The organism is Clostridium sp. D5 (assembly GCF_000190355.1).
Taxonomy (GTDB): Bacteria; Bacillota; Clostridia; order Lachnospirales; family Lachnospiraceae; genus Faecalicatena; species Faecalicatena fissicatena_A.
The window spans coordinates 96,386-154,056 of the sequence record NZ_GL870816.1 but is presented as its reverse complement, the minus strand read 5'-3'; the positions used below and the strand labels follow the sequence as shown (position 1 = coordinate 154,056).

Sequence of the window (57,671 nt, the reverse complement as noted above, 5' to 3'; positions counted from 1 at the left end):
CCTGTTATTGAAATACCACAGAATCAATATTCTGTGGTGGCAGGATGATCTAAACCTCGCAAATTTTTCTTGTTTTACAACAGAATCAATATTCCGTGGTAGGAAGCTCCGCGGAATTGGAATATTTTTACCATCGTTTATATTTATATAATCTATTTTTCTTTGCTCAGCTCATTTAGGGCGCAATAAAGCAGACCTGTTTAAAAGCTAAATATGCAGGTCTCATTGTGGTACATATGGTTTTTATTATTGGCGGTTAACATTAGAAAAGGTTAAAATATTTCGTACTTATAGAATTATAGATTGAATAATCAACGATTTTCATATATAATAAAATCAAACAAATTTATGTAGGAACTACTTCCGTTTACCACAGAATATTGATTCTGTGGTTTTTTATATTATCAGCTGCATTCTGTCCAGTATCCTGTCAAAGTTTCTGTAGCTGGATGCAACATAAATTCTAGTCGTCTCAATGGATGAATGTCCCAGAATATCCGCAAGATGGGAGAGATTTTTTTCCACCGCATAAAAGCTTCTTGCAAACAAATGCCTGAGGTTGTGCGGATATACCTTCTGCTGCTCAACCCCTGCTGCAGAGGACAGTTTTTTCATCTCATGAAAGATATTAGATCGGTCAACAGGATTGCCGTTTTTAGTAATAAACACACAGCCTTCCTCGATATTTTTAAGGCCCATATACTTCTTCAGCCTGCTTTTCAATTCTTTAGGAAGAAGCACCACCCTGTGCTTACCCTTCATATTAATTTCTGCGCGGCCCTGCCTTACTGCATTTGCTGTAATATATTTCAGCTCACTTATCCGGATTCCGGTGCCGCATAATGTCAGCAGGATATAATACAGCCGGATCTTACCCATCTGTCTGGCGGTTGCCAGCAATGTCTTATACTCATCCTCTTTTAGTTCCCTTTCTTCTTCAATAAAAGACTTTTTTTGAACTTTCATAAATTTTATCCGGTATTCAGACATTCCAGTAAATTCAAGGAAAGCATTTACAGCTGAAAGCTTTACATTAATGGTCTGTGCCTTATAATTCAGCTGTAATGCATTCCTGTATTCCATAAGCCTGCTTTTATTGATTTTCCGGCCGTCCAGAAATTCGATCAAATTCTGTAGTTCCCTCATATACTTTTCAACCGTGGCTGAAGATTTTTCACTCATGATTAATTCTTTTTCGAATTCTTTTGCTTTTTTAATAGTTATTTTTTCTGTCATATGTTTCTCCTTCCTTTTATATTATTAATATACAACCCTGACAGAAAAACATACGTTTTGAAAGTCGTTTTTTCTTTTTTATTTTAAAACGAATAAGAGAGAAAAGCTCCACGGTACCACCGCCTTTCGGCAATCGTACAGTGAAGCTTTCATTTTAACAATTCTTTATTCTCTGGTGTATATTCTTACGATATTCTGCCTATATACAGCCAGACCTTCCCCTTAATCTGTTTTCGTATGACAGCACCAAAATCCCTCGAGTCCATAGACTCTTCCCGGTTGTCCCCCATGACGAAAACTTTTCCCTCCTCAACGGTATAAGGAAACTCTACACCGCCGACCTTCTTCTCTGTCTCTCCGTTGACGTAATGCTCATCCATCTTTTCACCGTTTACGTAAAGTTTTCCCTGTTTGATATCCACAGTATCTCCGCCTACTGCAACAACACGCTTCACATAATACTCTCCGGAAGGCATCCGCACAGACAGCACGTCCCCCTGCTCAAATCGTGGAATAATCCGGGTATAAAACGCGATCTCATTATTATGAAGCGTTGGATACATGGATTTTCCCTTCACAAATGATACCCCTATAATAAAATGAAACAGAATAAATACCACAAGAAAAATTATAATAATCTCAATAATATCGTGCAGCCACTTCTGCTTTTTCCCATCATATTTGCCTAATAATCTCTTTGACATCGAATTCACTGCTTTCTATTAATTATTTACACCTATTATACCCCGGATTTGGAATAAGTCAAAGGGGTCTGACCCCTTTGCGGTCCATTTTCAGAATATTCTTAAAAAAGCCCCGGAAGTCTCCTCCAGGGGCTTTATTGCTTTTTTAATTGTTATGCTTTGCCGTCAATCTCTACAGTGTCATTTGTGTACAGCTCGGATAACTGGTCTTCCAGATCATTTTCCTCTTTTTTCATGTTGTGGTGCTTTACCGCAAATCCCACGATAACAACAATCAAAACGATGAGTGCAGGAATATCCCACCAGCAAAAGCCAAGCACTGTGTGTGAAAATATATATGACATATTGATTCCTCCTTTTCATTTTGTGCTGTCCGCCGTCGGAGCGATCCGGCGGCGTCAGCCATTGTTGTTATGCTTTCACAGGTTCCTCACCTGCTGTTCCTTCTTTGATTGCTTTGATCTTTTCTTCCAGCTCATCTTCGAAATTGTTCTGACGCTTCTTCTGATTATGCTTATGCACTGCGAATACGACTATCATGATGATTCCCACCAGCAGCGCCGGTAAATCCCAGAAGCATAACCCTAAGCTGTTGTGTATAAACTGATATAAATTATACAACATATGGTTCCCTCCTTTTACTTCTTGCGCTGCTTTGATTATTCAGCGTCATCGTCCTTTTCCTCTTCGTCCAAGCCTCTTCTGGTCTTTTCAAGCTCCAGCTCTTCTCTCAGTTCGAAGATTCTTGCCTGCCGTTTCTTCATGCTCCTTGTGTAGAATGCCAGCACAATCAGTGCGAGCAGCATCAGTAAGAAGTGAAGGATGCAGCAAACGTGGTCATCGAGGTTCTGCTTTGCTAATGGTGTTTTCTCGTCCTGGATTGGCGTTAAATCATAGTCGCCCTCGTCGTTCTCAGTTAATTCAGCGTCAATCGCCGCTGCTGGTGTCTGTGCCGGCGGAATGATTGCTGTTGGTGTTGTCGGCGTTACTGCTGCCGGTGTTACCGGAGTAACTGGCGTCGCCGGGTTCGTCGGAGTAACTGGCGGTATAATTGGTGTTATAACCGGATTCGCTGTGTAGGTTACTGTTACTTCTACATCTGCTGCCGGCATTCCGTCCGCACTGCTGTTAACAGTTCTATAATCTGGTGTGTAACCTGTGACTGTCGGTGATGTGATGGAGAATGCTGCTCCCACCTCATATTCACCGGTGTAATCCGGTGCTACCGTCTGGCCGGCTGCATCTACATAATGAACTGTCAGTCTGTAGATATTTACAACCGGTGTCTCCTCCGTCTCGTCTTCACGCGGTGTTTCACCTGTTTCATCAGTTGTTACACTTGCGATGTTGCTGATGGAAGCCCCTGCGTCTTCTCTGACGATCTGGTATTCACAGTTCAGTACGACTGTCTCACCAACTTTAATTTCTTTGATGACTACTTTGTTTCCTTCAACGGTGTTGTCTCCGACTTCTGTAAATACTGCCTCGCCGGCTGCTCCCTGAAGGTTATCACTTACGACTACATTGTGCAGTGTTACATTTCCTGTGTTGCTTACCCCGATCTGATACTGGATTGTATCTCCAACTCTGTATTCATCCTGCGGGTTCACTACGGTCTTGTTCACTGTATAATCTGCATCTTCCGGTTCTGTAGGTGTTACGACTTCGTCGCTTCCCTTAGGTCCTTCCGGATCATCGGTGGATGCCGCTGCCGTATTGACTACCTGCCCGTTTCTGATATCAGCCTCTGTTACGGTATATTCGTATGTGAATTCCCGGCTCTCTCCCGGTGCAAGGCTTGCGATAACGTTGTCTGTAATACTTACCAGGCTGTCGTCTACCTTGATATTCTCAACCGGTACATTGCCGTTGTTTGTTACAGTTACTTTGTAACCGATCGTCTCGCCAAGGGCGTAGGCTTCACCATTTGCAGGTGTGCTTGTAACTTCCTTAACAACAGCTACGCTTGGGTTCGGATCATCTGTCGGGTCTTCCTTCTCTCCCGGGTCTACTCCTGGGTCCGGTTTATCCGGATCCGGTGTCTCTCCGCCGGCTGTTGCCACGTTGAGAACAGAACCTTTCTGGATATCCGCTGATGTGACTGTGTATTCTGCTGTAAATGCTTCGCTGCTTGCTCCAGGTGCAAGTGATTCAATAGTCCACTCATCTCCGGTCAGCTCATCTTTTACAACTACATTGGTCAGTGTCAGGTTTCCATCATTGGTTGCCACGATCTGATAGGTGATGGTCTCACCAAGAGCGTAAGTTTCGCCGTTAGCCGGTGTACTTGTAGTCTCTTTGGAAATGCTCAGATGCGGGTTGGAGATCTCTGTCCCGATTGTCTCCGTATCTTCTTTTGTTACTTCACTTCCGTCAGGAGCTGTACCGCCTGCCGTTGCTACATTGACTACCTGGCCTGCCAGGATGTCAGCTTCTGTTACAACATAATCTGTTGTAAATTCTTCCACACCGTTTGGCTCAAGACTGTCAATTGTCCACTGTCCGCCTGTCAGATCATCGTTTACTGTAATACCGCTGATTGTTACGTTACCGTTATTCACTACTTTGATTGTGTAAGGTACTGTATCGCCAAGGCCGTATCCGCTGTCCTGGCTTGGAGCCGCCGTCTTCTCAACAAACAGACTTGGCTGCTGTGTTACTGTCGGATCTTCTGTTTCGCCTGGTTCTACTCCCGGATCCGGTTTTTCAGGATCTGGACTTTCACCCTTCGCTGTCGCTACGTTGAGTACTGTTCCGTTCAGGATATCCTGCTCTGTTACTTTGTATTCTGCGGTAAATGCTTCGCTGCTTTCTCCCGGTTTCAGTGACTCAATGGTCCACTCGTCTCCGGTCAGCGCATCTGTTACCACGACATTTTTCAGTGTCAGGTTTCCGTCATTTGCTGCCACAATCTTGTAAGTAATTGTTTCTCCAAGAGCATATGCTGCTCCGTTTTCTGGTGTACTTGTTGTTTCTTTTGTTACAGTCAGATGTCCGTTCGGATTGTCTGTCGGATCCTCTGTCTCACCAGGATCTACTCCCGGGTCCGGTTTTTCAGGATCAGGGCTTTCGCCTGCTGCAGTTGCTTCATTTAGTACGGAGCCTTTCAGAATATCTTTCTGTGTTACCTTATGGCTTGCTGTAAATACATCGCTGCTCTCTCCCGGTTTCAGTGTATCAATCTTCCAGCTGTCTCCGGTCAGTTCATCTATTACCACTACATTCTTCAGCGTCAGGTTTCCATCATTGGTCGCTACGATCTGATAAGAGATGGTCTCTCCAAGAGCGTAAGCTTTTCCGTTTGCCGGTGAACTTGTTGTTTCTTTCGCTACGGTCAGATGTCCGTTCGGATCCACTGTCGGATCTTCCGTATTTCCAGGTACGATTTCCGGATCCGGATTCTCAGGATCTGTGCTCTTACCCGTTGCTGTTGCTTCATTTAATACGGTGCCCTTCAGGATATCTTCCTCTGTTACTGTGTGTTCAGCTTTGAATGCTTCACTGCTCTGTCCTGGCTTCAGTGTTCCCACTGTCCATTCATCACCTGTCAGCTCATCTGTTACTACTACATTGTTCAGTGTCAGATTTCCGTCATTGACTGCCACAACCTTGTAAATGATTGTTTCGCCAAGAGCATATGTCTCGCCGTTTACCGGTCTGCTTGTTGTTTCTTTGGTTACTGTCAGATGTCCGGTTGGATCTTCAAATTTGTCAACCGTGTCGTCCTTCTCATATTCTTTCTTTTCATCTGAGAACTTCGCTGTAACGGTGTTCGTGAAGCTTCCCTTCAGGATATCTTCTTCTGTTACTGTGTAAGCCGCTGTAGTTGTCACTACCTCACCAGGTGCTACATTTTCAAATACATCGCTGCCGGTGATGGTGACGCCTTCCTGTTCCGTGATGGTAATTGTCTTATACTCATCGTAAATGTTCTTCACTGAGATATCGAATGTTATAGTATCGCCATACTTGTAAGTCTTGTCATTATCATGTGTCTTGGTTACCACATCATCAACATCGACATCCTTATCAGTAACGGTTAAAGTACCATCTACATAGGCAATCTTATAATTTCCTGTTACATCATCGCCGCCAAGCAGTGTCGTAATCTTTGCATCCGTAACCACATTCCTGCTTGATCCGACAAATGTCTGGCTTCCTTCTACTGTTGCTGTAACGCTGTGTAATGGTAATAATTCACCCAGTCCCACTGTGCTTACCGCTCTCACTAATGCGGTTCCATCATAGGTTTTTTCAGCGCTCGCTGCTGTAATAGTAATTGGCCTCTGTGTTACCTGGATCGTAACATCTTCTGCGGTCAGATCTGCATATCCTTCTCTTACAGCCATAACACTTACAGTTACGGTTCCCTCGGATACGTTTGTTACACTTGGGGCCTCTGTTGTCCAGTCATCCCCTGCAGTCTTGTAGTATATTGTGTAACCTTCAGCTCCTGATACTTCTGCTCTTGCTGCATGAGACTTTCCATCGTATACCCAGCTGCCGCCGGCTGCTTCCAATTTTGCATTCTCAATGCTTGCTGTTTTAATCTCAAAACTTCCTGGAACAACTGTTACTGTGTAGTTTTCATTTTCCGCATAACCTGCTGTTAATACGCCTGGATATACGCCTACAGCTTCTTCAGTATTTGTTCTGCTGTAAACTACTTCGCCAAGATCCTCTTCTGCTATCAGTCCATCTACAGTTCCGTCAAATACAGGGTCTGCTGCATCAAAGTATTTCCAGCTGTTATCTACAGTAATAGTGACCGGTTTTGCTGTAATCTGAATTGTTACATCTTCTGCCGTCAGGTCTTTGTAACCCGTCTTAACTGCCTTTACACTAACTGTCTTCTTGCCTTCTGCAACATCTTTTACACTTGGTGCTGTTGTGGTCCAGTCTCCATCGCCTGTCTTGTAGTATACTGTATATCCTTGTGCACCTTGAACTTCAGCATTTGCATAATGAGCATCCCCATTGTAAGTCCAGCTTCCGCCCTGCGCATCCAGATAAGCTCCTTCAACGCTGGCAGTCTTAATTTCAAAATCGCCCGGCTCAACTGTTACCTGATAGTTACTGTTCTCTGTAAAGTCTGCTGTCAGTACATCCTGATATGTTCCTACAGACTCATCCGTATTTGTTCTCCTGTAACTTACAGTCCCAAGATCCTCCTGAGCTACCAGTTCCCCTACAGTCCCTGTAAATTCAGGATCTGCTGCATCAAAATATTTCCAATTGTTATCAACTATAATGCTGACTGGTTTTGCTGTAATCTGAATGGTAACATCCTTAGCTGTCAGGTCTTCATAACCGGTTCTGACCGCCTTGACACTGACCGTCTTCACCCCGTCTGCTACGTTTGTTACACTCGGAGCTTTGGTGGTCCAGTCTGCATCGCCTGTTTTGTAATATACGGTGTAGCCTTCCGCTCCCTGAACCAGAGTCTCAACAGCGTGTGCTGCACCATCATATACCCAGCTTCCACCTTTTGCCGTGAGGACTGCCCCGGAAATGCTGGCTGTCTTAATCTCAAAGTCTCCAGTCTCTACTGTTACCTGATAGTTGCTGTTTTCTTGATAATCCGCCGTTAATACATCTGCATAAACGCCTACAGCTTCTTCCGTATTCGTTCTTCTGTAGCTTACTTCTCCAAGATCTTCTGCTGATACCAGCTCTCCTACAGTTCCTGTAAATGCAGGATCTGCTGCATCAAAATATTTCCACTTGTTATCTACCGTAATAGTGACTGGTTTTGCAGTAATCTCAATTGTCACAGCTTTAGCCGTTAAGTCTTCATATCCGGTTCTGGTCGCTTTCACTTCAACTGTCTTCACGCCATCTGATACATCTGTTACGCTCGGCGCTTCTGTTGTCCAGTCTCCATCACCCAGCTTATAATATACTGTATAGCCTTCTGCTCCTGCAATCTCTGCTTTTACTGCATGCGCCTTGCCATCATATTCCCAGCTTCCGCCTTCTGCACTCAGATTTGCACTCGGTATGCTGGCCGTCTTAATCTCAAAGTCTCCGGTTACCACTGTTACCTGATAATTGCTGTTGTCATCATATACGGCTGTCAGTACATCCTCATAAGTTCCTACAGCTTCATCGGTATTGTTCCTTCTGTAACTTACATCTCCAAGATCGCCTGCCGTTACCAGCTCTCCTACAGTTCCGGTAAATACCGGATCAGCTGCGTCAAAATACTTCCAGCTGTTATCTACCGTAATCTCTACCGGCTTTGCCGTAATCTCAATCGTGACATCTCTTGCAGTTAGATCTTCATATCCTGTCTTTACTGCTTTTACACTGACTGACTTTCTGCCTTCCGCCACATCTGTTACGCTTGGTGCTTCTGTCGTCCAGTCTGAATCACCGGTTTTGTAGTATACTGTATAGCCTTCTGCTCCTGTTACTTCTGTTTTTACTGCATGAGCCTTGCCGTCGTATACCCAGCTTCCGCCGGCTGCTTCCAGGTAAGCGCCTTCAATACTTGCTGTCTTGATTTCAAAATCGCCTGGTTTAATTGTTACATTATAGTTACTGTTCTCTTCATAATCCGCTGTCAGCACATCTTCATATGTTCCTACAGCTTCTTCTGTGTTAGTTCTTCTGTAGCTTACTTCTCCGAGATCTCCCTCTGCGGCCAGTTTCCCGATTGTTCCGGTAAATGCCGGGTCAGCCTCATCAAAATATTTCCAGCTGCTATCTACTGTAATAGTTACAGGTTTTGCTGTAATTTCAAGGGTAACATCGGCCGCTGTCAGATCCGCATATCCGGTTCTGGTCGCTTTTACGCTGACTGTCTTCACGCCCTCTGCTACATTTGTTACGCCTGGAGCTTCTGTAGTCCAGTCTCCGTCACCAGTCTTATAGTATATGGTATAGCCTTCCGCGCCGCTGACTACTGCATCTGCCTCATGAGCTTTGCCGTCATATACCCAGCTTCCGCCTTGTGCTGTAAGACTTGCCTCTGCAATAGATGCAGTTTTGATCTCGAAGTCTCCCTTTTCCACCGTTACAGCATAATTACTGTTTTCTTTGTACTGGGCTGTCAGGACATCTGTATAGGTTCCTACTGCTTCGTCCGTATTTGTTCTTACGTAGCTTACCTGACCAAGGTCTCCCGCTGCTGCCAGCTCACCTACAGTTCCGGTAAATGCCGGATCTGCCGCATCAAAATATTTCCAGCTGTTATCAACAGTAATCTTAACCGGCTTTGCAGTAATCTGTATAGTTACATCCTCTGCAATCAGATCTTCATATCCGGTTCTGGTCGCTTTCACACTGACTGTCTTAACACCTTCCGCCACATCTGTAACGCTCGGCGCTGCTGTCGTCCACTCTCCGTCGCCTACTTTGTAATATACTGTGTAGTCTTCTGCTCCCTGGACTGTCGCTTCTGCCGCATGAGCCTTTCCATCGTATTCCCAGCTTCCGCCGGCTGCCGTCAGGCCTGCTCCAGGAATTGCAGCCGTCTTAATCTCAAAATCGCCCGGGATTACACTTACCTGGTAATTGCTGTTTGCTTTATAAGCGGCTGTTATTACTCCATTATAAAGTCCCACTGCTTCATCAGCATTCGTCCTCTGGTAGGTCACGGTACCCAGATCATCCGCTTTTACAAGATCATTCACAGTTCCGTTAAATACCGGATCATTGGCATCGAAGTATTTCCATGCATCATCTACAATAATGCTTGCTGCCTTTGGTGTTATTTGAATGTTCACCTTCTCTGCAGTCAGATCTTCATATCCGGTTCTGGTCGCTTTTACACTGACCGTCCTGATCCCCTCTGCTACGTCTGTCACGCTCGGTGCTTCTGTGGTCCATTCTCCACCATCTGCCTTATAGTACACAGTATAGCCTTCTGCCCCTGCTACTTCTGCCTTCGCTGCATGAGCCTTGCCGTCGTATACCCAGCTTCCGCCTTCTGCGCTCAGACTTGCGTCTGCAATAGATGCTGTCTTGATCTCAAAGTCTCCAGTTACCACTGTTACCTGATAATTACTGTTCTCTTCATAATCTGCTGTCAGTACATCCTCATACACGCCTACGGCTTCTTCTGTATTCGTTCTTCTGTAGCTGACATCTCCGAGATCGCCTTCCGTCACCAGTTCTCCTACAGTTCCGCTAAATGCCGGATCAGCTGCGTCAAAATATTTCCAGCTGCTGTCCACTGTAATCTCCACTGGCTTAGCCTTAATCTCAATCGTAACATCGCCGGCTGTCAGATCCTCGTATCCAGTCTTAACCGCTTTCACGCTTACTGTCTTTCTGCCTTCTGCCACATTTGTTACGTACGGTGCTTCTGTGGTCCAGTCTGAATCTCCTGTTTTGTAGTAAACAGTGTAGCCTTCAGCTCCTGATACTTCTGCTTTTACTTCATGAGCTTCGCCGTCATATACCCAGCTTCCGCCGGCCGCCTCCAGATGAGCGCCCTCAATGCTTGCTGTTTTAATCTCAAAGTCTCCGGTTTCAATGGTTACTTTGTAATTGCTGTTCTCTTTGTAATCTGCTGTCAGTACATCCTGATATGTTCCTACAGCTTCTTCGGCGTTCGTCCTCTTGTAACTTACTTCTCCAAGATCGCCTTCTGCCGCCAGTTCACCGATCGTTCCTGTAAATGCCGGATCAGCTGCGTCAAAGTATTTCCAGCTGTTATCCACCGTGATGGTCACCGGTTTCTCTGTGATTTGAAGAGTAATATCACTTACCGTCAGATCTTCATATCCGGTTCTGGTCGCTTTTACGCTTACAGTCTTCACACCCTCTGCCACATTCGTTACACTTGGTGCTTCTGTCGTCCACTCTCCGTCTCCGATCTTATAGTATATGGTATATCCCTCTGCACCGCTGACTTCCGCTTTCGCTTCATGAGCTTTGCCATCATACACCCAGCTTCCGCCTTCAGCGGTCAGGCTTGCTTCTGCGACAGATGCTGTTTTGATCTCAAAGTCTCCCTTTTCGACTGTTACAGCATAATTACTGTTTTCCTCATACTCAGCTGTCAGAACATCTGTATAAATTCCTACTGCTTCATCAGCATTCGTTCTTACATATTTTACATCGCCGAGATCTTCTGCTGCAGCCAGCTCACCAACGGTTCCGGTAAACTTCGGATCAGCTGCGTCAAAATATTTCCAACTGCTATCTACAGTAATGATAACCGGTTTTGCTGTAATCTGAATCGTTACATTCTCCGCTGTCAGATCTTCATATCCGGTTCTGGTCGCTTTTACGCTTACGGTTTTCACACCTTCTGCTACATCAGTTACGCTCGGAATCTTATCGGTCCATTCTCCGTCGCCAACCTTATAGTAAATTGTATAGCCGTCTGCCCCAAGCACTTCCGCCCCGGCAGAATGAGACTTGCCGTCGTATACCCAGCTTCCGCCTTTTGCTTCCAGTTTGGCATTTTCAATGCTTGCCGTCTTAATTTCGAAATTTCCTGCAATGACTGTAACTTTATAATTACTGTTCGGCATATAGCCGGCTGTCAATACTCCCGGATACTTTCCTACCGCCTCATCTGCATTTGTTCTGCGATATGAAACTGTACCCAGATCGTTCTCTGCAATCAGTCCGGTTACTTTTCCGTCAAACTCAGGATCACTTTCATCAAAGTATTTCCAACTGCTGTCTACTTTGATCTGTACATCTTTTGCAGTAATCTGAATCGTAACATCGGCTGCTGTCAAATCGGTGTATCCAGGTCTGGTAGCTTTCACACTTACCGTCACTGTACCATCTGCCACATCAGTCACGCTCGGTGCAGTTGTGGACCATTCTCCATCTCCGGTCTTGTAATAAATAGTATAGTCTTCTGCTCCTTTGATCTCTGCCTTTGCGCTATGGGCTTTCCCGTCGTATATCCAGCTTCCGCCGGCTGCTTCCAGTTTTGCGCCCTCAATGCTGGCCGTTTTTATTTCAAAGTCGCCTTTGTCAATTGTCACTTTGTAATTACTGTTTGCTTCATAATCAGCTGTCAGGACATCTGCATAGATTCCCACTGCTTCATCTGTATTCGTTCTTCTGAAGCTGATCTCTCCCAGATCTCCTGCCTTCACCAGATCCTCAGCCGTTCCACTAAATGCCGGGTCTTCTGCGTCAAAGTACTTCCAGCTGTTTTCAACGGTAATTGTTACTGGTTTCGGCTGAATGGCAATGGTAACATCCTCAGCTCTTAAATCTTCATATCCGGTCCTTGTTGCCTTTACACTGACTGTCTTTATCCCCTCGGATACATTCGTTACACTCGGAATACTTTCAGTCCATTCTCCCTGGCCAACCTTATAGTAAACAGTATAACCTTCAGCACCTTTCACTGCTGCGCTTGCCTTATGTGCTTTTCCATCGTATGTCCAGCTGCCACCGGCCGCTTCTACATATGCACCCTCAGTTTTGGCTGTCTTAATCTCAAAGTCTCCCGGCTCTACTGTTACTTTATAGTTGCTGTTTGCCTGATATTCAACGTTCAGGACATCTGCATAGATACCAACGGCTTCGTCGGTATTGGTTCTGATGTAGCTTACTTCTCCAAGATCATCCTTTGCAATCAGGCCATCTACTTTTCCTGTAAAAACAGGATCCTTTTCATCGAAGTATTTTGATGAATTGTCAACGGTAATTGTAATATCCTTTGCTGTTATCTGGATCGTCACATCAGCAGCCGTCAGATCCTGGTAGCCTTCTCTGGTCGCCTTTACACTGACCGTCCTGGTGCCTTCAGAGACATTAGTAACATCCGGTGCTTCTGTTGTCCATTCGCCGTCTCCAACTTTATAGTATACCGTGTATCCTTCTGCACCTTTGACTTTCGCCTCTGCCGCATGTGCTTTTCCGTCATACTCCCAGCTTCCGCCACTTGCTTCCAGCCTTGCATCTGCAATACTTGCAGTTTTAATTTCAAAGTCTCCGGCCTTCATGTTTACTGTATAGTTGCTGTTATTCTCATAGTCAGCTACTATAACTCCCGGATATACCCCTACTTTCTCATCTGCATTCGACCTTCTGTAAGTAACTGTTCCCAAATCGCCATCTGCTATAAGCCCTTTAACAGTTCCTGTAAATTCAGGGTCATTATCATCAAAGAATTTCCATGAATTATTCACAATAATGTCCACCGGTTTCGCTGTTATCTGGATGGTCACATTTTCTGCTGTCAGATCAGTATATCCTTTTCTGGTTGCTTTCACACTGACTGTTTTCGTGCCTTCCGATACATTTGTAACACTCGGCGCTTCTTCGGACCATTGTCCGTTGTCGGTCTTATAATAAATCTGGTAGCCGTCAGCTCCATTTACCACTGCACTGGCCGCATGTGCTTTGCCGTCATATTCCCAGCTTCCGCCGTATGCTTTTAACTCAGCCCCGGCAATACTTGCAGTTTTAATTTCAAAGTCACCCTTAATGATGCTTACAGTGTAATTACTGTTCTGATCATAATCTGCTGTCAGAACCTCTTCGTATATTCCCACTTCTTCATCAGTATTGGACCTGCTGTAGCTTATTTCGCCCAGATCATTCTGTGCAATCAGTCCGGATACATTTCCTTCAAATGCCGGGTCAGCGGCATCGAAATATTTCCATGAATCTTTCACTGTAATTGTGGCTGCTTTTGGTTTAATCCTGATCGTTACATCATTCGTAGTCAGATCCTCATATCCTTTTCTGACCGCTTTCACACTTACTGTCTTTGTGCCTTCAGAAACATCTGTCACACTTGGGGCATCTGCAGACCATGCACCGCCTTCAGTACGGTATAAGATCTGATATCCTTCTGCCTGGGTAACTTTCGCTTCTGCTGCATGACCATAGCCATCGTATACCCATTCTCCGCCGTTTGCATTCAATGCGGCTCCCGGTATACTTGCTGTCTTTATTTCGAAGTTTCCTGGTATTACGTGAACCTCATAATTACTGTTTTCTGTATACTCCGCTGTCAATACGCCAGTATATACGCCGACTTCCTCGTCAGCATTGGTTCTCTTATAGCTTACTTCGCCAAGATCATCAGCTGCTACCAGTTCACCTACTGTACCTGTAAACTCAGGATCACTGCTATCGAAGAATTTGTCTGCATTATTAACTTTAATAGTTACAGGTTTTGCTGTTATTTCTATAGTAACGTCATCAGCTGTCAGGTCTTCATACCCTTCTCTGGTTGCTTTCACGCTGACTGTCTTCTTACCATCCGCTACATTTGTTACGGTTGGTACTTGATCAGTCCACTCTCCGCCTTCAACTGAATAATAGATCGTGTACCCTTCTGCTCCCTGAACAGCAGCTGCTGCCCCATGGGCTTCTCCGTCATACGGCCAGCTGCCGCCCGCCGCTGCCAGACTGGCACCTTCGACTTTGGCTGTTTTAATTTCAAAATCCCCACGGGTCACGGTGACTTCGTAATTACTATTTGGAGTGTATTTTGCATCCAACACTTCTTTGTATACTCCAACAGCCTCGTCTTTATTGCTTCTCACATACGTTACAGTGCCCAGATCATTTTCATCTACAAGGTTTTCAACATTACCAGTAAATTCGGGATCTGTTTCGCCAAAAAACTTCTCTTTGCTGTCTGCCGTTATAGTTGCCTTTCTGGCATTAATCTTTACTGTGGCTGTCTCCTGCCATACGTCATTACCTCTTTTTACCTTTACAGTTACAGGATATTCTCCTGCATCGCTGAACTCCGGATTGCCCATCTGAAGCATTCCGTTATACCAGTATTCTATCTGATCTGATGGATATGTGTTGCCAGTAAAATTGATATGATAAGAATTCCCATCATATTCTTTCTCTACTCCGCTCACTGAGAACCCATCGAAATCCACTTCATAAACGACCTTAATACTGTGCGGTGCAGTTACATTGCTGAATGTATAACTGCTCGGGTTGCTGGCTGTGACATCCTTGCCGTCTACCGTCACGCTCTTTAATACGAATCCAGGATTTGCATCATAGGTATACGTCTGGCTTTCGCCCCACTTCACTTCTTTTGTGCCTGAAGGTTCAATCGTACCGTTCACTGCACTTGAGATGATCGGATTCTTAATCGCCGTATAGTAGAATGTTATCACATTCTCTTTGATGTCTTCTTCTGTTGTCTCATTGGCAAGGTTTAAAACCTTCCTTACAGAATCAACTTCATATCCCTCTATTGCCGGTGCGGTTTCCACTACCCGGTTGCCGCCTATATGTTCAACTTTGTCTGGTAATAAAGAAGTTTCCGTTCCTTCTTCCAGATATTGAACTTTATAATATACGTCTCCCGGTATTGAATAACGGAACTCAATCACATTCTTTTTGCTGTCCCAGGATAATTCCAGGGATACGCTGGACGGTGTTGGAACTAACTCATCGTGTGCTTTTGGATATACATAAACGGTATTTCCAACCTTTCCGGTTTTTACCACCGGTGCAAAAACTTCACTGCCGTCACGATCGTCTATATACTTGATTGTATACGTAGTGTTCGTGATTTGCTTCCATTTAGCATATACAGTTGTATTCTCTACGACCGGTTTACCAAAGTCATAGCGTTCGCTGTAATCTTTGGATGTATACCATCCCTCAAACTTGTATCCTTCACGCTCGGGATCGGATGGCTGCATTGCCGTGCTGCCCGCTGCTACCGTTTGAGAGTTAATGGAATTGCCGCCTTGTGTATCGAATTCTACGGTGTACTCTCCTGATGCCCATTTTGCATATACAACCAAATCATTGGCCGGCATCGTTCTGTTCCAGTCAACCTCTGTTCCATCAGCACATTCTTCCGAAGTATACCAGCCCTGGAATGTATAGTATTCAGGTAAGTTATTCGGCCTGGCAGGTTCATGCTCATATGAACTCAGAGATTTTTCATATTTTACAGATTCTGTTTTCTCTATACTATTATAGTTATAGAAAGAAAGGTCATAGGATGCTCTGTTATAGTATAAATCAACTTTATTATTTACAAAATCTTTGGTTTTCCATCCGGTGTCCCTTCTAACATATCCTTCTATTGGATGATACTCTTCTTCATAAGTAATATAGTTAAAATAGGTACCGACTGATTTGATAAGCGAATATCCATTTCCATCTACATTCTGGCCATAATAATATATGGTTTTTAAAGTACTGGATGATTTTTGATACAGATTAAATTTAATATTCTGTGCCGGCATCCGATCCAGTGTCTGAAGTGCATATGAGTAATAGGATGTTGCTTTCCATGCCCTGCCTGAATATTTCGAATCAAATGGAAGCATTTTTGAAATATCGGCATTGTACTTTTTAGTTTCTGTGTGTACCAGCTTGCTATTATCATAGAATGTAAATGTATACGTATTTCTACTATAATAAACATTAATAATTGTTGATCCATCTGCCGCTACAGTTTTCTTCTCAGAATTCTTGAACGTAAAATAATTAATGGATCCTGCCTGGCTTGCCGTTACAGTCAGTTCAGTTCCTGCTTTGGCTGTTCCGTTCTTTGATTTGCTGTAACTGTAATTATTGTCATCCGCATTTTCAAGCCAATATACAATTGTATAGTTTACATCTTCAGCAGACCACTTCGCATAAAAAGTGCGGTCACTTTTAATCGTCTGTGTTCCGGTAACCCTCTCAGTTAAACCAGAATCTTTATACCAGCCTGAGAAATCATAGCCTTCTTTTGTTGGTTTATACGCATCGACATTTACCGTATCACCATGTTTCGGATATTGAGTTGTTACATAGCTTCCGCCATCTGTATCAAACCTTACCGTGTATTCAGCTAAGACATAAGTAATGGTTATGTTAATGTCGCGGTCTGCGCCGATTACTACATTCTCAAATTCAGATGGAGTATACTGCTCCAGGTCTTTTGCCTCTGCTTCTGTTTCATCACCAACAAAACCTGTTTTCTTCTCAACCTCTTCTTTATAACTTCCATCCGTCTGTTCAAACCGGTGAGTCACTATATACTCAACACTGTCGGGAACATAGACAATTATAAGCTTTTGATCTGCATATATGTTGTCAGTCAGAGTCCCTGACACTTCCTGGCCTAATGATCCGTCTGCCTCTTGTAAGTAAGTTGTATAGCCCTGTTTCTCCGGAATTTCAACTTCATACTTCTCTCCGGTAACATACTGTGCACGGAATGTAGCCTGAACTCTTCCTCCGCTTTGGTATACATACTCCACAGACAGGCTGTGTGAAGAGATCATTGCCGGATCATGTACTGTAATTTCCACAGATGCGCTGATCTCAGGATTTGCTTTTAATGAAGCTGTGATATCCGCCTTGCCTGCAGCTTTGGCAGTAATTACGCCTTCTTCGTTCACATCAGCTATCGCTTTGTCACTGGAAGACCATTTTATCTGCTTCATGTTATCAGGCAGCCACTCCGGATTCACTTCTGCTTTTGCCTGAATCTTATCTCCAATTACAGGATTCAGAAAATCTGCAGTAACGCTGACGGATGGCTGTTCCACCGTTATCTGTGCAGATCCTGTAATATCATTAGATGCCGTAGCAATAATATTTGCTGTTCCTTCGCTGACTGCTGTGATGTGTCCTTCTTCATCCACAACGGCTACGTCTTCATTGTCGGAACTCCAGGTCACTGTTTTATCCGTGGCATCAGCAGGCTTAACTTTTGCCGATGCATTGGTAGCTGCTCCAACAATCACCTTGTTATCTTCAATATCAACTTTAACTTCAGAAACTTCCTGTGTAACCAATATTTCTATTTCATCATTAAATTCTCCGCATAAAGCTGTTATTTTAACAGTGCCGCCCCGGTTGGCTGTAACCAGACCTTTGCTGCTTACAGAAGCAACATCTTCATTATCAGATGTCCAGGATATTGTTTTACTGTCCGTTGTATTTTCTGGTAAGATGTCTGCCGTTAACTGAAGTTCGTCCCCGGCATTAACTGTACTGTCACCGTGAATCTGAATCCCTGTCATCGGAACTCTTATTACATTGATTGTTTTTGTTGCCTTGATCTCTTTGTTAACCGTTGATGTTGCAGTAATAATTGCCTTACCTTCCGCTATACCCTTAATAACACCGTTTTCATCAACAGTCGCTATTTTTTTATTGCTTGATGACCATGTAGCAGAGGTCTCGTCTGTTGTATCTGATGGAATTGGTGCTGTACTTAATTTCAGAGTCTCACCAACTCTTGCGCTGTCTGCTCCGACAATCTCAATTCCTTTCAAAGGAATCTTATCAAGAATTGTAAGATTGAACGTCTCTGTTTTAGTGCCTCCAAATTTGTATGTGTGGGTTATTATTACGGTTCCGGCTTTATCAGCTGTAATTTCAGCAGTATACCCATCTGGCTCAATAGTAACTTTACCGTTCCCCTCAGCCGTCCACTTATGGCTCCGGCCAAATTGACCTTCCCCTTCCAGCCACTGTGACTCTCCAACATACATGGATTCTTCTCCGGTTATGCTAAAAGGACTTATATCATTTGAACTATAGTAAGATATCTTCGGACTTTCTCCGTCTATCTTCTCATCTTTCTGTTCCTCTTTTTTCTCATCCGCTTTCTGAGAAACTTCCTTATATAATGCATTAACTTCCATGTTATCAGAAACAGTTATCTGATAGGTATAAACATTTCCCTCTGAAGAAGCAGCGGCGATCTCTGTACCATTCTGATCGGTAACTCTCTCAAGAGTATATTTATCATTGACAGTGATCTGGAATTTTAACAGAGTGCCCTCTGTAACTTCCTCTGTATATTTCCCTCCGCCATCGTATGTAACATCCTTCTTTTCGCTTCCGTCTGCCCAGGCTGTCAGAGAACCGCCCTCAACTTCAGGTCTGTTGAACACAACCGCAAATTTCCGCTCTGCAGGTTCTTCCTGTGTATCTCCGGCTGGTTCAGAATCGTTCTTCTGCTCTGTACCAGATACTTCATTCTTAGCATCTTGTGCCTCAGAATTCGCAGTATCCTGTCCTTCCTGACCCGCCGCATCCTGATCTCCCTCTGGTTTTTCCAGTTCGATCACCTGCTTTGACCCATTTTCCCCAGTATCCGAGTCGGGTGCCTCCGCATCTGCGCCGCCCATTCCCTCATCCACTGTCTGAGGTTCGCCCTGCTGGTCATTCTGCTCTACGCTCTCCGGATCACCGGTAGCTTTCAGAGCTGTCCCTGATGAATACACAGCACTTGTTGCTACCATTGCAACCGCTAATAGAAGGGCCAGCCATCGCTTAAAATTCTTCTTCATAATCTTTCTCCTTCCCATTTGAATTCCCATCCATCTATATACTCAAATCCAATCCCCTTGAACAATCCTCTAATCACTCAACTGTAAGGATCTGCAGATTTAGACGTTACATATATAAAGAGGGGGTGGGGTGGGGAAAAGGGTCACATTTCTTTAACTTTTTTTATTTTTTTCCAAACTTAAACATATTTATATAAACTTCGTATAAGTTTTTAAGTTTTCAAAGGTTATTTCGTTTATAATGAATGAGGATATACATTTATCACCTGTAACTATAATAAGTTGATTTTAGATATTATTTAGAATTTTTTAAACAGATTCTGCTTTGGAGTATGATAAAATTATCTATCATCAGCGCGCTGTCTAATAGCTTAGGAGAAAAATATATGAGTACTTTTACGTTAAAAATGATTGCATTAATATTCATGGTAATTGATCACATCGGTTATTATTTTGAAGGCACGCCTATTCTGCTTCGGATATTGGGACGAGTCTCCTATCCTTTGTTTTTATTCTGCATGGTCTGGGGATATCATTACACAAAGAGCCGCAGGAAATATCTGCTGCGCCTGTATCTTATGAGTATTTTTATGACACTGTTTACTTTTGTTGTGGATCGTTATTTCGAAACAGATTATGGGTATGGAAACCATAATATTTTTCTATCCATGTTTTTAGTCGGAATCTGTATCAGCACCATCGAACTATTTCAAAAGGATCATAAAAAAGGATATATAGCACTTTCAACAATTTTTGCAGTACAGCTCCTTTATTTTATCCTGCCGAATATGATTCCGCAGCTTAAGAACCTCAGCGGTGACCTTATCACCGGCATCATACCAAATATAGCGGTAAATGAGTACGGGTTTGAATTTATTGCACTGGGTGTATTGATGTACTTTTTAAAAGAAAAGAAAGAAGCATTCTGTGCCATGTATACGCTATTCTGTATCTATCAGTTCAGTATCGAGATGCTGAATGGAGGGACTGCAGTTCAATGCTTTATGATATTTGCGCTGCCCCTTATGCTGCACTATAATCACCAGAAAGGGCGCAGCATGAAGTACTTTTTCTACTTCTTCTATCCTGCCCATTCCTTTCTGCTGTTTTACCTGGCCGATTACGTCTTTTAAGTCGCTTGTGTGGCATTTACTGGAAACCTGAAGGCAAAATGATCATATAATTTGAACTGTACACAAATAAGAGCTTGAAAAACATAGGTAAATCGCTTAAAATATGATATACTTATACCCGAAGGGCACACCGTAATTCATGCCCTGCGGACGGGTCTGCGGCTAAGCCGCAGAATAAGGTATACCCAAGGGCACACCGTAATTCATGCCCTGCGGGCGGGTCTGCGGCTAAGCCGCAGAATAAGGTATACCCGAAGGGCACACCGTAATTCATGCCCTGCGGGCGGTTCTGCGGCTAAGCCGCAGAATAAGGTATATTATTTACTGAACTTCTTTGATATTAGTAAGAAAAGTTCCGGGATTTTATCCAGAGGAATAAGGAGGCTTTATCTATGAAAAAACTAGATATTTTCAAAACAATTCAACTGATCATCTACGTCTTTCTAACCGGTTTCTGCATTTACAAGATCATGATGGACCCTGAAGTATATCAATATATTGCCACGAACCCATCCATCCGTCTTATATGCGGGCTGTTATGGGCGGTTTTGGGATTGTCATTCCTGTTCCTTTTCCTTGACTTTAACTTCTTCTCTTCATTTAAGAGAGACTATCGGGATCTCGATTTTGCAGTACATTCTGACCCCCTTTCCGGTATTCCGAACCGGTTCAGCTGCGATGCACTGATTGAAAAGTATCTGGATCAGCCTCTGCCGCCAGATATAGGCTGCATCATGTTTGATCTTACAAATATCAGCGAAATCAACCGTCTGTACGGACATGCAGAAGGAAATGCTCTTATAAAAGATTTCTCCAACATCCTTAAAATGGCCTCTGTCGACCTGTGTTTTATCGGCCGTAATGGAGGAAACAAATTTATGGCTTTGTTTGAGAATGGCAGTAATGAGAAACTCGATAATTTTCTGGAACGTATTCACACAAAGGTGGACTCACACAATTCAGGTTCCGGGACCCATCCTATCACCTACAAATACGGTCGTGCCTTTCATGAAGGAAGCAAAACCGGCACAATCACAGACCTGATTGCACTTGCAAATAAGAGAATTAACAACGCTTAAATACATAATGTTGCGGGACAAAAAATGGGAAGTAGGTGTAATAGATGGCAGAATTAGATTATGATTATATATCGACCTTAGTCAGCCGTGCCCGAACCGGTGACAGTGATGCATTCGCTGAATTGTATGCTGCCACTTACCAAAAAGAATACCGATTTGCATTTAATTATCTGAAGGATGAATATCTGGCGCAGGATGCCCTTCAGGAGACTTATATTCTGGCTCTCAAGAATCTGTATACGCTCCGGGATTCGAAGCTTTTTATTTCCTGGCTCAATCAGATTAATTTCCGGATATGTTTTAATATGCAGCGAAAACAGCATCGCTTTGACAGAGAACTTTCCGGATATGATGATGAGAATATGAAGGGAAATATTCATCCGGTGAAGCATTTGTCCAATCCGGAGGATCAGGTTGTCAGGGTTGATGAGCAGGAATATATCATGAAAAAGATACTGGATCTGTCTTTTACCGAATCACAGGCCATTATTATGAAGTATTATCAGAATATGAAGCTTGAAGATATCGCTGATGTGATGGACGTCAGTAAAAGTACTGTAAAGCGTTATCTGAACAACGGACGTACAAAACTGGCGCAGACACTGAAGCGTTAAGGAGGTGAGTTTTCCCAATGTTGACAGACAAATTAAAAAAGCCAAAAGGGCCTGAACTGGACGAATCCACTGCCAGCCAGATGCTTGAAAATATATTTGATGCATGTGAGGTAGAACCCAATACCGTTCCGCTTTCCGTGCTGACTTCTTACAGCAATTACCGACGGGAGCGCTTTCTTCTCCAGAAAGTTCTTCTGGTATTTATTCTGTTGTTTTTCTGCCTTGTCCCTTTACTTTTCATTGCTCCTGATATCAATCTGAACCTCAAGGATCAGGGAACCAACGGCAAACCCGCGTATGAACTTGTCGTAGATACTTTTATACCGGTCAGCAGGATCACTGCCACTATTGGAGGCAGCAATGTCCCGGTCTATGAGGTGGCCGACAAGACCTATTCCATTGAGCCTGCACTCAACGGTACTATGACCGTAACCGTCACATTGAAAAACCGCCAGTTTGCTTCCGTAACCTGTGAGGTAAGCGGGGTGGATACTGTTTCCCCGGTGGTGCTCTCAGATAAGATGGTGGGAGACCAGATCTATCTGTATCTCTCAGATCCGGACTCAGGTGTGGACTATGATAATATCTCCGCCATAGATATTGACGGAAAAGAAGTGGAACCAGTCTCCTTTGATGAGAAGGGCAATTATATCATATTTGATTATCCTGAAAAATCATTGAATATCTATGTGCCGGACAAGGCCGGCAATACACTTCATCTGATTTTGACAGTTAAATAAAAACAGAACCCTGAGAGGAGGCCTGATGTAATGAAAAAGAGTTCACGTTTATTAAGTGCATTTTTGCTCATTATGATAGGGGCCTCCTCTTTTACCGGCTGTTCCAAAGAAAGCGGAGATATCTCAAGTGCCTCGGCTGCAACCGGGAAAAAAAGAGAGAGTGCGCTCCAGATTCTGGTACCACAGGCATCAGGATCCACCGTTTATGGAAATGAAATCGTTTCTATTGATGCTTCCAATACAACAGAAGGCTATGTCATGGTACAGTATAGCGGCAGTGCTGCAAAGATTAAACTGCAGATTACTATACCGGACCAAACCGTATATACCTACACGCTGACAGGCGGCTCCTATGAAACCTTTCCACTTACAGGAGGAAACGGTTCCTATCACCTGGATATTCTGGAGAACGTCCAGGATGATCTCTATGCGCTTGCATTTTCCCAGGATATGGATGTAAATATCAGCGATGAATTCAAACCGTTCCTGTATCCCAACCAGTATGTATGGTTTACAGAGGATTCCCAGGCTGTCAAACTGGGGCGTGAACTTTCCGACAAGTCCTTGGATGACCTCAGCTATGTACAAAACGTGTATCACTATGTCATTGAAAATATTGTATATGATGATAAAAAAGCAGAAAATATTCCGACAGACTATCTGCCCAATCTGGACCAGACTCTGACGGATAAGACGGGCATCTGTTTCGACTACGCCTCGCTGATGGCGGCCATGCTCCGCTCTCAGTCGGTTCCCACCCGGTTGGAAATTGGATATTCCGGGGAGGCGTACCACGCGTGGGTAAGTGTTTACCTGAAAGAAAAAGGATGGGTTGACAAGATCATTGAATTTGACGGCAAGAACTGGTCCCTGATAGATCCGACTCTGGCCGCTAATAACAGCCGGAAAGCAGTCGGCAAGTATATTGGTGACGGAAGCCATTACACAGTAAAGTATTCCTATTAGGAAATATATTTTATCAGAAAATAACGGAGGGCACACTATGGAGAAGCAAGTTCAGGGAAAACCATTTACAAATATGGAGGTTTCTTCCTTCTGCGGGCAGATTGCCCTGATATTAAAGTCGGGTATCTCCTCCCTGGAAGGTATCACAATTATGCTGGAGGATGCTTCTTCGGCAGATGAAAAGGACATATTACAGGCAGTTTTCGAATATATGCAGGAAACCGGCAGTATGTACCAGGCATTGGAGAAAACAGGCCTTTTCCCGTCTTATATGCTCCACATGATTCAGATCGGGGAGGAAACGGGTACTCTGGATGAAGTTATGTCCGCTCTGAGCGAGCATTATGACCGGGAGGACTCCATAGCAAAGAGTATTAAGAATGCCGTAACCTATCCGCTTATTATGGCAGGAATGATGGTCGTGGTCATCATCGTTCTCCTTGTAAAAGTAATGCCGATCTTTAATCAGGTATTTATCCAGCTCGGCACCGAGATGACCGGATTTTCCCGGACCCTTATGGGGATTGGCAATGCCATCAACCGCTATTCTATTGTTTTTATCGTAATTCTGGCCGTGATTGTGGGTCTGCTTTTATACGGAACCAGGACCGTCCGCGGAAAGCAGATATTCCGTAATATTGGTTATAAATTCAGGTTCACCCGCGTCATTTACGAAGAAATCGCTGCCTGCCGCTTTGCCAGTGGTATGGCGCTCACCCTTAGCAGCGGCCTGAATCCGGAACGCAGCATGGAACTGGTCAGTGCCCTGAACGACGATGTGCATTTCCAGAAAAAAATTGACGCCTGCCGGGATCTTATGAATGAGGGCAAAGATCTGTCAGAGGCGCTGCACGGTACGGGCATCTTAACCGGGATGTACGCCAGGATGGCTTCCATCGGCGCAAAAACCGGTTCTATGGACCAGGTTATGGACAAAATTGCAGGACTTTATCAGGATGATATCGACACCCGGATGAATAACGGCCTGGCTGTGCTGGAGCCCACACTGGTTATTTCACTGTCCCTGATCGTTGGCGTCATTTTATTGTCTGTCATGCTCCCCCTTATGGGAATCATGTCCAGCATTTAAGCGGAGGTTATTATGGCACGTTTTCAATATCAGAAAAAACAGCATATTTATCGGAAGTTTATCATTTCAGTCTGTGTTTTTCTGCTGATTGTGCTTCTTTTTTATCAGGGCATTGAATCTCTGTCCTCCGGCTCCGTGCGCCGGCAGAAGGAAAGCCTGGAAAACGCGCTGAACCGTAGTATCACCTATTGCTACGCCGTGGAAGGCAGTTACCCGGAGAGCCTGGACTATCTGAAAGAGCATTATGGAATTACATATGATGAAGACAGATTTTTCGTTGATTATAAGATCATCGGCGCCAATATCCTGCCCGATGTGACCATCATACAGAAAGGAGACTGACTATGCGTTTTCGCACCCAAAAGAACCACATGATTGACTATTTATTTCCAGTGGCGCTGTTCTTTGTGTTTGCGGTGTCTGCACTGACAGTCATCCTCCTGGCCACCAATATATACCGCTCAGCGACCGAACATTCGTCCCTGAATTATACCGCGGGCACTTCGCTGTCCTATATCAGTGAAAAGATACATCAGAGCGATGAAAACGGAAGTATTTCGATCGGGACATTTGACGGGCTGGATGCCCTTATCCTGGAGCAGGAGTATAACGGTACATCCTATTTTACCTATATTTATACCGATGAAAATGAATTAAAGGAATTATTTGTAAAGGAAGGCGTACAGGCCGATGCCTCTTCGGGCAGGCCGATCCTCCAGGTAAAGTCTTTTGAGATGGAACCCGTCAGTGACCATACCTTCCGCTTCACATGTACGGATGAGGCAGGGCAGAATGCCTCATCCATCGTAAGCACGAGAAGTTCTAAAGCACAGTAATACACAATAAAGGAGAGTACTATGACACGCAGAAACCGGGCAAAATCTTCCAGTCTGTTCCTCTTGGAGCTGATTCTTGCAATCTTGTTTTTCTCAATTGCAAGTGCTGTTTGTGTACAGTTTTTTGTAAAATCTCATCTGCTCAGTCAGGAATCGCGTGAACTGGAGGTTTCTGCCAATGAGGTTTCCAGTGTGGCGGAGCTCATCAATGCCTCTTCCAGTAAACGGTCTGCAATTGATTTGATCTGCTCTGAATATCCCGATACAGAAACCTCAGATACAGACGAGGTGATTGTTTACTATGACGAAGACTTTTCTCATTCTGCACAAAAAGACGCTGTTTACACGCTTAAGATCGCATTTACTCAGGAAGCTTTTATGCTGAACGCCAGGATGAGTATGCAGAAACTAAAGGACGGGAAGGACATCTATTCACTGGATATCTCCCACCATCTTCAAAGGGGGTTGAATCATGAATACGAATAAAAAGCATCCCCCCGTTGTCAATATCGGCTCCTCCTCACTGCTGGTCATCTTTCTGGTACTTTGCCTGGTGACATTTGCAACACTGTCCCTTTCCAGCGCCCGCAGTGATTACAACTTCAGCAGCCGGCTGGCAGAGCGAAAAACAGAATATTACGCAGCTTCCAGCCAGGCAGAGGAGGTATTGGATCAGATTGATACGATTCTTGCAGAAACTTACAAGGATTCCCATGGGACCTATTATTCCGCAGCCGAAAAGAAACTTTCCGGCCTGACCCTTGACGGAGATTCCGGGGCGATTACGCTGGATGTTAAGATTTCAACAGAAAAACCCTCCGTGTCCTATCAAGTGCCTGTCAATGACAAACAATTCTTATCCGTGAATCTGGAGCTGCTGCCCGCAGGCAGTCATAATAACGGCTTTTACAGGATCACACAGTGGAAAGTCATGTCTGACACAGAATGGAACGGAGACAATACTTTAAAATTAATCCAATAGACCGCTGTTTGAGACAGCCGCACAGGTGGAATCATATAGAGGAGCACTCTATTACAGAACTATAGAAGGAGAATGGATATATGGACGCAAAATCAATACTGGAGCAGGCTGTCGCTGATGGGGCATCCGATATTTTTATTGTAGCCGGGCTGCCTGTTTCCTGCAGAAAGAACGGCGTTATCAGCCGGGAATATGAAAACAGGCTGCTCCCCCCGGATACGGAAACTCTTCTGGTGGAAATCTACCGTCTGGCAGATAACCGGGATATCAGCCAGCTTCACAAACATGGGGACGATGACTTTTCTTTCGCCATCCAGGGTGTCTCCCGTTTCCGTGTCAGCGCTTATAAACAGAGGGGAGCTCTTTCCGCTGTTATCCGTGTCATTACATTTAACCTGCCGGATCCAAAAGAGCTTGGGCTCCCGGATTATATCATGCAGCTTGGAAACAGCGGCAAAGGCATGGTACTTGTCACCGGCCCCGCTGGAAGCGGTAAGTCTACCACGCTTGCCTGTATCATAGATCAGATTAACAAGACAAGGGATGAGCATATCATCACCCTGGAGGACCCGCTGGAGTTCCTGCACCGCCACAACCGCAGCATTGTAAGCCAGCGTGAGATCAATGTAGATACCGATAATTATGTAACCGCCCTGCGCGCTGCGCTGCGCCAGAGCCCCGATGTCATCCTGCTGGGAGAAATGCGCGACTATGAAACAATCAACGTAGCCATGACCGCCGCAGAAACAGGGCATCTGCTCTTCTCCACCCTGCACACCATCGGAGCCGCCAATACCATCGACCGTATTATCGATGTATTTCCGTCGAATCAGCAGCGGCAGATCGCAGTACAGCTCTCCATGGTGCTCAATGCCGTCGTTTCACAGCAGCTGGTTCCTACAGTAGATGGAAAAGTGACCCCCGCATTCGAGATCATGACCGTCACACCGGCCATCCGGAATATGATCCGTGATAATAAGGTACACCAGATTGACGGGATTATTTATTCTTCTGTTAAGGAAGAGATGGTTTCAATGGATACCAGTCTGCTGAAGCTTTATAAAGACGGAAAGATCTCCAGAGATGTTGCAATGACTTATGCAACAAATCCGGAGATGCTGGGGAAGAAATTATGAGAACACAATGATTTCCGGATGAAAATAAGACGTGTATCGCTGCTAAAGAACACGTCTTATTTGTATTGATGATTCAGTAATTAAAATGCCAGTGATTATTTGCCCCCATCTGTCTGCGGGCTTATTTTTTTGTTTTCTGCAGCCAGTTTTTCTTTCACACTGGCCGAACCAAAATGTGTGGCCCCCAGCAATACGAATATCTCATGTGCCAGAACAGGAAATGCTGACAGGATAATCAGGGATATCCATTCACCGAAGGACAGGGCGGTTGTACCGAACATGGCAGTAAGATACGGCACTTCGGTTACTGCGGCCTGCAGGATGAAACCCACTCCAAAAGAAGCAAGCATCACTACATTAAAGTCTCTTTTCCTTGAAAATACAGAAGTATGTATATCCTTCATTCCCAGTGCATGGAACAGCTCAGACATTCCCAGTACGGTGAAAGCATAAGTCTGCGCTCTGGCCAGCACATCTGTATCGGCAAATACGGCCGAGATATTGGCCAGGGTAAATACCTTCTGCTGGGATGCCAGTATATCCCAGGGGACCTTCAGGAATGCGGTCAGGCTTATGGCCGCGATCAGGCAGCCGTAAAAGATGGTGCAGGCGGTTCCCCCGTGGGAAAATAAGCCTTCATTTGCCTTTCTCGGCGGCATTTTCATCAAAGCTTCCTTATCGTTTTTATCTACCCCCAGCGCCAGTGCCGGCAGAGAGTCCGTAATCAGGTTTACCCAAAGAATATGGCTGGCCTTCAAAGGGGACGCCATTCCCAGTATCACTGCGGTAAACATTGTAATGATTTCACCAAAATTTGAGGACAGAAGAAACAAAACAGTTTTCCTGATGTTCTCATAAATACTTCGTCCTTCTTCGATGGCCTTTTCAATCGTAGCAAAATTGTCATCCGTCAGAATCATGTCTGCCGCATTTTTTGCCACATCGGTCCCTGTGACTCCCATAGCGATTCCAATGTCTGCCATTCGCAGGGAGGGGGCGTCATTCACACCGTCACCGGTCATGGCGGCAATGTTTCCGGTTTCTTTCAGTAATTTCACGATCCGTACCTTATGCTCCGGGGATACCCTGGCAAATACACTGGTTCTCTTTAATTTTTCTTTTAACTGGGCATCGGATGCCTTTTCCAGCTCCTCACCTGTCATACATTCGTCCATCTTCTTTGCGATTCCAAGTTCTCTTGCAATTGCAAATGCGGTGTCTATATGATCTCCGGTTATCATAATGGTACGCACAGATGCCTCTTTAAACCGCTCTACCGCCGCCTTGGCCTCCGGCCTGACAGGATCGATCATCCCAGCCAGCCCGACAAAGGTCATGTCCTGTTCCTTTACTTCCTTCTCGCCCTTCCTTACCGCTACTGCCAGTACACGCAGCGCCTGAGCGGAGAAGTCATCTACTGCCTGACGTATCTGTCTTCGGTGGGAATCTGTCAGAGACTGTACTTTCCCATTGATCAGAATTTTGCTGCACCTTCCCAGAATAACCTCTGGTGCACCTTTTGTGTAAGCCTTGAACCCCTGCGTGCTCTGGTGAACCGTTGTCATCATCTTGCGCTGGGAATCAAAAGCCTTTTCGTTCACTCTTGGCATTCTGGACTCCAGCGACTCTTTTTGGGAGCGTCCATCAGACGATGCCTCCCCCCTGGACCGGTATCCCTGGGCAAAACGGAGCAGTGCAAGCTCGGTCGGGTCTCCCAGTTCCTCCTTCCCCGTTATGACCGCATCGTTGCAGAGCGCCATCCCTTCTACGAATTCTTCCGGCATATTCGGTGCCGGCTGGCTGCTCTTGTAAACATTTTGATTTACAAAATATCTTGTAACTGTCATTTTATTCTGGGTCAGCGTACCGGTTTTATCCGAGCAGACCACATTGACCGCCCCCAGGGTCTCAACAGACGGAAGCTTTCTTACAATTGTGTTTACCCTGACCATCTTCGAAACACTGAGCGCCAGGACAATAGTCACGATCGCAGGAAGTCCCTCAGGCACGGCAGCTACGGCCAGGGAAATGGCGGTAATCAGCATTTCCAGAATGTTGCGTTTCTGTAAGACCGCAATGGCGAACAGGGCGGCACAGAGAAGAACCGATACAATACTGAGCATCTTTCCTAACCCTGCCAGCTTCTTCTGCAGCGGGGTAAACTCTTTGGGGACATCGCTGATGATCGCAGCGATCTTCCCGATTTCGGTGCCCATACCTGCCGCTATGACAACGCCTTCCCCTCTTCCGCTTGTCACCAGGGTGGACATAAACGCTTCATTCTTTCTGTCTCCCACGGGCAGTGATTTTGCCGCCTGGAAGGCCGCATCTTTATTGACGGGCAGCGATTCCCCTGTCAGGGCCGACTCCTCCACCTTCAGGTTCCATGTCTTAACAAGCCGCAGATCCGCAGCCACCTGGGCGCCCGCCTCCAGAAGGACAACGTCCCCCTTCACCAGCTGGGGAGCCGGGATTTCCCGTATGACACCATCTCTTCTCACCACAGCCCTGGGGCTTGTCAGCTTTTTAAGCGATTCCAGCGCCTTTTGGGCCTTGCCTTCCTGTATTACACCTACCGTCGCATTTACTACAATTACAATAGCGATAATAATTGCATCGCTCACTTCTTTCAGCAGAAAGGATACAAGAGCCGCCACAAGGAGCACACAGATGAGCGGGTCGTTCAGCTGCTCCAGAAAAGACTCCACGGCGGTCTTCTTTCTTCCTTCTTTCAGAACATTTGGGCCATCTTCCCCAAGCCGTCTTGCTGCCTCCGCCTCCGACAGGCCCTTTTCCCGGTCTGTATGCAGCATATCTGATATCTCATGTAGTGACTTTTCCTCAAACAAAATACCCTCTCCTTTCACGCTTGTACAATACATTAGTACTGTATATTATGCTTGAAAGAAGAGGATTAGTCCTTTTTCTAATATATGATTATAATGAGTTTTCTTCCCCGCTCCCCAGATCGGTTCAGGCATATTTCCTGACCCGCAGCTCCACCCCTATAGATTCCGCAAGTTCCCTGCTTGCTTTGATGTCCTCCTCCGAAAGCACATCTACAACGGTCATTTTAACCTGTGGTATCATTTTCTCACACTCTGCTGCAAAATCCAGCATAGCTTCAAAGGCATTTTCAAACTTCGGCCGGGTGACTCTGGTATACTCTTCTTTAGTGGGTGCATTCAGGCTGATCGAAACAGCATCTGTCACCTTCGCCAACGTTGGAACGATATCTTTACCATGATACAGATTCCCCAGGCCGTTTGTATTGACCCGTACCGTAACGCCATATTTTTCTTTGGCGTATTCTGCCGACTTTACCAGATTCTCAAGTGCACAGGTCGGTTCTCCGTACCCGCAGTATACCAGCTCGTTGTATCCGTTAAAATCAAACGCATCCATCGCCGCAATAATTTCTTCCAGGGTGGGGTCCACTTTATGCCACAGCGTCTCTGCATCCCCGACTCCGTTCTCATGGCTGCGGATGCAGAATTCGCACCGGCAGTCACATAAATTTGTAATATTCGCGTAAACCTGATTTTTGTAGGTATATAAAATATCAGCCATTTCTTCTTCCTCTTTTCAAATCCCTTTATTTAAACCCTTCCGAATCATTCTCTGTCCATCAGCACAAATGCAGCATTTTCTGCGTCTTATCCTTTACCCGTGCTTTATCCATTGCCGCCGCCAGTGCAAGGAAGATCACTGCACTTCCGCCGGACTGTACTGCGCTTCCCGCCAGTGATGCCAGAGGCGCCACAAAAGATCCAAACAGAATTCCCTCGGCCAGATAATATCCTGCTGCCGAGATCACCGCTGCAATAAAAGGAGCCGCAATATTTCTGGGAGCCATGATCCTGCCCTCCCGGCTTGTAAAAGGCAGTGTGATCAGCATTTTAATGATGATCGTGGCGGGTGCCCACATAGGCGCTGTCAGCAGATCCGCCAGCCCCCCGCCGATAGCTGCAGCAGCCAGTGCATACGGCCTGGGAAGAAATACCGCGCTCAGATAAATCAGTGCATCCCCGAAATGGATATATCCGCCGTTTGCTCCGTATGGGATATGACAGATATAGGCCGTCATAATTGTAATCATAGCTGCAAACAGGCCCGTTGCCGTGATTTTAGATGTGTTGTTCCTCATGTGTCCCACTCTCCTTTTCTTTATGAATGCTGTCCCGGAAGCAGCATGCCGAGATACTGTTCGTAATCCACGCCGTCATTGCGTGGAATGCCTTCCCTCACCGAATCCGTAATTGCACGTTCTATAAAGGCCCCTGCAAGTTCTATGCTTTTGGATATCTCATCCCCCCTCGCCAGCCCGGCCGCAACAACGGATGCAAATAGATCCCCCGTCCCGGAATAACTTCCTCCTATATATGGAAATGCAGAAAAACTGCTCTTACCTGCATTAACCGCCAGATTCCCCATCTTCTCAATGCCATCCTCCGCATCCCGAAAATGGATTCCCGTCACTACTACGTTCTTCGGCCCTCTCCTCATCAGATTAGCCGCCATCTGCTCAACTGCAACGAGAAGATGTTTCTCATCGGTCATTTCCCGGATCATCCTGAAGTCTGTATCCGTCAGGAGGCAGAGTTCTGTCAGATTTGGTGTCACTACATCGGCCTGAAATGCCAGCTCCTTCATCAGGCTGCACAGCCTTTCTGTAAACATGGTATATACATTTCCGTTGTCTCCCATTACCGGGTCCACAAGAAGAAATGTCTTTTTGTTCCGGAATGTATCCAGAAATTCGAAAATATTCTCGATCTGGCGTTCGCTGGCTACAAACCCTGTATAAATTCCATCGAACCGGGCATCCATCTTTTCCCATTCCCGCCGGAAATGCTGCATCTTATCTGTATAGTCATCACAATAATAACTGGGATACCCGGTCTGCGCGCTCAGGACCGCGGTAGGCAGCGGACATGGCTGGACTCCCATAACCGATATAACAGAGATGGCGGCCGTCAGGGAGCACCGTCCAAACCCGGATAAATCATTGATGACTGCAATTTTCTTTGTCATAAATATTTCCTCATTTCTCATATCACAGAGCTGTTTTTTACTGCCCCGCACGAGGCGTTGTCCCCCGCCGCACAGCCTCCGTCAGAATAACGTTCTGCCGCCGAAGTGCCGATATGCTTTATTATCACTTGCATGCCATGATATCACAAAACTGGTTTAGCCTAAATGTCCAGTTATATATCTTTTAACCAGACCAGTTGAATTTGTGCATGTAGCAGCCGCATCGCGGCGTGTGCATCCCCCGGAGGATTTTTATGATATAGGGAATTCCAGAGGAATTCCCTATATCATAAAAAAAGGCTCTTCCGACATACCAGATACCGGATTCAATCCGTTCCTGCGTCGAAAGAGCCTCATTCACAATGCACTCAATTTACTGTAATTCTTACCTTATTCTTCATTTTCCGAAAAATGTTCTCATATCCCGTCCCGGGATTCTGCCATCTTGCCTATTCTGCTTTTGGATACTCCGTACAAAGCAGGCGGTAAGGCTTTTCATCTTCCTCAATCTCAGGAAAACGTCCGATTGGTGCATAAAAGCAATTATCATGCTCATCATCATTACACATGGAGACTTCTCCCAATAATACGGCCCCGCCAGTCTCCGGTACAATGAAATCATGATACATATATGGAGTAATTGTAATACTCTCCCCTGGCTTTAAGCAAACCTTGGTTCCCGCCGGAACCACTTCTGTCTTTCCGTCTTTATGTACAGCAACATCTGTGTCCAGCATGGTTTTATCTTCTGCGCCATTGTACACAGTGATATAAATATCATTTCCGCCGCGGTTTATAATGTCTTCCATCTTGTTCCAGTGATAGTGCATCGGAGACGTCTGTCCCTCATACAGCATCAGAAGCTTTTCCGCATATGTCTTTGGATATTTGTCCGGCATCTTCTGATTCCCGTTACGAATCGTAAGAAGGGAGAATCCTACTTTATCAAAATTATCCAGTCCATAATCTGTAATATCCCATCCCAGACAGTTGTCACGGACTTCATCGTATTCGTGCCCGATGCCTTTCCATTCCTCCGGGGTCAGTTTTGCAAATGGCGGGATTTCAAATCTGTGTTCTTCAATCAGTGCTTCCATGTCCTTAATAACTTCGTTGATTCTTGAGCGTTTCATACTATAACCCATCCTTTCTTATATCCAAATAGCAGGGCACACTGTCCCTGCTATCCGCTTCTTTACCCGCAGTAAGCTTATAACTTATACTCAGATAAAATCGTCTCCGGCCTGTCTGCCTGTTTCGTCTGAATCCATTCCTCATTCGTAACAAAATTCAAAAGTGCATCAATGGTAGCCATCACGTTTGTCTGCGCATAATCTTTATAATAGTTAAAGGCCTCGTCTTTCCCGCTGGACAGCAGCACGTAATCGGCGAGTTCCGATACCGGTGACTGTACATGATCTGTAATGGCAATCGTCTTAAGTCCCTTGTCTTTGGCCAGTTCCAATCCCAGAACCACTGGCTTTGACGTACCCGACTTGGATATTGCCACTACGATATCCTCCGGCTCCGCGAGATTGACATGGTTCATAAAAAATTCCGCGGATGATCCATAAGTGCTTCTTATTCCAAGCCTTCCCAGCCTGAATCCCATGTACTGTGATACCGAGCACGTATTACCGATGGCTATGATATGTGCCTGTTTACATATCTTCAAAAGATTCACGCAATTCCACATGACTTCAGGATCTATTCTTCTGCCGATCCCAATCAACATTTCTGCATAGTCATGAAACACCTTTGCAATCGCCCCGGTGTTCTTCGGAATCACCATACCCTCATACTGCTTCTTTCCCAAATCTCTTGCAAGCGTAATCCGAAACTGATAATATCCCGTATATCCAATATGGTGGCACATGCGCACAATCGTAGCATCGCTTACACCGCTCTGCTTTGCCAGCTCCGAAACATTGGAGTCCACTGTTTTCTGTGGATTCTGCAAAACAAAATCTGCTACTTTTTTCTCTGCCGCAAATATTTCCTCGTACTTTTCTTTAATAACGTCAAGTACTTCCCGCTGTAATATATTATCATTCTTCAAGGCTCTCTACTCCAAACAGTTTTTATCAGAAATCCATCTTGAATCACTTAATATTATAGTATCATATATGCCATCCTCTGTCACCAATAATCCGCAGTTTACCGCGGATTCGCCCAAGGGGCACGTGGTACGGGATGCCCCTTTTTGTCATCTCTTTTTTTATCTTCCTGCCGTTTAAAAATGGCAAAGTGTCTTCATGCGCTCCTCTAAGTATGGCTGTAATTTAGCCTGAACGTACTCCGGCAGATTGATAATCTTAACGGGATCCGGATTATCCGTATTTTCCAGAGAAAAGGCTGCCACTGCGTCGTAATATCTTCCTAAAAATTCCGTGCCCAAATTGAATTTATTGATTCCCTTTGAAAATGCTGTCAGTAACTGATCGTCCGGTATACCGCTGCCGCCGTGAAGCACCAGAGATACATCCGTTGCCGCGTGGATCTCCTCAAGACGCGGAATATCCAGATGCGGAGTATCTTGATATTCACCATGTGCATTTCCGATAGAAACTGCCAGGGAATTCACTCCCGTCTCTCTGCAGAATTTTTCTGCGGCATCTGCCTTAGTATACAGATCTTCCCTGGCGTTATCGGAATCTGCTGCCGCTCCAACGTGGCCGATCTCGCCCTCTACACACACGCCCCAATCGCGTGTCTTAAGAACCACCTCTCTGGTCAGTGCAATATTGGTATCCAGATCATTCATTGACCCGTCAATCATAACAGATTCAAATCCCGCTCCTATGGTTGTCATAATCGCGTCATAAGTAAAATCATGGTCCGCATGCAGTCCAATCGGAACTTTCACTTCATTTGCCAGTTCTTTTACCATGGCTGCATAACTTGCAAACCCGGTGGTATGCTGAACTGTAACATGCTCCGGGTACAGCATCACCATTGCGGGTGTATTCGTGGCCTCTGCTGCGTATACGACGGATCTTGCCATCGTATAATCCATACAGATGAATGAGATTACCGAAGTATTGCTCTCTTTCGCCATTTTTAATATGTTTTGTGTTTTTTCATACATTGTGTTCTCTCCTTCATATGATGTCTGATTGTTGCTATCCACGTCCCAGGGCCGTGCATAGAAGCGTCTATTCTTCTCTGCTCTCCTTCAGCAGTCCCGGCAGAAGTCCACCCGCAAAAGAATCACCCAGACCGACTACTGTTGGTTTCTCTACATGGCTTAAATCCTTACACGGGATACAATAAATCTTATCTCCCAGCATCTCACTCATTTTTTCGCAGAATGATATGCTGTCTGTTTTGTCGGGTATATCTTTTGTCTGTGCATAGTCTTCCAAAGTAAAGTTATCCCCGATCCGGAAGCGTGTTGCCGCCATTGTGACCCCGCCCTCCAGAGATGCTTTCATCATGCCTGCATCTACTCCATAGACCAGTGCCCATGCGGCAGAATGCACCAGAATCAGCCCGATGCCCGTATTGTCATAAACATATTTCACGGCCTCCACCACTGCATGTGGGTCAAGTATATCAATGGATTTACCGATGTACTGCTGCAGTTCGTCTTCATTCATGCTTAACACATCGATTTGGGGTGCCAGCTGTTCGTGAACGCAGCTGCGGGCTTCTTTCTTAACATAGCATCCGTCTTCCATAACCACAACCGCATCCGCCGGCAGATAAGCCAGCAATGACTTTGTCTTTTCCATCCTGTCTTTCAGCACGTCTAAATCCAGCATTTCAGAAAATGATCCCAACAAAAACACTTCACATCCGCCAATCATTTTTCCGAATTCATCGGGCAGGACAGGCATATTCAGACTGTCTGCATCCCGTGAGATCAATACCCTGTTTTCTCTGGGTGTGATAAAATCAATGTCATTCGCATGGATCCTCACTCCCTTTAAGCATTGCAGAACAACGTGCGGGAATATCTCATTCTGCTCCGGCCCTACCCCGGGCAGAACCCGGACACTTGACGGCATCAACCGTTTCACATGCTCATTATAACAGCTGGTTTGCAGCACGCTGGGATAGCCCAGGCGATCCAAAATAATAGCGGCACGGGTAGGCGTTCCTCCCAAAGTCACTTCATACTCAAAATGATTCGCAAACTCAACGCACATCTCGGGCGTGTCAGGGACCATCTCACATCCGATACCAGCCTGCAAATGTGCAAGACTCATAATCCAAATTGCGCGTTCTGAATCAACATCAATATCCATTTTCAGCTCATCTGCATGGATATCAAATGCCTTTATCTGTTCTTCTATAACCTGCGTATCCCATTTCAGTTCATAATCTACGCATGTATGAAAGCCCAGTGCAATTCTCTCATTCATTCTGCGGTCTCCTTCAGTTATATAGAATAGAGTTCCTAGTAAAGTGATGCTTTTCCTGCTGCCTGGAACAGTTCAATCTTATCAAAAGCAACTACTTTCATTGCTTCTACACAGATCGGCTGAATCTGGTTTGGCTCACGGAGAGATGCATCCTGAAGAACTTCTCGCATTTTCTCATAGTAAGCCGCTTTGATGTCACTGGAAATGTTTATCTTGTTTACGCCATGCTCTACAGATTTTGCAATTTCTGAATCTTTGTTAGAAGATCCGCCATGAAGTACAAGCGGTGCATCCACAACTTTTTTAATTTCATCCAGAATGTCAATGCGAAGTTCCGGTTTCATGTCTTTTGGATAAATACCGTGGCAGGTTCCGATTGCAATTGCCAGACAGTCAATACCAGTTTTCTCAATGAAATCTTTTGCCTGCATTGGATCTGTATATAAGATTTCATCGGGTGCCGTTGTTTCTACGGAATCTGTATTTCCGATTGTTCCAAGCTCACCCTCTACTGATACATTCACTGCATGTGCAGCCTCACATACCTTCTGGCATGTTGCCACATTTCCTTCATATGGCTGGCTGGAGGCATCAATCATAACGGAGGTAAATCCTGCACGGATTGCCGTAATCACCTGTTCAAAAGTTCCGCCGTGATCCAGATGAATCACTGCAGGTACAGAAGAATTATGAATTCTCTCAACGATCCCCTTCACCATCTCCGTTGTAATATGGCTTAATTCATCCGGATGAATTGCAATAATCACAGGCGCATTTTTTTCTTCAGATGCCTCCATGATCCCATTAAACATATTATAATCACTAATGTTAAATGCAGGTACCGCAAAGTTGTTCTCATTCGCAACAGCAAGTAATTCTTTCATGTTCATTAACATAATCATTCTCCTCTTTTCTTTAAAATTAAAATATATATACTGTTCCGCAGCTCCGCTGCAGACCGCCCGCAGGGTACGGGGTACCCTTTGGGTATACCTATTTTCCTTTAGCCCTTTACACCGCCGGAAGACATACCGGCTATAAAGTATTTCTGGAAAAAGATAAACAAAATCAGTACAGGAATGGAGCCCAGCACACTCATCGCCATCATCTGGCTCCAGTCATATCCATGCTGTCCCATCAATAAGTTGATCCCAATCGGTACTGTACGCATATTGTTTGTCTGTGTCAAAGCCAGTGCGAACAGATACTCGTTCCATGCCTGCATAAAAGTGTACATACCTACAGAAACCATTCCCGGTATTGATATCGGCACTAATACAGACCAAAGCGCTTTCCATCTGGAACCGCCATCAATCATAACGGCTTCATCCAGTTCCCTGGACAGTGTATTAAAATAACCTGTCATCATTAAGATACAATACGGCAGCGTTGTAATCAGATAGGTAAGAATCAATGCAAAATATGTATTAAACAGTCTCATAGCAACAATCAGGCCCATGTACGGAATCAGCAGTACAATCGGCGGAATTGCCTGTACACTGACAATCAGAGAATTAAAAATCCCTTTCCCCGGAAAGTCAAATCTGCTGAACGCATATGCTGCAAGTATTCCAACAAACAACGTCAGTAATACGACACACACTGCTACTATATAACTGTTGATAAAGTATCGTACCTTTGAAGAATCCGTCAGCACCGCGATGTATGACGATAAACTGGCTGTCTTATCAAAAAATTTGGGCGGCCATGCGAAAATGGCCGAATTCGCTTTTAGTGAAGAGCAAATCATCCAAAATATTGGAAATGCTGAGAATAAACCACCCAAAACCAAAAGAATAGAAACTATGACTTTTGTCGTTTTTTTATAACTTCCAACCATCCCCTATTCCCTCACTTTCTTCTGCTGCTTCACATAGAAAATTGCAATAAATATGCAGACTACAAGCAATATCGTGGCTGCCGTTGCAGCCATACTATAATCCACTTTCTGGAATGCTTTTTTATAAATGTATATACTCAACGTCTCTGTTGAATTCACCGGGCCGCCGCCTGTTAACATCCAGATAACATTGAAGGACTGCAGCGTCCAGATAAAATCTAACATTGCGATACTAATCAAAATCGGTTTCAATTGCGGTATGGTTATGTGCAGAAAGCTCTTTGTAGCTGTTGAACCATCAATAGCAGCGCTCTCGTACAGATCACCGGAGATTCCCTGCAGTCCTGCAAGAATACTGATCATATAAAATGGATAACCACACCAGATATTAATAAAACAAATAACCCCCAGTGCGATCGACCTGTTGCTCAGCCACTCTGTGTTTTGGGATATCTGCGGAAAGACAGACAGAAGATAGTTTACAATACCCGATGGCTGTAACATTAATTTCCACAGAATTGCAACAACGGATGCCGTAAACACCCAGGGAAGAATATAAACAACACGGGCAATTGTTTTTGTTCTGGTTCCAAAATATTTCGAATTCAGCAGCATCGCAAATAGCATCCCCAGAACCAAATGGGCAACAACACTTACTACTACAAAGATAATCGTATTCGATATTGCACCTATATACTCGCTGTCTGCAAATATTGTTTTATAATTTTCCAATCCGACAAATTCCGGATTCTGTGAGACGACAGCTCCATCCACAAAAGAGTAACCGATTACCATGCAGATAGGTATAACCATGAAGACAATCATTAATATTATTGTTGGGGCAAGATATCTGTATGGAGCAGTTTTCTTTCCTGTTAACTTCAAAATCAGTCCCTCCTATTATCCTGTTCTAACCCTATTAGCAAAAGATTCTTTAGCCTGAGTCATAACTTTTTTAGAAATGGGGGGCAGGAATTCCCCCCGCTCCCCATTCCTATTGCCTTTTAATTCATTTACTTTCCTGCCTCGTCAAGGTACCCCTGCCAATTAGTAAGCAGTGTAGCGCTGTCGATATCGCCTTCAAGATATGTAGTCAGATCATTTGTCATAGAAGTCATTACATCTGATGCATTCGGAAGACCGATGAACTCATTGATTACATAGTTTTCTTTATATAAATCATAGTAAGCCTGGAACTGTTTCGGTGCCTTGCTGTAATCCGGCTCAGCAACAGTACTGTTCGGGAATGCTGACATTGTAGCTGCTAATCCTGCAGATGCAGAACCATCTTTTCCATCCATACCGCCAAGCAGGTAGTTGATGAATTTAGCTGCTTCTTCCTTATTCTCACAAGAATCTGAAATACCTACAGCCCAGCTTGCATAGCAGATACCGCTCTTATCCTTGAAATCATCTTTTACAGGAATTGTAGTGGCTTCAAAATTAATGTCAGTGAACTGGCTCATTGTAGCTGCAGATGCTACTGTAAATGCGCAGTTGCCTGCTGCAAAGTTACTTGTCATCTCAGATTCTTCCAGTGTGCTCATGCCTGGATATAAAGAACCGTCATCATAAAGTCCTTTGAACATCTCAGTAAGGGATGCCAGACCTGCGTTGTCTTTTGTCTTGTATGCGCCACTGTCATCTTTCAGGCTGATTCCTGATCCCCAGCCGGTTCCCATGAATACATTCTGAATACCGTTTGCATTCGTTGTACCAAGGTTTAATGCAAATGCAGAGTTTCCTGCTGCTGTAATCTTCTTACATGCGTCTCTCAGTTCGGTCCATGTTGTTGGAATCGCGTCAACTCCGGAATCTTTCAGGATATCCATATTCACATACATTGGATATGCAAAGTTCAGTACCGGAACAACATAGCCTTTGCCGTCTACTTTCCAGATGTCGCTTGCAAGACTGCTGTCTACACCGGCAGCTCCAACATCTGTCAGAACACCCATATCAACAAATTCTGAGAGCCATGCTCCATCCACACTTATGATATCTGCGATCGTACCGTTGGTAGCTCCTGCTGTGATGGCTGTCTTTGTATCAGCCCATGGAGCTGTTAACAATTCCACTTTCACGCCTGTCTCTTCCTCATACTTGGCACAAATATCATCCAGATATCCTTCCGGGAGTTCAGCTCCCCACCACTGCTGGAACTTCAGTGTTACATCGCTGCTTTTGGAATCGGATCCGCCATCTTCAGTTTTGGCGTCGGTTTTTGCATCGGTTTTACCTTCTTCCTTTCCTCCGCACGCAGCCAGGCTTGCTACCATAATTCCCATCAAACCAACAGCAAGTCCCTTTTTCAAGATCGTACTCAATTTCATAATGACTCCTCCTTTAATATTTTGAGCCTCCGCGCATGTAATTATATTTCATGAACTGCCGGATTTTTACATTTCCAGGACCAGCTTTTATTTTATAATGCACGTTCGGCTGTTATATTGTGTAATTTTATTTTACCACCGTTTTACAATAAGTCAATATCACTCTGTCAATTCATTTTATTTTTGTATATATTGCACAATTTATTTGTTTTTCCATTGTTTCATCATGAAATAAAATTTTTCTTCAAACGAAAGCTATTTACAAATATAATGGGGCACCAAAAGGTGCCCCATCATTCCCCGGATCTGTATATTAAATTATGACCTTTTCTTTTTACTGATGGTAAGAACTGCTGCTCCTCCTGCCAGCAGGCAGATCATAGCCATCAAAATGATCGGAGCGGTATCCCCGGTCTTCACAGTTTTGTTCTGATTAGACGGAGCGGATGGTTTTGCAGGTTCCGTTTTATTACCATTTCCATTATTCTGGCTGCCGTTATTCTGACCGCCATTATTCTGGCCTCCATTGTTATTTTCCCCAGGCTGCACTTTATCGTCCGTAGCAACCGTAATCATAAACGGAGATAATGATTCCACTGTAATCGTTATCTTACCGTCTTTTACAACGGCTTCCTTCGCCTCAATCTCTCCATCTGCTTTCATGTGATATACAACTGCATTGCGTCCGTTGTATTTCTCATCCACAGTAAAGGTAATTGTAAACGGACCTGTTGCCTCGCCGTTCACAGACAGCTCATATGCCCCCAATGACATCATACCATCTGCGATCTTTGCTTCCATAGCCTTATATGTATCTTCCTGCGCCGGAATTACGGCAACATTCAAAACAGCATCTTTACCAAATGTTCCTTTTATTTCAGTAGGTGGTGTTGTTCCGTTTCCACTATTGGCTACTGTTTCTTTGTTTTCCGTTTCCTGCTGAATCTCCTTCAGCCCCTTGATTGCCGCATCCAGGCTGCTGTAAGCCGCATCAATTGCTTCCTGTTCTGCGTCCTCACTGCCTGCCACAGCTTTTGCTGCATCCAGTGCTGCCTGCAGTGCTTCCAGGGTCTCAGGTGTATACTTGCCTTCTTCCGCCAGCTTACCCTGAGCCGCTGCGATTGCCGCATTCAGCTTTGTTTTATCCGGTTTTGTAATCTCAATTTCTTTCAGGTTGAAGATTGCCTCATTTAAGGCTGTTAGGGCTTCCTGGATCTGATCCTTCGCTGCATCTTCATTTTCTGATACTTCTTTCGCTGCATTCAGTGCCGCCTGCAGCGCTTCCCGCGTCTCCTGCGTATACTTGCCTTCTTCGGAAAGTTTGCTTTCCGCTTTCACGATTGCCTCATTCAGCGCTGTCTTATCCGGCTGTGGAACGCCGATTTCTTCCAGCGCAGAGATTTTCTCAGTTAACGTATCCAGGGCCGTCTTAATCTCTTCCTCTGATGCCTCTTCATTCTCAGCCACGCCTTTTGCTGTATCCAGTGCTGACTGCAGTGCATCCACGGTCTCCTGTGTATACTTGCCTTCCTCTGAGAGCTTCCCTTCCGCCTCTGCAATTGCTGCGTTGAGAGCTGTCTTGTCAGGTTTTGGAACTTCTATTTCTTCGAGTCCTGCGATTGCTTCGTTCAAAGCATCCAGAGCTGTCTTCACTTCTGCCTCAGTTGCTGTCTCATCCTCGGCAGTGTCTTTTGCAGTATCCAGTGCGGTCTGCAGTGCATCCAGCGTTTCCTGGGTATACTTGCCTTCCTCGGCCAGTTTGCCTTCCGCCTCTGTGATTGAAGCATTCAGAGCTGTCTTATCTACTGCTGCTCCACCTTCTTCTTTCAGAACCAGGTCAAACTTGTCCAGCTGAGGCGCATTCTTTGCTCCCGCTGTAAGCACAAGGCTTCCCGCTCCCGCTGTAACCACATTCATTTCAAATGTTTCGGTGTGAGTCGCCCCCGCTGAATCGCTGGCTCCTGCACTCTTTGTTCCAGCTTCGATCTTTCCGCTTTCTTCAACCCAACTGAATCCATTGTTCGGATCACCGCTTCGGAATGTTACCGTAACCTTATACTTTCCTGCTTTTTCCGCAAGATACGGCAGGGTAATCTTATCGCCTGAGTTCATCGCATTGACGAACTTACCGTTGCTCGCCCAGCCTGATGATGATATCTGCAGCGGCCACTGTTCGTTGTCTCCCGTATTGGTCAGAATGAAATGCTCCGCTTCCAGCGCTTTACTTTCATCTGTCACACTCGGAAAGTTATACGGATTGGATGCTGTATAATTATGGAATCCAAAAACAGCTGTGATCGCAGCATCTGCGCTCACTCCGGTAAATGTATAGCTTTCTACGGCCCCTACAGACTCCCCGTTTACAAGTACATCACTGATACTATAGCCCTCTGCCGGCACGATCTCATAGGTCTGGCTGCTGCCTTCTTTGACAGTTGTCTCACCAGCCGGTGAGATTGTTCCGCCCTCACCCTCAACATTTGCTGTGATCTTATAATCGTTCAGGGCAACATCTATCGGCTCGATCACAAGCTTGTCCAGCTGAGGTGATTTCCCTGACGGTCCGGTAAATACCAGGCTGCCGTCCCCGGCTGTATTTACAGTGATTTGGAACTCTGCAGTTTTTGTCACACTTGAATCGCTGCTTCCTACGGATGCTTCGCCACTCTCAATCTTATTGTCCGGCTCGGCCCAGGCCAGCTTATTCGTATCGCTTCCGCTCCTGTACGTGGCTGTTACCTTGTAGGTACCTGTTTTATCTGCTCTATACGGAATTGTAATTGTATCATTTTCATTCAGACAGTTTACATACTTTCCGTTGCTTGCCCAGTCTGCTTCTGAAATCTGCAGCGGCCAGGCCTCATTGTCTCCTGTGTTATGTAATATTGAGAATTCAGCCTCAAGCGTGGAGGAGGCCCCCTCTGTCCACGGGAAAGCAAATGGATCTTCTGCAGAATATGCAGTTCTGAATTGTACTGCTTCTTTCGCTGCCTGCAAAGCATCGTATGCTGTTTTTACCTGAGCATTTGTTGCATCAGCATTATTAACAACTTCCTGTGCAGCTGCGATCTTATTCTGGAGCGTATCCCATCCTGAAACAAGATGTTCCTTCAGGATTTTGCTGCACTCATCAATCAGAGCCGACAGCTTTTCAACTGTAGCGCCTTCTGCATCGATAATTGTAATCTTTGCTTTTCCGTTGAAGCCTACAATTGCGTCGTTGGATGGTTCGGTCAGCTCGATTGTAAAATACTGATCTCCGGTCTTGTTCGTATTTCTTCTTGTCTTAATCTCAGCCTCTGCCTCTGTCTGTCCGTCGGCAAATGTCACTTTAACCGGTTCTGTAACAAAATCATCCTGGATTGCAGTGCCCGGATTCGGCTGTACAAGTGCCTCAACCTCACCTTTGCTTCCACCCACACGGCTGATTTTTACAGAAAGAGTGCTGTCTTCGTTCATTGTATAAGCCGTGTTCTCCAGTTCAAGCTGGCCTGCACCGCCGTTATTCAGCACATAGGCAGCCTCAATTCCGATTGCCTTTGTCTTGACAACGAGCTTAATTGTATGATCCCCATCAGACAGTTCATCGGTTGTATAAATCGTCTGGCCCACGCTTCTGGTTCCCGCGCTAGTATCAATCGTTTCCTGGAACTCACCATCAATGTAAATATCCGCCTGTCCGTGGTTCGGATCTTTGGTACCGATCAAATGAGCCTGTGTCCCATGGAACTGTACAGTAAATTCCGCACCTTTATTCGCCCATTTGTTAGTGCCTTCTACGTACTGTGCTCCACTCTCGCCCGTCCATCCTTGGCCGAATTTAAATCCGGTTCCGTCTGAAACATCCGTATCGGAAATGTCGATCACTTCAATTCCTTCCGGAGCGGTTCCTGCCAGTTCGAATCCGGTGCTTGCTTTATATACACCAACCTCGCTCAGCATCGGCACTGCAGAAGTACCGTCTTTCCCCGGTGAGGATGTCACCGTGATCCTGATCTGGCTTCCTTTAACAGCACCTTTTCTGGAGAGACGTTTTGCTCCAACCGTAGTTCCCTGGTCGAAAGTTTTCCACTCATCACTATCGCCGTTGCGGTATTCTACTTTAAAGCTTTCGATTCTCTGTCCATACTGGATTGCCTCTTCAATGGAGACAACATCAAATGTTTTCGTCTTGCCCAGATCCAGAATTAAACTACCGGTCTGTGTATCATCATTCATTGTCCAATATGTATCATCGTTTCCATCCAGTACATTTGACGGTTTATAAGCCGTGTCATTTCCCCGCACTTCTGAAGCATATACATCTGCATCTGCTGCCAGATTAGTCCGGAAAGTTTCGTCAATATTTTCCCCGAACTCTTTTACGCGGGCCAGGATTGCATCATCCACGCTTCCCTTATCATTAGGAGGGATATTCAGAAGCATAGGTGCATTATGGCCTACAGAGTTAAAATACATTCCGGCCAGGTCAGTGATGCTCTTCGGAGTCTTCTTTTGGTTGCCCCAGAACCATCCGGATGTAATACGGCCGTCACATTCTGGTACCGTCCACTGATTCCCATCTCTGTAACCGATGGTGTAGCCGCCCTGTCCATTGCTGTCAATCCCATTTGTTTCATAATTAACCTTGGATTTGGACCAGGTCTCCTCATTGGCATATCCGTTTTCATTACCAATCCAGCGCACCGTGGTATAGGCTCCAGCTCCGAACAGCATACAGTCTGCATCAAAATCGGCTTTCTTACCTTCATATTCCTGAATGGTACTAAACCATTTGTCAAAGGTATATTCCTGGGCATTTGAACCGCTTCCCTTTGCTCCGTCCATCCATACTTCCACAAAATGTCCGTTATTTCCGTATTTTGGGCTGGAAAGGATCTCTTTCAGCTGGTTATTATAGTACTCGTTATAGTCCAGGTAATCATTCTCTGCCGTCGTTGGATTACCGTCCTTATCATAATATCCATAGCTTGGTTCATGGATATCCCACGGCGACAGGTAAAGCCCCATGTCCAGGTCATACTTCGTACATGCTTCAGATATCTCTGCCAGAATATCCCCCTGACCATCCTTATAGCTTGTCTCAGCCACGTCATAAGTGGTATAATCGCTGGCCCAGATACAGAATCCATCATGATGCTTTGCTGTTACAATTATCTTCTTAAATCCGGCATCTTTTACCGATGTTACAAGTTTTTCCGCGTCAAAATCATCTTCCAGTTTAAATATTTCGTCTGGCGTTTTGTCGCCGTAATTCTCCCCCCACTCAATCTCATTAAAAGTGTTGGGCCCAAAATGGCAGAACGCCGCCAGTTCATCTTTCTGATATTCATACTGATTCGCATCCGGAACTGCTCCCCATGCAGCCGGAGCCTCAGTAGAATTGTCCCCAAGTTCGCTGTTACTGACATAATCAGGGAACTTATCCGCCGCGTGCACAATCCCCGGCGCAATCCCCCCACTGGCCGCCCCAGCAGCCATCAACCCGGCAAGCAAAAACGACACACCTCTACGTTTCATAATTTTTTTTCTCACTTTTCCTCTCCTTTCACCAAACTTTTCTAAAAAAGGTTCAAATCCGGGTGAAGAAATTATAACTTGCCACTCAGCAAAGTTCTATGTAATTAAATACTGTAAAAGGTTAAATTTTTACCATTTATTGGCATTATAATCCTATTTTTACTGAAAAAAGATCAACTTCCCTGATAATTCCATCCAAAATTCCGTCTCCCCTCTCAGATTTTCAACCTCTGGGATGTACAGCGTCCCCCTCCAATCTTCCGAACCTCCCGATCAAAGGTAAACACCCCGTTCACTTCTTCCTCCACATCTGACAGCTGTGTATACACGCTGGCGCAGAGCCCCTCAGGTATCAGTTCTTCCACCTCTTTATCCAATTTTTTATACGCTTTATTGAGAAGCCTTTTATCCGTATATATCCCATACCCATACTGTGTCAGACAGGCACTGTGCCCTTCCTGCCGCAGAGAGTAACCGCCGAATTCAGACAGCACCGTTGCTCGTCTTTTCTCCGGTTTTATCCGGAGTTTGAAGAAATAATTATGCAGGCTCTGCAAGTCGCCGCCGCCCTGGTCGAACCATCCGCTTGCCTGGTCTATCAGGCGGGACGGATCCTGCTTTCTCATAATCTCAGTCATATCTTCTGTCTGGAACTGCCCCCAGCCCTCGTTAAATATAACCCACGCCGCGATACAGGGATGTCCTTTTAACAGCTCCACCGTTTCCTTCATTTCTTTCACAAATTCCAGACGGCCCGCTTTGTTCTGCCTTGCCAGAAACTTCGTATATATGTCTTTAATCTTCCAGTTCCTCCACGACAATACAGTCGCCGCATAAGTTACGAACCACGGCTTATACTTCCCACCGCCGTTTACCATATCCTGCCATACAACCATTCCCATCCTGTCACAGTGATAATACCATCTCTGGGGCTCAATCTTGATATGCTTGCGCATCATGTTAAACCCCGTATCTTTCATGGACTGTATATCAAATATAAATGCTTCATCGGAGGGCGCCGTATAAAGCCCGTCCGGCCAGTACCCCTGGTCCAGCACACCTTTTTGAAACTGCACCTTATGATTCAGGCAGATCCTTGGAATACCGGCTCCTCTATCAGACTCAATCGTAAAAGTCCGCATGGCAAAATAGCTCTCCACACGGTCATCTCCCATTATCACCGTAAAATAGTAAAGATACGGTTCCTCACATGTCCAGGGACACACCTCTGAAAGAGAAACTTCAATCTTCTCACCGGGCATTCCCCATGCATGACCCCAGACCTGCAATTCTTCCATCTCCAGATCCGTCACATCCGAGGGGCTGCACATGGGGCTGTTATAAACCTTTGGCTTTCTGACAAGGATCTCTACAGGAACATCAGCGTCTGCCTTCACGGTGATCCGCACTTTGCCCGCATCAAAATCCGGCTCTGCCTGAACGTTTTGTATATATTTTTCCGGCACTTCCTCCATCCATACCGTCTGCCAGATGCCGCTCTGCGCCGTATAGAACATACCGCCTCTCGCCAGCTTCTGCTTCCCCCTGGCATGATAAGAAGTATCACTCAAATCTTTCACTGCCAGCATAATTTCATTTTCCCCAGGCCGCAGAAACGCTGTGATATCCGCCTCAAAGGGAAGGTATCCACCTGTATGCCGGGCGGCCTGCCTGCCATTGATAAATACAACACAGGACTGATCCACAGCGCCAAAATGCAGCAGTCTTCTGCAGCATCTGTCCTGGGACTGCCCTTCCTGCGAGATCAGAAACATCCGCCGGTACCAGAGATATTCGTCCGGCTGAAGCTGCCTGTCCACCCCGGACAGAACGCTTTCCGGCGAAAACGGAACCAGTATCCGCCCTTCATATTCATCAGGCTTACAAAATTTATTCGTAAAGGCATATTCCCACTCCCCGTTCAGATTCAGATAACTGTCCCTTACCATGAGGGGCCGCGGGTATTCCTTCAACACGTGCTCCCTGTCGAGTGCTCTTCCCCATTTTGTATAGAGCTGTTTCATATGCATCTTCCTTTCAGCATCACACTATGCGCACCGCCGCGATGCCATTTTACGGCCAGACAACTTATCACGGCATATGTATCCCGGAGGATTTTCATTCTAATAAACGGCCTTTATATAAAACAAAAAATCCCTTAGACTATATATTACCACTAATCCAAGAGATTTTCTTCATTCTGCATTAATCTTCATTTTTTGTTCTCATTACAAGTGCGGAATGCCGCCCCATATTCAGCACAACTTCTCCGTTGTGAATCAGATAATCATCCGGTTCCACCGTATAGCCTTCTTCATAAGTGTAGAGCAGCCGCTCCATACGCCCTGTCACAGGCACTTCCGCCAGCCATACCGGTACAGTCACTTCCCGCAGTTCTTTGCTGTTATTGAGGACTACCACAATCTGCTCATGGCTGTCAAACCTGCCGTATGCCAGAATATTATCCGCCCAGCACAGCATCCGCAGCGATCCCTGCCTCAGCGGCTTTTCGTTCTTATGGATGCGGATCATCTCCCTGTGAAAACCAAGCATCTGCATATCTTCTCTCCCCCACGGATATGTCCGCCGGTTATCCGGATCTGTAAATCCACACAGGCTGACCTCATCTCCATAATAAATTGTGGGAGCGCCGATCCATGTCATCTGAATCACAACGGCTTCCCGCATAACTGCATGGTTGACACCTTCCTCCGCGGCTTTTGAGCCAAGATGCTCCATTCTTCCGACGATATGATTGGTCCTGGTCAGAAAACGGGAGTGGTCATGGTTCGAGAGTTCGTTCATCGCCACCTGAAGCGATGGTGTCAGCATCGTCGCCATAAAATGCCGCATTGTTTTTACGAAATTATCTCCATTGCCCCAGAGGTCTGTACGCCGCTCATCGCTGTGTTTCTCCATGCCTGTCAGGAACCAGGTTACGGGCTCCATAAATGCGTCGTAATTCATGACACTGTCCCACTCATCCCCCTGCAGCCATTCCGTCGGATCACCGTAATGTTCCGCAAGAATCAGGGCATCCGGCCTCGCCTTCTTTACTTCCCGTCTGAACCGTTTCCAGAACATATGGTTATACTCATTGCTGTATCCCAGGTCTGCCGCTACATCCAGCCGCCAGCCGTCCACATTGAAGGGCGGGGAAACCCATTTCTTTCCAATATCTATGATGTATTGCTCCAGCAGCGGTGAATCCTCATAGTTCAGCTTAGGCAGTGTATCATGTCCCCACCACCCGTCATACGCATAATTGTACGGCCAGGCAGAGTCGCTTTCGTTAAGAAAATGAAAAAATGAGCGGTAAGGGCTTTCAGAGCTGACAAACGCCCCTTTCTCATACCCTGTCTGCTGCTCATAGATACGTTCTCTGTCCATCCATTTGTTGAAAGAACCGCAGTGGTTGAATACGCCATCCAGGATCACACGCATCCCCCGGCTGTGCATAGCCTCCACAAGCTCGATAAACAGCTGGTTTGATGCCTCCAGATTCACCTTATCCCCGGTACGTTTCTGGTATCTGGTCGCTCCGATGTTATCTGCTGCCCACTCCGGCAGAACCAGTCCCCCGTCTTCTGCAATCTTACCATAGTGCGGATCTATATAGTCATAATCCTGTATATCGTACTTATGGTTTGAGGGCGAAACAAACAGCGGATTAAAATAGATCACCTCCACGCCCAGACCTTCTAAGTAATCCAGCTTATCCATAACCCCCTGCAGATCGCCGCCGTAAAACCTCCGGATATCCATAGCCTGAGGCGGCTGATCCCAGTCAGTCACCTTCTGGCATGGCTCGCCAATATAGATATATTCCCAGTCCTCCACATCGTTGGACTCATCTCCATTACAAAATCTGTCAACAAATATCTGATACATGACAGCCCCTTTTGCCCAATCCGGCGTTGAAAATCCCGGCACAATGACAAAAGCATAAAAGTCCACAATGTCAGCAGCCACACCGCACCGGTTAAAATAACAGATCTCCCCGTCTTTTTTAACCTGAAAGCAGTAAGTAAACGGATCCTTACCGAGCTGCCACTCTATGTCATAATAATCAAACTCTCCCCGGGAGTCTGACTTCTGCATTTTATACCCACCAGTTTTTGTTAAAATACAGACTTCATCTATATCATCTTTTGCTGTTCGAAACCGCAGTTTCACCTTTTCATATTCGTTAGGCTCCCCAGGGATCACATAGCTGGACGTTCCATCACAAAATAGTGCGTCCTTATTCATAAAAACCTCCTTAGGGGCAAGCCCTCCCTCCTCTGGAAGTACTTGCCCCATTTCTCATTTACTCTTCAAAAAGCGCTTCGAACTCGCTTCTGGTAATCTTTTCTTTTTCTAACAGTAGATTAGCACAAGCCTGCAATACAGAGTCGTATTCTTTTAAAATTGCTCTTGCCTTTATATAGCACTCGTCAATGATTCTCTTCACTTCCTCATCAATTGTGCTGGCCACCTTCTCGCCATAGCCTCTTGATGTGTGGCCGAAATCACGCCCGATAAATACTTCATCGCTGTCATTGTCATAGTTGATCAGGCCCAGCCGTTCGGACATACCAAACTTCATAATCATAGAACGTGCAATCGCCGTTGCCTGTTTGATATCCTGGGACGCCCCAGTGGTTATATCGTCAAATACTTCCTCCTCTGCAACACGGCCGCCAAGCGATACTGTAATCTCCTGAAGCATGTGCCCTTTCGTGTTGAACATATCATCATTCTCCGGCAGCGGCATCGTATATCCGCCCGCTCCGCCGGTCGGAACGATTGAAACACTGTAGACCGGCCCCACATCCGGCAGTATATGGAACAGAATCGCATGCCCGGCCTCGTGGAATGCGGTAATCCTGCGCTCTTTGTCTGATACAATACGGCTCTTCTTCTCCGGCCCGATTCCCACTTTGATAAAAGCATGGCGGATATCGGACTGCTGAAGAAATACACGGCCCTCTTTCGCAGACAAAATCGCTGCCTCATTCAGAAGGTTTTCAAGATCCGCACCGGTGAATCCCGATGTCGTCTGTGCAATCTGCTTCAGATCCACGTCGTCTCCCAGTGGTTTATTCTTTGCATGGACTTTCAGAATTTCCTCTCGTCCGCCCACATCCGGACGTCCTACGATTACATTTCTGTCAAATCGCCCGGGCCTTAAAATAGCCGGATCGAGGATATCTTTTCTATTTGTAGCCGCCATCACAATGATGCCTTCGTTCACGCCGAAACCATCCATCTCAACAAGCAGCTGGTTCAATGTCTGCTCCCTCTCATCGTGTCCGCCGCCCAGACCGCTTCCTCTGCGTCTTGCAACGGCATCAATCTCGTCGATGAAAATAATACAGGGGGAGTTCTTCTTGGCATCCTGGAACAGATCACGCACACGGGATGCGCCGACTCCGACAAACATCTCCACAAAGTCTGAACCTGAGATACTGAAGAAAGGAACTCCTGCTTCCCCGGCAACCGCTTTGGCGAGCAAAGTCTTACCTGTTCCCGGAGGTCCCTCGAGCAGCACACCCTTGGGAATTCTGGCCCCCACCTGGATATATTTTTTAGGAGACCTGAGGAAATCCACAATCTCTTCCAGCTCCTCTTTTTCTTCTTTTAAGCCCGCCACATCCGCAAACGTCACTTTCTTGTCTGTATCTGTGGTCATCTTCGCCCGGCTCTTTCCGAAATTCATCGCCTTGGCATTGGCTCCGCCGCCCTGGCGGTTCATGAACATGAAAATCACTGTAATCCCCAGGAATGTTATCAACAGGGGAATCAGAATCGTTGTAAACCATGAATCCTGCGGAACATCCAGCAGCTTATACTCTATCCCCGCTTTATTCAGCATTTCCTGCGTTTTCTCTACATCTGATGTGGTAACCTGTTTTACAGCCCCGCTGTCTTTGATCGTCACAGTCACAACGCCGGTCGGAACGGTCTTATTCTGTTTGATCGTTACATCCTGTACATTTTTATCCTTCACTTCCTGTACAAAGCTCTGGTTTGTCATCTCCTGGTCTTTCACCTGGAATCTGTTTGTAAGCCACAGTGCAAGGAAGACAATCACAATAAATGTAAGAAATGTCGCACCGCCCATGCTTTTATACTTTTTGTTGTTCAATGGTGTGTACTCCTTCCTATTCTACTCCTTCCACCACTCCTATATATGGCAGATTTCTATATTTTTGAGCATAATCCAGTCCGTAGCCTACTACGAACTCGTCCGGTATCTCAAACCCGACGTAATCCACTCGAACTTCCTTCTCTCTTCTCTCCGGCTTATCCAGAAGCGTGCACAGATGCAGGCTCTTTGGATGACGCTGCCTTAAAGTATCCATAAGATAATACAGTGTCCTTCCGGAATCAATGATGTCCTCCACAATAAGGACGTCCTTTCCCTCTATCGACTCATCCAGATCCTTGGCAATACGTACAACACCACTGGATGACGTGCCGTCACCATAGCTGCTTACGCTCATGAAGTCCAGAGATACCGGCACGGTAATCCTCTTGGCAAGTTCGCACATAAAAAATGCACCACCCTTTAATATACAGATTAAATGAACCTGCCGCCCCTCATAGTCTTTGCTGATCTGCTTCCCCATTGCTTCAATTCTTTCATCTACTTCTTTTTCTGATACTAAAACACTAATCTTCTCTGACATCACATTCTTCCTCCGTTACTTTTATCTCCAGTACCCGGTGCGTCTGCCCGGTCACTTGGCAGGCACTGCTCATACGATACCCCAATATCCATATAATCTGCTTATCATCTGCAATCAACGGAACGCAGTCCCGCTCTTTTGACGGTATCTTCTCGTTAATGAAATAGGACTTTATCTTCTGGCTTCGTCCTGCTTTGTCAATCACGATACTGTCCCGTTCCTGTCTGGGCCTGACAATCAGGTCACCTTTTATTATATCATAGTCAAACCATTTCGTGTAGGTTTTTTGGGGTGCTTGTTTTGCCGAAAAATCCCCTGCTTTTTCCAGTATACTACAGCAAATCGTCAGATTTAACCCGGGCAGCCTTGTGATTCCCGGTACATTTAATTCTATGGGGGAGAACCCCTTTTTTTGCACATCATTTTTCTTCTTCAGCACAACTCCGTCATACTCCCTGACGGCCCTCACAGAATAAGGCAGATCTCGACTTTTCCCGGTCTGTTTGTCAAACAATCCTGTAACCGCCTCCACATGCGCCATGGTGATGTCTCTCTCAGCGCCTGCTGCCCTGCCTAAGCATTTTCTGATCAGAAGCCCCTGCAAAACCTGATGGAGACTTCTGTATTCATCCGCATGAATACAAAGCGCACCATCCTCCCGCTCTGCAACGCAGTCCCGGTAAGCCTCCTCTGTCTGAATCTCCATATAATCCTGAAGTCCGCGTATCTGCTCCATAGCCTCATTCATATGGCGCACTGCCTGCGCATTGACCTGTTCCTCCAGAACCGGAATTACCTGATGCCGCAGACGGTTTCTCGTATAGTCATCCTCATCATTCGTCTCATCCCGGCAGTATCCGCAGCCAATTGCCTCGACATACTGTTCGATCTCCCTGCGGTTCAGACATAGCAGCGGGCGGATGATCTTTCCCGCCACCGGCTGAATCCCGCCAAGCCCCTTCAGCCCGGTTCCCCTGGCCAGATTCATAAGAAGCGTCTCCGCATTATCATTCTGATGATGTGCCATGGCTATTTTCGTCCCCCCGCACTCCACAAGAGTCTTCTCAAAAGCCTCCCTGCGCACAACACGTCCGGCCTCCTCAACAGATTGTTTCCGTTTTTTGGAAATTGATTCCACATTTTCACGATAAACCACACATTTTACCCGATGTTCCCTGCAAAGTTCCTGCACAAACTCCTCATCCCGCTTCGCAGCCTCCCCACGGAGCCCATGATTCACATGCACAGCCACGATCTCAATCCCCATCTCCTCCCGCAGCTTCAGAAGCACAAAAAGCAGGCATACCGAATCCGCACCGCCCGATATCCCCGCAATCACTTTATCTCCATTTTCAATCATATGATAAAACTCAATAAACCCATCCACATTTTCCATAGGTAAACTATAACTAATTTTGAGGGGAAATGCAAGGGGAAGTACGCCTGCCTGGAATGGGGAAGAGGATGCCGGGGAAGAACAGCAAAGGGGGGACGGGAAGTGACCCGCTTACGGAGAAGTACTAACACCAAAGGCGCCGCCCGCGAGGGCACGTGCAGCACGCAGCGAGAAAGCCTGATGCTTTCTCGCTGCACTGCACTGGAAAGTGATTTGGAAAATCACTTTCCATCCCTCGCGGACGGCGCCTTTGGTGTAAGTACTTCTAGACCGTGCGCTCTACACTTCCCGTCCCCCCTTTGCTGTTCTTCCCCGGCATCCTCTTCCCCATTCCAGGCAGGCTGCGCTCATCCAGCGGGAGGAAAATTAGTTTGGTGGAGGTTTACTGGGAAGCCAGTGGATCACACCGCCTACGCATGGCGCTAAAATCCCCAGCATAAACTTCTCCATCCAGCACAATCCCGTGCAGCCCGCCACCATCCGCAGCAAAACAGGAGCATGCTACACCCGACACATAACTTCAATCCCCAGCACAATCCCGCGCAGCCCGCACAATCCGCTGCTCCCGCCGTGCTCCCCCTAGCACTCCCAGAGGCCCACTACTAGGACGGTCATGTCATCCATCGGCGCCGCATCCCCATTCCAGTTCAGGACCTGTTCAAGGATATGGTGTGCCATTTCTTTTGGGTTGTTCATGATTGTCCCCTGTATGATGGTTTCTAGCAGGATATCCTGCTCGCCTACAGGGAGGGCGTCCATGATGCCGTCGGTTACCATAATAACGAAATCGCCGTCCTCAAGCTTACGCTTTACAGAATCGATCTCTATGGTGTGAAGTACGCCGATCGGAAGGCTGGTTGAACTTAAGTGTTCTACTTTGTCCTTCTTTTTTATGAAGGTTGAGGATGCTCCTGCTTTGATTAACTCGCAGGTGCCTGTGTATAAGTCAAATACGCTCATATCTATTGTGGAAAAATGTATTTCTTCCCGGCCCATGACCAACGTGGTGTTGATCATCTGGATTGCGGTTTTTTCCGGAAATCCGGCTTCCAGCAGTTCCTCCAGAAGCTCGATGACGAGGGTGCTCTCCCGGCATGCTTTTTCTCCGGAACCCATGCCGTCCGACAGTGCGACTCCCTGGCGGCCGCCGGGTAGCTCCAGCATCATGAAGTTGTCCCCTGAGATCTGACTGCAGCCTTTTCCAATTCTGGCCACACCCTGCAGGGTATAGAAGGCCGGGCCTTCCATGCATACCACGGTGGTGTATTCCCTGCCCAGCATCTGGCAGTGGGCTCCGTCCAGCACGAATCTGCGGCCCATCACTTCTGTGACTCCGCGGACCAGTTCCTTTGTGGTGACGCACTCATTCTGCATGGCGCGCGCAGTTATGTGCACTTCGTATTTCCCCTCGCGGTTCATAAAAAAGTTTGTATACAGAACCCTGATTCCTTTCCTTTTAAGGTGTACGCTGATCTTTTTTTCCAGCCGTTCGTCTGTGAACATGCTGTCCTCCAGCTCTTTTGCCGTGCTGCGGATCATGTCTGCAAATGTATCCATCTGTACGGCGCACCCTTCCCGGCTCTGGGCAATCCGGTTAATCCATATCATGTTCTGTCTTGCCTCATGAAAGGCCTCCAGCATTTCCCGAAGAAATCTTGGCGCCATGACGCACCTCTGCTGCAGTTTTCTTTTCGTCTCCGTGTTCAGCTCATTTCCATAGTTGTCCACTGCCGACAAGATCTCATAACCCATCTGGTAGGTGTGTACAAAATTCTCTCCCCAGCACCAGGAGCATTTTTCGCAGTTTGTGCAGACTTTTCCTTTGACTTTTTCAAACATCTCCTCTATCTCTTCGCTGCTGAATGATTTTTTCTTTTCTTCCAGTTTTAAAAATGTGTGGGACAGCTGCTTCAGGGAATCTGCAAATTTTTCAATCTGGGCCACATAGGGGCTGGAATGCAATACTTGTCCTTCGTCCATGTTTACCCCTCCTATTCTCCGTATATTTTTATACCACGACAAAAGCTCCAGGAATTCTCCTGGAGCTTATCTTTCGTAGTATCGTTATTGAGCCGGTTTAAAAATAATCTCGTTGGGATCAACAAGACCCAGCTTCTCTTCGGCAACTTCTTTTATGTACTCATCTGTTTTTACATACTCTTGGTATTCTTTTATCTCGCCGGCACGCTCTTTCTGCTCGTTAATCTGAGCCTTCAGTTCCGCCTCCTGCCGTTTATAGCTCTTGTTCCTGGCCTGCAGGGTCACTGCATTCACCGTCAGAACGCATCCCAGTAATACTAATATCATAGTAATTACAGCTACACTCCGCCGATGGTAACCAAAACCAGAACTGCGCTTACGGCTCTTCTGCCGCTGCGTTCCTGTTTTTTTCTTATTCGTCATTCATACTCACCCAACTTATAATCTTATTAAACACCCCTGCTTAATAAATCTATTCTATCGGTTTTTCTTCTTTTTTTCAAGGCTTTTCTTTATTTTCCCGGATATTTTTTTCGAAATTGAGAGTATGAAATTCGCCAGTAAAATCCCACATACCACACCTAGTATGAAGAACCATCTGATACTACCATATGTTGTTTTATACATCTGCCGGAACAAATACGCGCTCACTCCGAGCCAATAAAGTAAATCTTCCAGATTTACAATCACAATATGGTGCGGTATCAGGCGCCTCAGCAGCCTGAGTATCTGGTAACTGAAGAGTATCACAATCCCGGACAGCCCCGCGTATAGAAATATAATCGCTTCTTT

37 protein-coding genes are annotated in these 57,671 nt (G+C 45.7%); 11 read left to right on the top strand and 26 right to left on the bottom strand.

The genetic code is table 11. The annotated features are described in order from the left end of the window. Window positions 1-396: 396 nt before the first annotated feature. The 5 genes from HMPREF0240_RS17050 to HMPREF0240_RS17030 all read right to left on the bottom strand — a co-directional run bounded on the left by HMPREF0240_RS17050 (window position 397) and on the right by HMPREF0240_RS17030 (window position 19,159). Entirely contained in the window at window positions 397-1,236 is an 840-nt protein-coding gene (locus HMPREF0240_RS17050; RefSeq protein ID WP_009004661.1) for a tyrosine-type recombinase/integrase, read from the bottom strand. Window positions 1,237-1,421: 185 nt separating this feature from the next. Beyond that, window positions 1,422-1,940 carry a signal peptidase I gene (gene lepB, locus HMPREF0240_RS17045; protein WP_035313929.1) on the bottom strand — a complete coding sequence of 173 codons (519 nt, stop codon included), beginning with the start codon at window positions 1,938-1,940 and terminating at the stop codon, window positions 1,422-1,424. Window positions 1,941-2,092: 152 nt separating this feature from the next. Next, complete coding sequence (locus HMPREF0240_RS17040; RefSeq protein WP_009004659.1) at window positions 2,093-2,284, bottom strand: hypothetical protein; 192 nt, start codon at window positions 2,282-2,284, stop codon at window positions 2,093-2,095. 67 nt (window positions 2,285-2,351) lie between these two features. After that, window positions 2,352-2,564: a hypothetical protein gene (locus tag HMPREF0240_RS17035; RefSeq protein ID WP_009004658.1), complete on the bottom strand. Its 213-nt coding sequence runs from the start codon at window positions 2,562-2,564 to the stop codon at window positions 2,352-2,354. Between the two features lie 35 nt (window positions 2,565-2,599). Continuing rightward, window positions 2,600-19,159, bottom strand: a complete 16,560-nt coding sequence (locus HMPREF0240_RS17030) for an MBG domain-containing protein (protein ID WP_035313927.1) — start codon at window positions 19,157-19,159, stop codon at window positions 2,600-2,602. A 386-nt stretch (window positions 19,160-19,545) separates the two neighbouring features. Here HMPREF0240_RS17030 and HMPREF0240_RS17025 point away from each other — a divergent pair, with 386 nt between their 5' ends. From HMPREF0240_RS17025 to HMPREF0240_RS16975, 11 genes are all read left to right on the top strand, one after another. Continuing rightward, window positions 19,546-20,292: a TraX family protein gene (locus HMPREF0240_RS17025; protein WP_035313926.1), complete on the top strand. Its 747-nt coding sequence runs from the start codon at window positions 19,546-19,548 to the stop codon at window positions 20,290-20,292. Between the two features lie 392 nt (window positions 20,293-20,684). Continuing rightward, complete coding sequence (locus HMPREF0240_RS17020; protein ID WP_009004655.1) at window positions 20,685-21,371, top strand: GGDEF domain-containing protein; 687 nt, start codon at window positions 20,685-20,687, stop codon at window positions 21,369-21,371. A gap of 44 nt (window positions 21,372-21,415) precedes the next feature. Further along, a complete protein-coding gene (locus HMPREF0240_RS17015; protein WP_009004654.1) occupies window positions 21,416-21,985 on the top strand; it encodes a sigma-70 family RNA polymerase sigma factor in 570 nt (189 codons plus the stop codon). Between the two features lie 17 nt (window positions 21,986-22,002). After that, a complete protein-coding gene (locus HMPREF0240_RS17010) occupies window positions 22,003-22,725 on the top strand; it encodes a hypothetical protein (protein WP_009004653.1) in 723 nt (240 codons plus the stop codon). A 30-nt stretch (window positions 22,726-22,755) separates the two neighbouring features. After that, window positions 22,756-23,691 carry a transglutaminase-like domain-containing protein gene (locus HMPREF0240_RS17005; protein ID WP_198137815.1) on the top strand — a complete coding sequence of 312 codons (936 nt, stop codon included), beginning with the start codon at window positions 22,756-22,758 and terminating at the stop codon, window positions 23,689-23,691. Between the two features lie 37 nt (window positions 23,692-23,728). Next, window positions 23,729-24,781 carry a type II secretion system F family protein gene (locus HMPREF0240_RS17000; RefSeq protein WP_009004651.1) on the top strand — a complete coding sequence of 351 codons (1,053 nt, stop codon included), beginning with the start codon at window positions 23,729-23,731 and terminating at the stop codon, window positions 24,779-24,781. 12 nt (window positions 24,782-24,793) lie between these two features. After that, on the top strand, window positions 24,794-25,123 hold the full coding sequence (locus HMPREF0240_RS16995; RefSeq protein ID WP_009004650.1) for a hypothetical protein: 330 nt from the start codon (window positions 24,794-24,796) through the stop codon (window positions 25,121-25,123). A gap of 2 nt (window positions 25,124-25,125) precedes the next feature. Then, window positions 25,126-25,617, top strand: coding sequence for a DUF4860 domain-containing protein (locus tag HMPREF0240_RS16990; protein WP_009004649.1), 492 nt, complete (start codon window positions 25,126-25,128; stop codon window positions 25,615-25,617). 21 nt (window positions 25,618-25,638) lie between these two features. Continuing rightward, window positions 25,639-26,103, top strand: a complete 465-nt coding sequence (locus HMPREF0240_RS16985; protein ID WP_009004648.1) for a hypothetical protein — start codon at window positions 25,639-25,641, stop codon at window positions 26,101-26,103. Next, window positions 26,090-26,599 (top strand): hypothetical protein, encoded by a 510-nt coding sequence (locus HMPREF0240_RS16980; RefSeq protein WP_009004647.1) that lies wholly within the window; start codon window positions 26,090-26,092, stop codon window positions 26,597-26,599. The genes HMPREF0240_RS16985 and HMPREF0240_RS16980 overlap by 14 nt, the downstream gene beginning before the upstream one ends. 80 nt (window positions 26,600-26,679) lie before the next feature. Then, complete coding sequence (locus tag HMPREF0240_RS16975) at window positions 26,680-27,735, top strand: PilT/PilU family type 4a pilus ATPase (RefSeq protein WP_009004646.1); 1,056 nt, start codon at window positions 26,680-26,682, stop codon at window positions 27,733-27,735. A gap of 95 nt (window positions 27,736-27,830) precedes the next feature. On the opposite strand, the gene HMPREF0240_RS16970 is transcribed toward HMPREF0240_RS16975, so the two are convergent. The 21 genes from HMPREF0240_RS16970 to yabQ form a co-directional block, all read right to left on the bottom strand. Further along, window positions 27,831-30,584 (bottom strand): cation-translocating P-type ATPase, encoded by a 2,754-nt coding sequence (locus HMPREF0240_RS16970; RefSeq protein ID WP_047775311.1) that lies wholly within the window; start codon window positions 30,582-30,584, stop codon window positions 27,831-27,833. A 124-nt stretch (window positions 30,585-30,708) separates the two neighbouring features. Continuing rightward, window positions 30,709-31,305 (bottom strand): TIGR04100 family radical SAM protein, encoded by a 597-nt coding sequence (locus HMPREF0240_RS16965; protein WP_009004644.1) that lies wholly within the window; start codon window positions 31,303-31,305, stop codon window positions 30,709-30,711. A gap of 58 nt (window positions 31,306-31,363) precedes the next feature. Next, window positions 31,364-31,882, bottom strand: a complete 519-nt coding sequence (locus HMPREF0240_RS16960) for a TIGR04002 family protein (RefSeq protein ID WP_009004643.1) — start codon at window positions 31,880-31,882, stop codon at window positions 31,364-31,366. 20 nt (window positions 31,883-31,902) lie between these two features. After that, the gene (locus tag HMPREF0240_RS16955; RefSeq protein WP_009004642.1) at window positions 31,903-32,769 is read right to left on the bottom strand and encodes a pyridoxamine kinase; all 867 of its coding nucleotides are present in this window, start codon (window positions 32,767-32,769) and stop codon (window positions 31,903-31,905) included. Window positions 32,770-33,218: 449 nt separating this feature from the next. Further along, window positions 33,219-33,902: a D-lyxose/D-mannose family sugar isomerase gene (locus HMPREF0240_RS16950; RefSeq protein WP_035313923.1), complete on the bottom strand. Its 684-nt coding sequence runs from the start codon at window positions 33,900-33,902 to the stop codon at window positions 33,219-33,221. A 77-nt stretch (window positions 33,903-33,979) separates the two neighbouring features. Then, complete coding sequence (locus HMPREF0240_RS16945; protein ID WP_009004640.1) at window positions 33,980-34,828, bottom strand: MurR/RpiR family transcriptional regulator; 849 nt, start codon at window positions 34,826-34,828, stop codon at window positions 33,980-33,982. 174 nt (window positions 34,829-35,002) lie between these two features. Next, entirely contained in the window at window positions 35,003-35,857 is an 855-nt protein-coding gene (locus tag HMPREF0240_RS16940; protein ID WP_009004639.1) for a class II fructose-bisphosphate aldolase, read from the bottom strand. A gap of 67 nt (window positions 35,858-35,924) precedes the next feature. Then, window positions 35,925-37,136, bottom strand: coding sequence for an ADP-dependent glucokinase/phosphofructokinase (locus tag HMPREF0240_RS16935; protein WP_009004638.1), 1,212 nt, complete (start codon window positions 37,134-37,136; stop codon window positions 35,925-35,927). 35 nt (window positions 37,137-37,171) lie between these two features. Beyond that, window positions 37,172-38,032: a ketose-bisphosphate aldolase gene (locus HMPREF0240_RS16930; protein WP_035313921.1), complete on the bottom strand. Its 861-nt coding sequence runs from the start codon at window positions 38,030-38,032 to the stop codon at window positions 37,172-37,174. A 107-nt stretch (window positions 38,033-38,139) separates the two neighbouring features. Beyond that, window positions 38,140-38,976 (bottom strand): carbohydrate ABC transporter permease, encoded by an 837-nt coding sequence (locus HMPREF0240_RS16925; protein WP_009004636.1) that lies wholly within the window; start codon window positions 38,974-38,976, stop codon window positions 38,140-38,142. Between the two features lie 3 nt (window positions 38,977-38,979). Then, on the bottom strand, window positions 38,980-39,861 hold the full coding sequence (locus HMPREF0240_RS16920) for a sugar ABC transporter permease (protein WP_009004635.1): 882 nt from the start codon (window positions 39,859-39,861) through the stop codon (window positions 38,980-38,982). 128 nt (window positions 39,862-39,989) lie between these two features. Then, window positions 39,990-41,309: an extracellular solute-binding protein gene (locus HMPREF0240_RS16915; RefSeq protein ID WP_035313919.1), complete on the bottom strand. Its 1,320-nt coding sequence runs from the start codon at window positions 41,307-41,309 to the stop codon at window positions 39,990-39,992. 318 nt (window positions 41,310-41,627) lie between these two features. Continuing rightward, the gene (locus HMPREF0240_RS24065; RefSeq protein WP_242833353.1) at window positions 41,628-46,844 is read right to left on the bottom strand and encodes an alpha-L-fucosidase; all 5,217 of its coding nucleotides are present in this window, start codon (window positions 46,842-46,844) and stop codon (window positions 41,628-41,630) included. 200 nt (window positions 46,845-47,044) lie between these two features. Then, window positions 47,045-48,853, bottom strand: coding sequence for a sugar-binding domain-containing protein (locus HMPREF0240_RS16905; RefSeq protein ID WP_009004632.1), 1,809 nt, complete (start codon window positions 48,851-48,853; stop codon window positions 47,045-47,047). A gap of 181 nt (window positions 48,854-49,034) precedes the next feature. Further along, entirely contained in the window at window positions 49,035-51,080 is a 2,046-nt protein-coding gene (locus HMPREF0240_RS16900; protein WP_035313918.1) for a glycoside hydrolase family 13 protein, read from the bottom strand. 58 nt (window positions 51,081-51,138) lie between these two features. Beyond that, entirely contained in the window at window positions 51,139-52,935 is a 1,797-nt protein-coding gene (gene ftsH / locus HMPREF0240_RS16895) for an ATP-dependent zinc metalloprotease FtsH (RefSeq protein ID WP_198137816.1), read from the bottom strand. 40 nt (window positions 52,936-52,975) lie between these two features. Continuing rightward, window positions 52,976-53,503 carry a hypoxanthine phosphoribosyltransferase gene (hpt, locus tag HMPREF0240_RS16890; protein ID WP_035313916.1) on the bottom strand — a complete coding sequence of 176 codons (528 nt, stop codon included), beginning with the start codon at window positions 53,501-53,503 and terminating at the stop codon, window positions 52,976-52,978. After that, window positions 53,487-54,863: a tRNA lysidine(34) synthetase TilS gene (gene tilS / locus HMPREF0240_RS16885; RefSeq protein WP_242833352.1), complete on the bottom strand. Its 1,377-nt coding sequence runs from the start codon at window positions 54,861-54,863 to the stop codon at window positions 53,487-53,489. The genes hpt and tilS overlap by 17 nt, the downstream gene beginning before the upstream one ends. Window positions 54,864-55,478: 615 nt before the next feature. Next, a complete protein-coding gene (locus HMPREF0240_RS16880; protein ID WP_009004627.1) occupies window positions 55,479-56,879 on the bottom strand; it encodes a SpoIIE family protein phosphatase in 1,401 nt (466 codons plus the stop codon). An 84-nt stretch (window positions 56,880-56,963) separates the two neighbouring features. Then, window positions 56,964-57,302 carry a septum formation initiator family protein gene (locus HMPREF0240_RS16875; RefSeq protein WP_009004626.1) on the bottom strand — a complete coding sequence of 113 codons (339 nt, stop codon included), beginning with the start codon at window positions 57,300-57,302 and terminating at the stop codon, window positions 56,964-56,966. Window positions 57,303-57,356: 54 nt separating this feature from the next. After that, window positions 57,357-57,671: spore cortex biosynthesis protein YabQ (gene yabQ, locus HMPREF0240_RS16870; protein WP_148486371.1), on the bottom strand; the 315-nt coding region annotated here is incomplete at its 5' end.

Bases quoted from the DNA above. Each gene is read 5' to 3' on its own strand.
- HMPREF0240_RS17050 (WP_009004661.1), bottom strand. From the start codon at position 1,236: ATGACAGAAAAAATAACTATTAAAAAAGCAAAAGAATTCGAAAAAGAA.
- lepB (WP_035313929.1), bottom strand. From the start codon at position 1,940: ATGTCAAAGAGATTATTAGGCAAATATGATGGGAAAAAGCAGAAGTGG.
- HMPREF0240_RS17040 (WP_009004659.1), bottom strand. From the start codon at position 2,284: ATGTCATATATATTTTCACACACAGTGCTTGGCTTTTGCTGGTGGGAT.
- HMPREF0240_RS17035 (WP_009004658.1), bottom strand. From the start codon at position 2,564: ATGTTGTATAATTTATATCAGTTTATACACAACAGCTTAGGGTTATGC.
- HMPREF0240_RS17030 (WP_035313927.1), bottom strand. From the start codon at position 19,159: ATGAAGAAGAATTTTAAGCGATGGCTGGCCCTTCTATTAGCGGTTGCA.
- HMPREF0240_RS17025 (WP_035313926.1), top strand. From the start codon at position 19,546: ATGAGTACTTTTACGTTAAAAATGATTGCATTAATATTCATGGTAATT.
- HMPREF0240_RS17020 (WP_009004655.1), top strand. From the start codon at position 20,685: ATGAAAAAACTAGATATTTTCAAAACAATTCAACTGATCATCTACGTC.
- HMPREF0240_RS17015 (WP_009004654.1), top strand. From the start codon at position 21,416: ATGGCAGAATTAGATTATGATTATATATCGACCTTAGTCAGCCGTGCC.
- HMPREF0240_RS17010 (WP_009004653.1), top strand. From the start codon at position 22,003: ATGTTGACAGACAAATTAAAAAAGCCAAAAGGGCCTGAACTGGACGAA.
- HMPREF0240_RS17005 (WP_198137815.1), top strand. From the start codon at position 22,756: ATGAAAAAGAGTTCACGTTTATTAAGTGCATTTTTGCTCATTATGATA.
- HMPREF0240_RS17000 (WP_009004651.1), top strand. From the start codon at position 23,729: ATGGAGAAGCAAGTTCAGGGAAAACCATTTACAAATATGGAGGTTTCT.
- HMPREF0240_RS16995 (WP_009004650.1), top strand. From the start codon at position 24,794: ATGGCACGTTTTCAATATCAGAAAAAACAGCATATTTATCGGAAGTTT.
- HMPREF0240_RS16990 (WP_009004649.1), top strand. From the start codon at position 25,126: ATGCGTTTTCGCACCCAAAAGAACCACATGATTGACTATTTATTTCCA.
- HMPREF0240_RS16985 (WP_009004648.1), top strand. From the start codon at position 25,639: ATGACACGCAGAAACCGGGCAAAATCTTCCAGTCTGTTCCTCTTGGAG.
- HMPREF0240_RS16980 (WP_009004647.1), top strand. From the start codon at position 26,090: ATGAATACGAATAAAAAGCATCCCCCCGTTGTCAATATCGGCTCCTCC.
- HMPREF0240_RS16975 (WP_009004646.1), top strand. From the start codon at position 26,680: ATGGACGCAAAATCAATACTGGAGCAGGCTGTCGCTGATGGGGCATCC.
- HMPREF0240_RS16965 (WP_009004644.1), bottom strand. From the start codon at position 31,305: ATGGCTGATATTTTATATACCTACAAAAATCAGGTTTACGCGAATATT.
- HMPREF0240_RS16960 (WP_009004643.1), bottom strand. From the start codon at position 31,882: ATGAGGAACAACACATCTAAAATCACGGCAACGGGCCTGTTTGCAGCT.
- HMPREF0240_RS16955 (WP_009004642.1), bottom strand. From the start codon at position 32,769: ATGACAAAGAAAATTGCAGTCATCAATGATTTATCCGGGTTTGGACGG.
- HMPREF0240_RS16950 (WP_035313923.1), bottom strand. From the start codon at position 33,902: ATGAAACGCTCAAGAATCAACGAAGTTATTAAGGACATGGAAGCACTG.
- HMPREF0240_RS16940 (WP_009004639.1), bottom strand. From the start codon at position 35,857: ATGTATGAAAAAACACAAAACATATTAAAAATGGCGAAAGAGAGCAAT.
- HMPREF0240_RS16935 (WP_009004638.1), bottom strand. From the start codon at position 37,136: ATGAATGAGAGAATTGCACTGGGCTTTCATACATGCGTAGATTATGAA.
- HMPREF0240_RS16930 (WP_035313921.1), bottom strand. From the start codon at position 38,032: ATGTTAATGAACATGAAAGAATTACTTGCTGTTGCGAATGAGAACAAC.
- HMPREF0240_RS16925 (WP_009004636.1), bottom strand. From the start codon at position 38,976: ATGGTTGGAAGTTATAAAAAAACGACAAAAGTCATAGTTTCTATTCTT.
- HMPREF0240_RS16915 (WP_035313919.1), bottom strand. From the start codon at position 41,309: ATGAAATTGAGTACGATCTTGAAAAAGGGACTTGCTGTTGGTTTGATG.
- HMPREF0240_RS16905 (WP_009004632.1), bottom strand. From the start codon at position 48,853: ATGAAACAGCTCTATACAAAATGGGGAAGAGCACTCGACAGGGAGCAC.
- HMPREF0240_RS16900 (WP_035313918.1), bottom strand. From the start codon at position 51,080: ATGAATAAGGACGCACTATTTTGTGATGGAACGTCCAGCTATGTGATC.
- ftsH (WP_198137816.1), bottom strand. From the start codon at position 52,935: ATGGGCGGTGCGACATTTCTTACATTTATTGTGATTGTCTTCCTTGCA.
- hpt (WP_035313916.1), bottom strand. From the start codon at position 53,503: ATGTCAGAGAAGATTAGTGTTTTAGTATCAGAAAAAGAAGTAGATGAA.
- tilS (WP_242833352.1), bottom strand. From the start codon at position 54,863: ATGATTGAAAATGGAGATAAAGTGATTGCGGGGATATCGGGCGGTGCG.
- HMPREF0240_RS16880 (WP_009004627.1), bottom strand. From the start codon at position 56,879: ATGGACGAAGGACAAGTATTGCATTCCAGCCCCTATGTGGCCCAGATT.
- HMPREF0240_RS16875 (WP_009004626.1), bottom strand. From the start codon at position 57,302: ATGACGAATAAGAAAAAAACAGGAACGCAGCGGCAGAAGAGCCGTAAG.